Source organism: Vibrio sp. D420a (assembly GCF_030248625.1).
GTDB lineage: Bacteria > Pseudomonadota > Gammaproteobacteria > Enterobacterales > Vibrionaceae > Vibrio > Vibrio fortis_A.
The window spans coordinates 57672-115342 of the sequence record NZ_JAHGAN010000008.1 but is presented as its reverse complement, the minus strand read 5'-3'; the positions used below and the strand labels follow the sequence as shown (position 1 = coordinate 115342).

Below are 57671 nucleotides of genomic sequence, written 5' to 3'. Positions count from 1 at the left end.
GAGATTGGTCAGATGAAGTTGATTTCATAGTCCATTTGGATGTGTTCGCAAATGATCTTGCTTACCAAAAATACGGAGTGAAAACACCTAACAAATAATGATTAAGTGTATTAGTTCCGATAAGATCTGACACTATGGCTAGTTGTATCTTCATCATTGTTATCTCTTTGCAGTAAGCACCCAACATAGGAGCAACCGCTACTGCTTAAAACATTGGAACAAAAAATCTGCGTAATAATAAAGGACGACTGCCGTAAAGTTCTAGTGTTTATGTCGATTTTTGAGTAATTAACTTTTTAATGTTGAAGTGACTCATTACTGAGAACACAATTTCCTGAACAGCAGTTCGTTATCTCAAGCTCAATTTGACTATCAATATTCATGAATATTGATGATTTTTGATAGTTTTACCTTGGTTTGTTGTATGGATGGTCGGTAGTGATAAGGGGTGTGAATGGGTATGCTGCGTAGGGAAAATATCAAATTGTTAAGATTCTAGTTTTACACTTCTCGTTGAGTAAGGGGTTGTTGACTTTATTTTTCGTGGGGTCTTAACATAAACGATTTGCAGATGACAAACGTCATAGGTGGTTGAGAATCACGATTGCAGCTTGGGTATCCAAATAATTTGTTTTTGTTCATCACGCGTTGTCGAATCTAACAGGCACACTCGAACTTTCTATCAATAAATCCGGATTCTATATCATTCAGTCATTGGTTTTCCTACGCCATCATGGTGCTGCATTCAAGCGGTAACCGATATTTATAGGAGAACGATTATGTCAGACGCTACCCCAACAAGACCTATTGTCATTATTGGTAAAAATGCCAAAACCGGTGTTCGAGTCAACAAACGTCTATGCGAGCTTGGCATTGAAACACGCCAAGTTTCTCGCAGCGCTGCGACCTATTTTGACTGGGAGGCGCGAAGCTCTTGGCCGACTGCACTGAAGGGAGCACGCTCAGCTTATGTTACCTATCAACCTGACTTGGCAGTGCCTAACGCTGAGGGAGACATCAGTGCGTTCGTAGAGGTTGCTAAAGCGCAAGGTGTAGAGCATATCGTATTGCTGTCTGGGCGTGGTGAAGAGGGCGCAGAAAAAGCAGAACGTATACTTATCGATAGTGGTTTAGATTGGAACATTGTTAGAGCTTCGTGGTTCGCGCAAAACTTTAGCGAGAGCTTTATGGCTCAAGGTATTTTAGAAGGCGAACTTGTGTTACCCGCAGGCGATACCCCAGAGCCATTTATTGACACTGATGATATTGCAGAAGTTGCAGTGGCGGCATTGGTTGATCCAAGTAAGCGCAATCGCCTCTATGAAGTGACAGGCCCGGAGTTGATGACGTTTCAAGATTGTGTTGATGAGATATCAAAACAGCTCGGGAAGGAGATCAAGTTTACCTCTGTGAGCATCGAAGCGTATTTAGATATTCTTAAGAGCCAGAACTTACCAGAAGATTATCAATGGTTGCTGAATGAGTTGTTCACCGTAGTTTTCGATGGACGTAATTCAAATCTTACTCATGGCGTTGAAGAAGCGACGGGACGTAAGCCGACTAAGTTCGCAGACTATGTATCTAAAACGATCGCCGCCGGTTACTGGGATTAGCTGCTTTGATCGAGAGTAAAAAGTGAAACATGAAGAACAGCCTGAATGCTTATTCGGGCTGTTTTCGTAGATGCCTAGGATTTTGGGGCTAGGCTATTCTTTTTAGTGGTCGATGGAGATTCGCCATATTTGTTCTTATAGGCTCGGCTGAATGCTGCCTCCGATTGATAGCCGACGTCGAGAGCGATATTCAAGATATGAGCTTTACCATGTAGCAGCTTTTCTCTGGCGAGAGATAGTCGCCAATCGGTGATGTATTTCTTGGGCGTTTCCCCTACAGTTCTCTTGAAGTACTCAATGAAGCTGGTACGAGACATCCCTGAAATATCAGCCAGTGTTTCAATATCGATATTGACAGCACTGTCGCTGTGGATTCTCTTCATTGCGCGAGATAAACGTTTGTCGGTATGCGCCATTATCCAACCCTGATTATCATCAGATACTTGGTCTATCCACGCTCGAATACACTGTAGAATAAGCACGTCGGCCAATTTAGATACCACTAATTCCGAGCCATATTCTTCATTTTTCGTTTCTCTATGTATGGCTTGAACGACACTCTTAATTGTGTCGTGAGCCTGTGATTGTGAGTCAATTAATACGAACTCAGGCATAGATGTAATGATTGAAGTCGTGACCTCGTTTTCAAACAAAACCGTGCCACATAGAGTCGTTGTCGTGTCGCCAGTCCCTTTGGTTGTAAGTCGTTCATAGTGCTCCGTGATTTCTTCTATGTCATTCTCAAATAAATCGGTGGCAGCTGACTTATTTATATCGACGATGTCATGTCCAGTCCCGCGTGGAAGCAAAATAAAATCGCCGGCATTCAGCTTAATCTGTGTTCCATCGACAATGACAATCGCTTCGCCTTCAAGGATTAAGTGGAACATGGTGCTCGATGGAATGGATGGCATTTTGATGCCCCACGGTTGCTTCATCGTTGAGTGAGTGTAAAACACGCTACTCATTTTCAGTTCACTTAAGGGGGAGCTAGCACCACTCGTCTTTCGTTTCTTCGTATCAAACTTTGATAATGCTAGCCTGGCTTTGTCTTCCATAAATGTATTTCCTGCAAATCTTCGACGATTTCCTGTCAATCAAATCATCGCCTAATTGGATGTAATAAACAAACTCAACAAGCGTTGCTCATAGGGCAGTTTGTTTAGGTTGTGCTTTTCGCAAAATATGGGAGGTTTGTATGGCTAGAAAAAGAGTATTGATTGTGTACGGTTCGGGTTTTGGTTCGACCACAGAAATTGCACATGCCATGGCTCAAGAGTTACAAGAATTGGATATAACAACGGAAGTGTTGCCCGTAGAGGTTGCAAGAGCCCCATATACTGATGAAGCGGTTATAATTGGCGCTCCAATCCGCTATGACAGATGGCTAATTGAAGTCCGAGATTATGTCCGAAAGTATCAAAACGAACTGTCATCAACATCTGTGGCATATTTCTATACTTGTTTGGCGCTTGCAAAACAGCCATCGAATTCATTCGATTCGCCACAGGTTTACGATCAAACATTGATTAAGATGAATCGTAATGTTGAGCCCATCATGATTGCTGGTTTTTCAGGTACATTGCAACCAAAACTGATGCCTTGGTATTACCGGTACCCACTTAAGCTAATTGCAATAGTCAAAGGGGTAGAGGATGGAGATTATCGTAATTGGGATATGATTAGGCGTTGGTCTCGCCAAGTTTCGAAAGTTGTATGATTGAAGCTAGGCGACGTCTCGATTGTTGAAATACTTCGGTTAGCTGAGTCTGGTCAACTAACCGAAGTATTCTCATATCACTATTGATGCTTGTACTAAGCTTCACTCGCTTGCGTATTACTTGGTAAAGGTTTTTCGCTTTTCTCAGGGATGAGCGCCATTAACCCAGTAATGATTAACGCAGCGATACCCGACATAGTAACCGGAGAGCCAAAGATACTTTGAACTAACTTAGGCGCTTCTTTTAGCAAATCAGGCACGAGCATAACGCCAAGGCCTAAGCCAAAAGAGATGGCGATAGTCATAATACGGCGGCGATCTAACTCCTCATTAGCAATGATCTTGATACCTGCTGCAGCGACAGTACCGAACATAACTAGAGTTGCCCCACCCAATACTGGTTTTGGAATGGTCATTAATACTGCTCCCAACACTGGAAACATCCCCAATAAGAACAGAATGCCCGCGATAAAGTAGCCGATGTATCGACTCGCGATACCAGTAAAGTGAATCACACCGTTATTCTGGCTGAAAGTAGTATTTGGGAAGGTGTTGAATACGGCAGCTATGAGCGAGTTAACGCCATCACCTAGTACGCCAGCTTTAAGGCGTTTGATGTATTTAGGTCCTTGGATAGGTTGGCCTGAGAACATACTATTTGCCGTTAAATCACCTGTCGACTCGATAGCCGTAATTAAGTAAATGAACGCAATCGGTAAAAACGCTTGCCAGTCGAAAGCAAAACCGTATTTGAATGGTACAGGAATGCTCAACAACGGCTGCGAAGCGAAGTCAGGCATAGACGCTTTACCCATGGCAATTGCTATTGCCCACCCAATGCTTAAACCTATCAAGATCGACGACAGTCTTACCATGATGTTCTGACTAAGGTTCAAAGCGACGATGATTCCAAGAACGATTGCGCCAAGCATGAGGTTACTTGGCGCACCAAAATCTTCTGCACCAAAACCTCCGGCTATATCGGTGATTCCAACCTTAATTAAAGAGATACCTATGGTAGTAATAACAATACCAGTCACGACCGGAGTGATGACGACCTTTAGCTTATCGATAAAGCGAGAAAGCAGAATTTCAATGAAGGCACCAAAAAAGCAGACGCCAAAAATAGTGGCTAACATTTCATCAGGACCGCCACCATTGGCTTTAACGAGAAAACCAGCGCCCAAGACAGAACCTAAGAAGGCGAAACTAGTACCTTGTACACAGATCATCCCTGCACCAACAGGGCCAACTCGCTTCGCCTGAATAAAGGTGCCAACACCAGAAACCATCAAGGCCATACTGATTAGATAGGGGATATGTTCCCCTAAGCCAAGTACACCACCAATGATAAGAGTGGGTGTGATAATGCCAACAAAGCTAGCCAGAACATGTTGAAGCGCCGCATAACTTGCGGCTTTGACTGATGGGCGATCATCCAGTCCGTAGATCAATTCACTGTTACGCTGTTCCATGTGATTTCCTTAATGTATTTATTATTGTATACAATCCTTAATCTACATAGTGAGCAATATACGTACCAATGATGAAGTGCCCATTTATTGGGGAGTCAGATATAAAACCATGATTGTGTTGCACTAAAAGTTGCCAGCCTTGTTCAGTGTTGGTGCAATCGTTAGTGATCGATCAGCTTATTTTCGGATTGCTCGTTCTGTGTTGACTGAAAAAACAAGCAAACCATGATTAAAGCAATTCCAAACCACCCCATAGCAGGAATGTGCTCTTCGAGTATTAAGACAGCGATGACTGCCGCAACAACAGGCTCGAAAAGCGTTAGGATATTGGCAGTACTCGCATTGATGTGTCTTAATCCCACTCCAAACATGATGTAGCCAACGCCCATTGGAATCACAGCCATATAAATGAGCACCAGGCTATTGGTTTGAGATGCAAATAGGTTGTCTCCTGATGCCAGCAGGGTGGGTAGAAGTAAACATGCTCCCAGCCCAAAGATGGCGCCCATAGCGGCCTGTGACTGAACTCCTTTGTTAATAAGCTCTTTCGCCATTATGGAATACGTGGCGTAACTGAGGCCTGCGACGAGTCCTAGTAAGATCCCCCAAAGTTTAAGCTGCGGTTCAGAGTGACTGTGAGTGGTTTCGGCATTGACGAGAAGTACAATGCCAATAATCCCGACGACTAAACTAAAAAGTTTACGAATATTTGCATTCTTATTTGTGCTAAATAGACACTCGAAAAGAAGAGTGAAAAGTGGGGCAGAAGCTATAGAAACTACGGTGCCAGTCGCAACACCAGCCATTCTCATTGAAGTATAAAAAGCCATTGGATAGATCATTAATGCAAGCGCGCCAATCACTACCTCTTTTCTATGGCGCTTTAGTAATGAAGCGTCTTTTTTCAAGGCCGTATTTGCTAATAAGGCTTGTATCACGCCACCTATGCCCATGGAAAAAGCACCAATAGCCAACGGGCTTACCTCGGGAACCAAGGTAGCCGCTGCACCTGTTGTCCCCCAGAGAATTGAAGCCAGTAATATAAAAATAGATCCATGCTGATGGGGAGCTAACTGAAAGCGTGTTGTAATCATTTCTTAATCCGAATATCCATTTGATGCTGAAAGGATAAGCGATGAATAAAGGAAGAACTTTGCTGAAAAGACGAAATTGTATTTTAAAAAGACGTTTTTAATTGCGTGTGAACTGGCGTGGGGGTAGGCCGAAATGAAGAGAGAAGCGTCGGCTAAAAGCAGAAAGATCGTTGTAGCCGACTCTTTCAGCGACAATTTGAACGGGTAAATCAGTATGGGTAAGAAGTGCTTTGGCTTTTTCCATTCTATGGTGTGTAACGTATTGTTGGACGCTCATACCGAGGTTGGTTTTGAAAAGCACTTTAAATTGAGTCGGGCTCAGACAAGCCACTTTCGATAACTCGGCAATTGAAAGAGGGTTCGCTAAATTGTCAAAAATCTCACTCTGTGCAGCGCGGATGCGAGGATCAATTTTTGAAGTTATCGGTTGCTGCGTCAATAGCATAGTAAAGACATCGAGAATCGAAGACTCTATCGCTTTATCCACTTGGTGTTGTAACTGTTTTTCTACAAAGTAGATAAAGCTCAGTAGTGGCGTTGTGGTAGAAAACACGTGCACATCACTATCGAGAAGATGGTCTGGAAGTGCTGGCATGTCAGCAACAATAAATCGAGCGGCTTCATCGGCTTGAAAACCATGGGTAGTACCTGCAGGAATCACGACACACTCACCCACAGTCACTTTTCCAGAGAAATTATCCATCTGAATATTGATGTTGCCTTGAACAGGAAGCACAAGCTGGTGGTAATCATCATGCGCATGACTGTTTAGCTTCTTTGTGTAGGCTCGGATACTGAGAGTTGGCAGCATTGCGATGTCCATCCATGTGACAACAGGTTAAATGAGTTGGTTGTCTTTAGTTGATATAAAGAGCTTTCAATCTTGGTTATACGATATTAGAGCCTTCTATTGCAAACCACTTAAAGCTTCCCCTAGAGGTTTGAAGTAGGCTTGCAATGCGCTGTGAATCTTCATTCGATGTTCTAAATCAGGGTAGACCTTAATGTGTTCGGGTTTGGTTGTCCCAGATACTAAGTAACTATTTTCAATACCAGAGCACGACTCTACAACCGACTCAAAGGCTCGCGCCATCATCTCTGTCGGTAGAGAGAAATAGTGACTTCCCATCGCTTTGTCTGCTAAAACACTTCGTGACACATAGTCGTGCCGATCTTGCTGATCATCAGTAAGTAGCGTCGCGTCAAATATCTTCAGTAATCTGTCATTCAATGGGTGTGGAAAATGCTCAGCGTTTTTCAGCCAACAATCGCTTGCAAAGATCGTTCGTTTTTGTGGCCCTGATCTATCACCTATATCAAACGCTTTCTCCGCAATATAGTGGTCAAAAGCATGCCAAAACTCGTGGGCTAAAGCGCCAGCTCCGGCATTTTTCGCGAGCGCGAGTTCTCTCTGATTCGGTGCGTAATGGGCCTGAACGCCTTTTTGCCCGCCGCTGCCGAAAGCCAGATTCAAACTGCCTCGCAACCCAATGGCTTTAGGTGGGAGCGCCAATATATAAGCAAGGTCTGCAAATGAATCAAAGATCAGATTAGCGGCCAAGTCTTTCTCTTGTTGGTTGACCCATTTACCCACACGAATGCTGCCAATGCCAAAGGTATCTCGTATGTCGATAAACGACACTTGCTCCCCATGACGATAGTCTGGCCCTTTACGAGTTTTGTATTTAAAGCTAGTTAAACGCAAGATTCACCTTGTGCGATGGGGAGTTATTGGGCTGATTTCTAAAGCGCGTATTGTACATCAATTCACGTTGATGTGGTCGGGTTGAATCTCACTGTAAATTGATGGTCACAACTTCATTTGGTTGACGTCGGATCTCTAAAAACCATCCATCCACTTTATATGTCATTTTGAATCGTGAAGTTTGGGAAACGACAGTAAAGTGGGAAAGAGTAGCCTTAATTTAGTGTCCAGTCTAATTGCAACATGTTGTCGAGTATTCACGTTTACCATAGGCATGTTGCAATAGATTAAGTGAATAGACGTCAACAAACATCAAACGAAGCCTTCAATTCATTGATAGCCTTTTTTACACCACCTAAGATTTTGTCACGAACCATAAGTCCAGTAACATCACTCGGTTGTCCTGATTCCAGCAACGCTTGAGGCACGTATGGGGATTGAATGTCTATGACAAAACCATTTTGTTTAGCGACCAATGAGCAAACTAGTGCATCAACAGCAATAAAGTTAGACATTCCGAAGTCGTTATTACTTCTACGGCCTGTTTCATATTCAACCAGCATTTGGTTAATTGATGCTGTCATTTCCACTGTTTTTCCATCTAAGAAACTGACAAAAAATTCGGCTTCCGTCCTTGCCTCTTTGGTAACGTTTGACTCCAATATCTGTTCAGCGTGTCTCTTTAGCGTATCAAAATCGTTGGCTAAAGCTAATTGGAACAGCCAAAAGCGATGAACTTTCGACCCTACTCTAGATCTTTCCGCTAGAAACGTCTGGTGCGACTTTCGATCTCGGTAAGGAAGCGAATCTTCATCAACATTAGGGAAAGTACTAATTGATTGAATAATAGATTTTTTGTTTCCTAAAATAGGCAACCAAATTTGACCACAGACTACATTACTCCAAGCCAAGTTATCATAAATTGACATGGCAGTGACTTTATTGCGCCAATGGTTTTTAATGCCTACCGCTACGAACTTTACTACATCTACATTCTTATCAATTGAGTAAAGTGAGGCTGCAAGACTGCTGATAACAGACGGATTAATATCATTATTCTTAAGAACGTGAGCCCAAGTAAGATCTGAATTTTGTGAGTCGAAATTTAGCAGTTGTGATAAACGTAATACAATCCAGACATTTTCTAACACCTTAGGCTCTTTACTCGAACTATAGTCAATATTAATATTAGAATGTTCAAAGAAAGAGTACGACTCTTGCAGCTCAATCATCATTCGCCAAGGTGTCTGTTGAATATCATAATCGACATTATCTAACCAAGCATTTGGAACCACATCTTCAGACACATCAAGTGCAAATCCGTTCTTTATGGCAACGGTGTTCAATAAAAAAGAGGTAGAAGAAAACAAATATTGTTTTCGTTCGCTTACATTTGAGCTTAATTGGTTAGCTTTTTGCAGCTTAGAAAGTGCATCGATCACTGTTTGCATGGCTTTTTGGTCTTTAGCCAATAGTGCAGTGTAGAAATCCACTTCCATTTTCAATTCAAACGGGGTGCTGATAACACTATCCGTCACTACATTTTTATAACGCCCTTCTGAATAACTTTTTTCTAGTAAATGGATGTAATCTTGCAGTGCCGCCCACTGCTGCAACAGTGCGAACTTGTGTAGGTGAAAACTCTCCCCTTTGTCATAAACACTGACAAGAAAAGAGTCATCTAAAAATCGATAATCGTAGTTTAATACGAGATCGATAAGATGTTTGTTTTTCCCAAGTAAGGCAAAACATAACACTTCGAGCATACTATCTGTCTGCTGATCCTTTGAATCAATAAACATTAGATAAGCGGCGATCGATGACCAAGTTCGAAAACTATGGATGTCTTCAAATAAGTACCAGCCGAAGAATCCGTTATTTTTTGCGTTCGCAACATAAGAGTAGAGAAGGTAGCGTTCATCGGACGGTAATGAGTCATAATTTAATATATTTTCACTACGTAACTTCGCGGCAACTGCCAAAGCCGAAGTTTCTGCGAGGAGTATATTCATTTTCTTTTCAATGAGGGGAGTTGCCTCCCCCCTTTTCCATTATTACTTGTTTTAATTACCACTGACGTCAGATAGATATAACCATTTTTATCGTCAACGGTAAAGACTATTGTTTTAACTTTACCTCTGGATTTAACATTTCTAATATCAAAACTGGTCTTCTGAATATATCAAACACTACTAATGAATAATTTGAAAATTGAACACGACATACGTTATTAGTTTCTTGATGAGCCCATGACAGTACAGTGATATTTATTTCTATAATTTACGAATTTTGGGTGTCAGATTAGTTATTAGGAGGAAAAATTAACTTGCCCGCAGACGTAAGCTTGTTATGAAGCCAATAAAGGGGCATTGGTATTTGGGTTTATCCGAACAATACCCACTGACAACGATAAAATACAATTAAACTTTATTCGGAACAAGAACACCATATGCTCCACCGACAGTTGAACTCGCTCGCTGAGTTTGTTTTGAGCATATACAAAAAAGCAGAGCCGATAATGGGCTCTGCTTGTTTTCTATGGGTTGTGAGTTAGTTACTGTGCGTTCTGAGCATTAAGCTGCGCTGATTGAGCTTTTTTCTTTCTAATGCGGGCAAATAGGCCGCCAAGAATTACGATGCCACAAAGCGCGTAAGTCACCATGAATGACGTGTCACCTGCGACCAAACCTAGGTCAGAGAAGGTAATGTAAGCGCCAAGTACCATGTACAGAATCACTGCAGAGGCTTCAAAGCGGAACTCCCAAGGTTTAATGTCCATCGCTTCGTTGACTGGAAGCACGTAGTCCGTATCACGTGGACGAACTTTACCGATAGCAAACATGATGCCGCAACATAGCACGAACAATACTGCTAGCTGGTGGAAGAAGTGCAGTTCAGCTAATGGCTTAAGTGGGCCTAAGTAATCGTGCATTGAAGCTGGAGTGAATTGTACAATACCGTAAGCCGCAACAAATACTGCCAATGAAACTTTTGCCGCCATCGCTGGAACGCGCTTAGTAATGTAACCCATAAACACGATTGTGAAGATTGGTACACTGAATAGGCCTGCCAAGCGTTGTAGTAAATCGAATAGGCCATTCGGTGCGAACATGATGAACGGGGCAATACCCACAGATAGGATTGCAATGAACAGACCGAATGAACGCCCTTTGTTGACTAACTGTTCATCAGAAAGCTTGTTCTCTTTATCAAAGATTGGCTTGTAGACGTTAAGTGTAAATAGTGTCGTTGACGAGTTTAATACGCCGTTGAAGGTCGATAGGATTGCGCCGAACATTGCGGCTAGGAAGAAGCCAACAAGCGGTTTAGGTAGAACTTCGTTAACCAGACGCGTGTACATGGTATCCGCTTCGTAGCTTTGACCTGTCGCGTCTACTGTACCGAACATGTGGTAAGCAATGATGCCAGGGATGATTAGGAACAGAGGTGTCACAACTTTGATTGCACCTGCAAGGATGACACCTTTCTGACCTTCTTTTAGGTTCTTAGCACCCAATGCACGTTGGATGATCGCTTGGTCAGTACCCCAGTAGTAAAGGTTAACTAACAATAAACCAGTGAACATGGTTGAGAACGGTACGTTAGGGTCGTCTTCAGCACCAACGGCTTGAAGCTTGTCTGTTGCGTTAGTCGTAATAACGTCCACACCTTCCATGAAACTGCCGTCACCTAGCACGATCAGACCAAAGATTGGGATCATCAGGCCGCCAACAATCAAACCCACACCATTTAACGTATCTGCGATTACTACTGCTTTCAGACCACCATAGATCGCGTAGAACAGACCTAAGAAACCGATAATTGATGCGATAAGTAGGATCGCTTGGAAACGACTGATTCCAAGCATGCTTTCGATGTCAAAAATACCGCCGATAACCATTGCACCTGCGTATAGCGTGTTTGGTAAAAGGTTGATGATGTAGCTCAATAGAAACAATACGGTTACGAACTGCTTTACCGACAAGTCATAGCGAGACTCTAAGAAATCAGGAATCGTCGTAATGCCTTGTTTGAGGTAACGAGGTACTAAAAAGAGTGCGATAATGATCAGTGTGATACCTGAAGCTACTTCATATCCCATTACAGACATATTGCCTTTAAAGGATAGGGCGCTCATCCCAACAAAACTGGTCGCGGAAAGGTTAGTTAGAATGAGTGAGCTTGCGATAAGGCCACCGGTTAGGCTTCGACCACCGAGGAAGAAACCATCTTTGGAGTCATTTTTCTGATTCTTAACACGTGACCAGGTGTAAAACACCACCAAGCCCGTGAAGAAAAAGAATGACAGTAGGATTGTCATTGGCATAGCTTTGTCCTTAAATTATTGGAATTTTGAATGTAGTTATCCTGTCAGGCAGAGGCGTCGTGATGATTTTCACAACCGCCTTTGCCCGATGTTTCTTATGACTGACGACGAATTAGATTTTTTGTAGGTGTACTATCAGTGCTGATTCGGGGTCGAGAATTGGCAACGTCACGCCGATTTCCTTCAGGTTGTCGCCACTGAGTGTGAGTGTTTTATCTAGCCACTTAGGACGTTGCTTCATGAGTTGGAAACTGGTTTGAGGCATCTCCACCAACTTTACTTGATACTTGGCGTTGATATCCGCGCAGCTAATTCTCAACGGTGATGGCAGCGCATGATCTGGCATTGCTAATTGGCACACAGTGATCAACATTTCATCGTCACTCTCGACGCCGTAAATGTTTTGGTTTTTGTCTGCCGGGTCGATACGGAAACTGCGGCCGCCATGAAGAAGGTGACGATACTCTTTATGAAGCGCGATATAGCGAGAAAATGCCTCTTTCTCTTCTTTTGATTCTTTCACCGGATCAAGCTCGACGCCCATGTGACCACCCAATGCGGTAACACCACGCATGTTTATTCCATGGCGACGATTAGTCGAGTGACACTCTGCAGGGCCGATGTGCGCGCCCATCACTTCCGGTGGGAAGAAATAGCTCATGCCTTTTTGAATGGCTTGACGCTCTAATGCATCATTACAATCTGATGCCCAGAAACGTTGCGTGCGTTTAAGAATTTCGAAATCGATACGGCCACCGCCCGAAGAGCAAGATTCAATTTCCACTTCTGGGTGTGCTCTGTTTAGCTCATCGACAAGGCGATATAGCGCTCGCGTTTGACCATGTACAGCAGGGCGACCTTGATGGCCGGGCTGAACCAGTTCACGGTTCATATCCCACTTCAAGTAAGTAATGTTGTAGCGTGTAAGTAGGTCATTTAGGCGCTCAAACAGATAGTTGAAGCAATCTTCATTTTGTAAATCGAGAACATATTGCCAGCGACCAGAAGGCTGGTGATAACCTTGTAGACCCAGAACCCAATTAGGGTGGTTGCGATACAGGTTCGAATCTTGGCTTACCATCTCTGGTTCGACCCAAAGACCAAACTCCATCCCTTGTTGATTCACGTGATTGATCACCGGCTCTAAACCATTAGGGTATTTCTTTTGATCTAAATACCAGTCACCTAAAGCTGCTCGTTCACCGTCACGACCAATGAACCAGCCATCATCAATGATGAAGCGTTCTACACCCATTTCGGCCGCTTCTGTTGCCATTTGCATGATGTATTCAGGTTTGTGGTCGAAGTAAATACCTTCCCATGTGTTTAGGTGTACAGGGCGTGGTTTGTTGACAGGGAACTTAACAATGTTATCGCGAACAAATTGTTGGAAGCGTTGAGAAATACCGTTCAAGCCAGTGTTGCTGTAACACCCATACAGCCATGGCGTTTGGTATTCACCTTGAGCTTCAAGGATCGATTCACCAGCCAATAGAAGCTCACCAGCTTGAACAAAACGGCGACCGTCACTGCGTACATCGGCACGCATTTGGTGGTTACCACTCCAACCAAGGTGGAAACCCCATACTTGACCGAGCTGTTCGCTGAACCCGTTAGTGCCTACGAAGAGGCCTGGGAAGTTTTCATGAGAAGTGCGGCCGCGACGGTTTTCCTGCATGAAGCCACCATGCTCAAAGCGTTGTCGCTGTGTTTGGAACTCGTGACACCAACGGCCATGAAAAGTCATCAACTCGTTAGCGTGGTTTGGCAAAGGCAAAGTTGAAGAGAGTTTGCCAAGATAATATTTGCTATCGCCGAGGTTTTTAACGCTAATGCGTTTCTGAACAACATCAGTATCGAAGTTCAATTTGAGCTCAACGGTCAGTTCAAGATTCGCAACATCATCAACCATACCAAATGTCACTTGGTTTTCTTCAACTTGAGTCGATGCCAGTTTGAATACAGGTGCCCAATCGTAGCCGTCGCGATGGCCTTCAATGCCCGGCGCGTTAAAGTGACCGCTACCCAGTTCAGGACACAGAGACAAAGGAACATCGACATCTAAACGAGCTTGGGAAATCGGGCGCTCTGTTGAAAGCAATAGGTCTTCGTCTATTTGCGCAATTTTAGCGCCCCAATGAAGGATCTCTGGCACTCGGTCAGTTTTGATAATCAAGCTGTGATTTTTGCTTTGTAAATGGACAAACTCACTCATTATTTGCTCGCTCTGCTATTTGTTTGCGTGAACATGTTTTCTGAAAGATATATTGCGCCTATCTATGACTTTTAGAACTAAAATGCCGATTAAGTGTGATCTAAAGCGGCTTTGAAATTGCCTAAATTTGGTCTAGATCGACTGTTTTCGGGAACAAAAATTAATGTTTTCGCAAACATTTTGAGAGGCGCGTGACGTTATTTTTGAAATCCATCTGTTAGAGTTGAACTAAGACAGCAAAGAGCATTAGAAAAGACGATGAATGTAACCTTTAAAGATGTAGCAAAACTGGCGGGAGTATCGACCCAAACTGTATCTCGAGTGACGAATGGGTCGGACAGCGTTGCAGAATCCACTCGTATTAAAGTGAATAAGGCGATCAAGCAGCTAGGTTATGTACCCAATAAGGGAGCGCAGATGTTGAGTCGAGCGAAATCGACCAATATTGGCCTAGTGACATTAGATATGGCTTTGCATGGCGCGGCACTTATCGCCAATGGTGTAAGAAGAAAAGCTCATGAATTGAATTTTGGTACTGCTTTTTCTGTTGTTTCCGAGCCAAGTTTATCCAGTATTCAAGGTGCGATGAGAGAGCTTATTGCTCAGCAGGTAGATTGCATTATTCTCAACGTACCGCTTAGCAAAGACGATGCTATGGTCTTGGCAGAGCAGTTTCCAAGCTTACATCTGATCTTTATCGACGTGCCCGATGGTACTCCAGTGCACTTTGTTCATGGTGAGCATGCTATTGGGGCTTCTGTAGTGGTCAAACATCTGGTAGAGACAGGAAGAAGCCAGTTTTTGTTGGTTGCCGGGCCAGAGGCGTCAACAGCGGCCAATATTCGCCTGCAATCTTGGCTAGCGGAAATCGAGGTATCAGAAACGAAAGCCGTAGATTGCTATCGAGGAGATTGGCAAGCACAAAGTGGTTACCTTGCGATTAGTGAAGCGATTGGAAAACAACTGAGTTTTGATGCCGTGGTTGTCGCGAGTGATCAAATGGCACTTGGCGTGTTGCGTGCTTTGGATGAGTTTAACATCAAGGTACCCGATCAGGTTGCGGTTGTCGGGTTTGATGGTATCACCGACAGTGCGTATTTCAATCCACCCCTAACGACAGTTAAGCAAGACTTCACAGCCATCGGCGAACAGTGTGTCATTCAAGCGGTTGATTTGAAGAACCATCCGACAAACACGCCAATTCAATTCAAACAAACTCGCATACCCGTGGAATTAATCGTTCGCAAAAGTAGTCAACCTAGAACAAAGCAAACCTATGACAAGAAGGGAATCCAAGAGCTATTGAAGCAGATCGAACTGCGCTTGCCTGAATAGCTTAAGCGCGAACTATATTTAGCTGCTCGTCAGTGCCTATATCTCTGCGAGTGGAAGACATAGACACTGACGTTGAACAAGCGTTTTAAAAAATGGCTCGCTTCCTGTCTTTTAGATAGAAGGCGACGGTAATAGCGATGAATAGGAAAGTGAAGTAGTAGAAAAACGATGAGAGCGACGCGATGAAGTCTATGTGCTGCTCTATCTCTTCGTCAGTGTAGTTCTTAGATAGAAGCTTGTAGTAGTAGGCGTAGAGAACACCAATCAAGCCGTAACCCACGTTAAACATTAGCCCCTTGAAACTAAGCACGGTTGCTCGGTTATGAGACTCGGTCTGTTTGTTAAGGTGATAACTGATAAATATGTTCATCGTCATGATAATGAAGATCAGCACTAACGCTGGAATCACACCATAGATCGACCAACCTAAGCTTATCCAATAGTAAGTCGCCATACTGGCTACACCCATGATCAAAATGAACGCCTTAGGTGCCATGCTTTCGGCTAATCGTCGACTTTGACCCGCCATGATGATTTTAAGCAGACTCACACCTGCACCAATCAAACCAAAATAGATAATAGGGATATCAATGGCCGTGTAATATTGGCTGTTCATGGTCAAGAACATGCGAGATGTATGTTCAAACAAGCTGTAGTAGAGCATGATAAATAGCACGTAAGGGGTCGATAATACCCACTTCCCCGTATTCAATGTGAGCTTCATGCTTTCGATTGTGCTGGTTATCTTGTTGCTACCTACTGGTGTAGGCTTGCTCTCTTCTTCCATGCTAAATGCAGCATAGATTGCGATCAGGGCGACGATGAGCGTAGCGTAAACAGGAATACGCATAATATCTTGGGTGTTCTGGGGAGCGTCGAAACCAAGAACCTGATAAACACTAGCCATAAAGTTAACGTCGTACATTGCAGCGCCGACTAGGGTGACAAATATACCGACCGTTGAAGCGATTCTCAGTTGGATTTGCAGCACTCTAGGCCATAACTCTTCATAACCTTGCTCTTTTAAGGTGTCATAAGCTAACGCTTCATCAGCGCCACTCGCAAGCGCCATCGCGAGTCCACTCAGTACCCGGTTTATTAGGAAGACAAAAAATACGAGACTCGGATTCCCCGTGGGTACGAAGGCTATCATGGCGATTTCAATAAACATCACGATCGATGACAGTACCACCAGCTTTTTACGCCCGAGCGTATCTGCAAATGCTCCCGATGGGACTTCAGCAATTACAATGGTTGCTGCCCACACTACGTTAAGCATGGCAAACTGAGACAGAGTTAGGCCGTAATCTAAGTAGAGTAGGGTAAATACGGGATAGTAAAAGCGAGCGAAGTAACTACTTCTAAACATAAGAAAGTAGCGAACATTGCGAACTTGAAGGATCTCTTTTAGCGTCATGGAGTGGGTCACGCCTTCGTTATTATGTGATTTGATTGATACCTTTCTTAGTGTGATAGCAAAGGGTTGATTAGTCGACAAAAATGCAAAACTTCTCATCTCAAATTGGAAATTTAACTTCATGCCATGGGTGATGAGTGCCACACTGGCTGTGGCATATATCGGTGGGTTTAGGGTACTTTGGCTTGGAGCTGTCAACAATAACCTAGGTTTTGTAGTGAACTGGTCAGAACCAAACAGCGATACATTGCAGACTTTTCTAAATGCTGGCGAAGGCCAAGTGGTGGCGAACGTTACTACAACACGCAGTTTTTGAATCGAAGGGGCAGATGCTAATTTATGGCGCTGAATTTTGGTGACTTCAGTCCTTTATTAACGGTACGTGACGTTACGCACGTATCTGGAGTTTGTGCTCTTTCAGTCGCCAACCTGAAGGTGTCTTTACCAGCTTCTCGAAGTAGCGACCTACGACGAAATGTTTGATTTCGCCATCGTGGCTCTGGATTGCTTGGCTAACACAGCTCAGTTGCGCCTGATCACCATCGCCATCAATCACAAAGTTGCTCTGAATATGAGTAAGCCCTGGTGGAAACGCGTCTGCACTGTCTTTTATCCAGTTGATGATATTGTCGATGCCTTCCAATTCGATCTGCAGTTCATCGATGATAAAACGTCCATCTTCAACAAACAGATCGTGCATCGCTTCTGGCCCGTTAATATCAACGGCGAGCGCAAAACGCCCCATAAGGTTTTGAATTTCCATTCTGCAAGAAGGTTTACATGCAGGGTTTCGTTTAGGAGGATTGATTGCAGAGGACATGATTGCTATTAATCTGACTGATAATCTGAACACAGCCGTGGTGGTAAGTCCCGCTTATTTGGAAAAGAACGGAAGGCCAGAGCATCCGATGGATCTTCTAGTACACAACTGCTTACGGTATCGCTATCAAAGTTCCGGTCAATTAGCCCCTTGGAGCTTCACTGGTGAGGATGGCATTTATCCGGTTCAAGCCCGCGGTAGTATCATAGCCAGCTCAGTGCCAGTGACAATTGAATATGGCGGGTAAAGGACTAGGCATTGCTTATGCGTTCACTGAATACTGTACTGAAGCGTTAGAGACTGGGAAGCTCGAAGAGATCCTAAGTGAACACAGGGTTTCCATGCCCGGTATAAACATCTATTTTCCTCGAGAGTACCGAGAATATATGCCGCTTCGCCTGTTCATTAGCCATATAAAGCGGAATCTTCCGGACGTGCCTCAGTAGCGGACTTTAGTGTGATTAATACCCAGTGGGGTGGTTAAGTCCCAATATAATTGGGCTACACTCCAAACGCATTTGGGTGTTTGTTTCCCCATCTGAGCGTTAACTTTTCTAACCATTCTCATAAAACTACCTGTTTGAAAATAGGGAAAAACTCGGTGAAAACGGGAACCCGTTTATCAGTGAGGAAAACTTTTTATGTTTTTAAAGCAGTAAGAAAGGTTGGCAGAGGACAAAATCAAAGAGCTGTAATAAAGCTATCAACCTAATTTCAATTACAACAGCTCACTCAAAAATAAATAGCACCTCTTCGTTATTCGCCAAGAGCAAAGATAGCTTTGGGCGTATAGCGTTTAAGGTTAACTCGTTTCTGCCCCAAAGTTCGTTAGAACAAATGCTCTGCACAGTTTATTAAGTTTAAATGTTGTTTAAGTATAGAAAGTGGCATGTCTTATTGAGTGCTTGGTCTCACTTTATCGATGGTTGATTTTTTAACATTTTGTTTATTAATGATTTTATTCTTTCCCCATCTTGGAACTTCAAACATTAGGCATATTGCCCTGTGGATTCATGGGGCATTTATGTCAAATCCACCTTAGCACATCCAAAGAGTAATTCTGTAGTAGGCAGTAAAAGAGACGCTTTTATTCAAAAAGCTAATTTAGGTAGAAAAGAAAGGTTCTATTTAATCTGGCAGTGTCAAGCTAAAAACTTGAAGGCTACCAGATTAGATTCGTGTTGATAAAATTGATTGTTACTTATTTACCTCTAAACCCATCAACTATCGAATCGAAAACTGCCTGATATGTTTCTGTGCCAATTAAGTCAGGTCGTGTTTTCGATAATAACGATAATGTGATTTTTGCATTTTCATAGTCTTTTAGTGCTACATTAGACATCGCTAGTACGTACATTGCGCTTTCATCCTCAGCGACTTTTTTATCCATTTCAAAAGCTATATATATCGATTTTCTCGCTTCTTCGTATCTATCTAAATTGAAGTATGATTTTCCTAGCAAAGAAAATGCTAACGATGTTTGTTGTAAGCTAATTGAATTTTCAAGGTGCAATATTGCGTCGGGATAATCTTCCAAAATAAAGTATATAGAGCCTAAATTGAGATATACAGAATAATTCACATTACCAACTTCAACCACCTCTTTTAAAATGCTCATAGCCTTAGTTAACAGGTCAACTTCAACTTCCCTATTTTCTACATATTGAGACTGAGTCATGTACAGTTGAGATAAATCATTAAGATATTCCGGATTCATCTTGGATGCATTTCTAAACGCAATCTCCGCCTTGGCGAAATCCCGGCTCGCAAGATAAATATAGCCCAACTGCCTTTCGTAATATCCGTCGTGTGCGCTGCAATTGTTTTTAAGCTCTTTCCACTCAATCAAATAGTCAGTCGGGTTGTTTTCTAAGTCACTTAAACTAACTTCTTCCCAAAATGAAGCACAACTACTATTGGCAGTCTCTCCGGATCCAGCCATCCCATCGAAGGAAAACAATGAAAATATAAAAACTCCAGTTACTAATGAATTTGATAATAAATGACTTCCCACTGCCACGCTTCCCAATAATTATTTACGTTATTTATCGTCTTCTGTATCCAATCTACACTAGGTTTCAGAATCGTTGTATTGTTGTACCATTTTTCAGGTGATGTATATAGTTGGTTGATACTTTGATAGTTCGGTGTTAGATCGAAGTTGACCTTTGTTCTTGTACCAACACCAAGCGTCGTACCCAACTCAATAGCCCACGTATATCCAACTTTGTCAAAGTGAAGCCAGCGCCAGCTTGAGCGCCAATGCCCCCATGAGCATCGATTCCACTTCGACTCCGAACTTTCGTAGACACGTGCCAGAAGGCAATATAGTTTGATCGAGTCCAATAATGTCTGTTATGCATCCTTGAAAGTGTAACATCTGTGTAAATAGTTAATATCTACGGTTGTAAGGGTGAACTGAACTAAAGCATAGCTCTTATAGAGGTATTGCTTTCTATGCTGATTGGAATCTAACAGAGGCGATGTTGCCAAACTCATTTCTGCCCAAAACTTGCTAGACGGATAGCAAAAGAGACTGATTTTTCAGAACTCGCCTTCGTTTCTCATCACCAGCAAAGTCTGACCATTGACAATAATAAGTGGTTGCAAATCAACCATTGCTTTGTTTGTGAAATTGGAGAAAGATGACAATACAGCGATTTATAGGAGGTGGTGTTATGACTTTAGTTCTTACCGTTCTTATTTTCCTAAGTTGTATTGCGATGCTCGCAATTGGTGTGATGTTTTCACGTAGGCCGATCAAAGGCGGAGGTTGTTGCAAAGCGTCCGATGTTGCGGATGTGGGCGCACGTAAAAGGCCGCCCCGCAAGGATACATAGAATTCCAGCACAAGAAAGTCCAGACAGCGGCTTAGCCTTGGCGTAAGCACTCTACGCATGGGTAAAGCACCAAACTTCTTATGTCACCGCCTTAAGGGCACAGTGCATACTCACATTGCTTCTCAACATTTTCAATACAGGCTTTTCCTTAGACGAAATGCCTGTTCTCCCTGTCTTCTTTCAACGTCTATGATTTTTGAAAAGCCGCTAACAAACTTTTGTCCAAAACCTTGTTAGAGATTGATCAAGGCTTATTGTTTTCCGTGGTTTGTAAATGGGCGAATTGTCTGCCCATTTTTTATTGACGAGCTAAATTTCTTAACGAGTTGAATCGTTAACGCGAGTGTCTAATCGCATCCGCTAATAAGTCTATTTCCCTTTTCACATCTTCAGTTAGGTCGAAACCAATATTGATCCTAAAACAATCATTGTAGAGTGGTAGCGTGCTAAACAGCTGACCCAATCGAATGTCGATTTTATGTTTCTCAATCAACGCCGTGAATCTGTCGAGGTTGAGTTTTGGGACTTGTAACCACAGTACCATCCCTCCTTGCGGTTGGCTTATGTTAACCCCGTTTGGCAAACGTTCGGATAAATAGTTGAGATAAGACTGCCGTAAATTAAGTAGCTTCGTTCTACGGCGCTTTAACTGCTTGGCGTAGTTGCCTGATTCAATAAAGTCAGCCACTGCAAGTTGAATAGGCAGTGATACACCAAAGCATGATGCAGAATGTTGCTGACGATAGCTGTCTGTATAGCGACCCGGTAGACACCAACCAAGACGATAGCTTGGCGATAAGCTTTTAGAAATCGAACCGCACCAAAGTATGTAGCCATTTGAATCATAATATTTAGCAGGTAAAGGGGTGTGCTCTGAATACGATAGCTCTAAATATACGTCGTCTTCGATCATCGGTACTTGGTACTGATTGGCAAGCTCGGCAAGTTTCTGCTTTTGCTGAGCAGTCATAGTGATACCTTGTGGATTCATATGTGACGTACAAAAGATGCCAGCCTTAACGCTCCCTTGTTGCAAATGCAATTCAAGCTGTGCAAGGTCGATTCCTTCATCGATTGAGGGGATCTCGACAATCCTCCTGCCCATTTTCCCCAATAGATCTAATATCCCACTAAAACATGGAGAGCTGATGGCTATGGCATCGCCAACTTGGGTACATGCTTCAAGCGCAGCCTTAATTGCGGGCATACACCCCGATGTAATAACAAGGTCTTGTGGGTTGATATGAATCCCCAACTTCGAAAAATGAACGCTCAAAGCATCACACAATGACGGGTCGCCTTGAGTGTGAGGGTAATGATTCAGTCGGCTGCCTAGGCGCTTGCTCGATCGACGAAAGCTACGTTCGAGCTCGAGCAGCGCGGTGTCATCAATTGTTGTGCTGGATATACCAAGTGGCCCGTTGTAAGGAGAGTGGATAGCGAAGCTTTGATGTACTTGTGAGACTTTACTGACAAACTGCGTCCACTCAGGCGTGTTGTGCTTTTTACTTCGCGCAGAAATGTAGTAGCCCGCTTGTGGGCGAGAGTGGATCCAGCCCTGAGACTCCAATTCTTGATAACAACTGACCGCAGTCGACATGCTCACGGCTTGTTGCTTCGCTAATTGTCGCAAAGAGGGCATACGGCTCCCTTCGCTTAATTTCCCGTCTTCAATTTCCTGAACAAACTGACTCGCCAATGCTTTGTAAAGACTCATAGATGCCAACTGTACTTATTTTTTTGTTAAAAACTGTATCTGTACTGGAAACTGTACTTGATTGATACTCTTTTTCAAAGAAGAAGGAGGGCAGTTTATGGTTAGAAACGATTTATTTTTGGCAATCTTTGTGATGGCAATTTGGGGCTTCAACTTTTCGATGATCAAAATGGGTATCACGGAGGTTCACCCTCTATTAGCGACGGCTGCGCGATTTACGTTGGCGGTGATTCCTGCGATTTTTTTCATTCGCAGGCCAAACGTTGCATGGCGTTTTCTGTTTAGTTATGGGTTAGTTTTTGGTGTTGGTATCTGGGGCATGGCGTCGTGGTCGATTACAGCAGGCTTATCATCTGGTATGTCATCGGTTTTGCTATCGTCAAATGCGCTCATCAGCATGGCTGTAGGAGTATTCATTAATAAAGAAACTGCATCAAAAAGGAAAGTTATTGGTGCGGTAACAGCACTCATTGCACTGATGGTCCTTGTTTCAGCAACCAACGGTAATGTGACGTTACAAGGCGGTATCTTCATCATGATAGCGGCGACTTGCTGGACCATTATGGGGATGATCGTTAAAGCGTCTAAAACCACTCAAGCCTTTGCGTTCAATGTATGGGGAATGTTATTCGCACCCATTCCATTGGTTATGTTTGCGGTGAGTATTTACGGACCAAACATCGTGACGGAAGCATTTGAAGTATGGGATATGAATACGACGATTGCTGTTCTGTTCCAAGCTTATCCAACAACGTTGTTTGGCTACTGGGTCTGGAATCGATTATTAATTCGATACCCATTGAGCACTACCGCACCGATGACTCTCTTGGTACCTGTTTTTGCTTTGATATCTGGGTACTACATGTACGATGAAATGCTAAGTACCGCGCAAGTTGTTGCCTGTGTTCTTTTCCTCATCGGTATAGGGCTGATAGTTAAACCTGGTAAGAAGGTAATCGAAGCTGCAGGTAAACCACTCACGAACTAAACATGTGAATCGATAGTCACATGTTTAGCGCGACGAGTAAGTCAATGTCGAGCGGTAGTTGATTTAATGATATGCCACCTTAAGAGGGTGGCATTTTTCAATTTGGTAGTTGGGTAGGCGTTTAATGAGGTGATTAATGGCATTAATCTAATCATCTTGTGATTTGATTATGTGGCCTAAACAACTCATAATGTGATTTGATTATGGTGATTTTTCGAATCAAGGCATGGGTATGTGGATCTGGCAACAAACGAATTGGCCACAGTTTGACTGGGACAACAATATTATAGAACCAATGGTAAGGCGTACGCGTCTCAACCAAGGAATCCTATTGGGAAAAATGTTTAGCCACTCTCAAGATCAAACTGAGAGCATGTTAGATACCTTGCTTGCCAATATCGTTCACTCAAGTGCCATAGAGGGAGAAAAGCTGAATGCTTTTTCGGTGCGTTCTTCATTGGCAAATAAACTGGGTTTATCAGAAGAAATGCCATTCCCTACCACTGAACAGACGGATGGTTTGGCGGAAATCATGGTTGATGCAGTAGAAAACCTGAGCACACCGTTAACACTGGACCGGATTCTACACTGGCACGACAGACTTTTTCCTGAAGGCTACACCATGTTCAACCCGGTTATTGGCGGTCAGCTACGAGGTGACACGCCAATGCAGGTGGTTTCTGGCAGAATAGATAGGCCAATCGTTCACTTTGAAGCGCCAGGCCGCGATGTACTTGATGTTGAGTTAAACCAATTCATCCAGTGGTTCAACGACTCCAGAGAAGAGATATCGCTCGATCCTTTAATAAGAGCCGCAATCACTCATTTGTGGTTTGTGACTCTGCATCCCCTTGACGATGGAAATGGTCGAATTACCCGTCTTCTTACCGACCTCGCACTTGCACAGGCAGAGCAGCAATCGGTACGCTTTTACGCCATGTCTGTCGGCATATTGGCCAATCGTAAAAGCTATTACGATATTCTAGAACAAACTCAGAAAGGGTCTCTGGATATTACTCCGTGGCTTGTTTGGTTTTTCAATACGCTGAATGAGACATTCGATGAGGTGTTAAAAGAGATCGATCAAACGGTGTTCAAGACCAACTTTTGGCGTTATGTCGATCAAACTAAGCTGGTGGAGGAACAAGTTAAAGTTCTCAATCGCATGCTTGATGGTGACTTTGCGGATGGCATCAACACATCTCAGTATCATAAAGTAGCCAAGGTGAGTAAACCAACGGCAACTCGTCACTTGGCCACACTGGTTGAGCAAGAGTGTTTAGTGAAAACGGGTGGTGGTCGAAGTACTCGCTACCAATTACCCAAATTATAGTCTCTGTTCCTTAGATCGAATTCCTACTCTTTCACATCTGCTTGGCATTAAGTGGATGTGATAACTATGCTTTTCAGTTTGTTCCTCTTCAATCGGCTAAAGGTGGCGACTACCTACCTGCTCGAAAGAAAACACCTCGAGAGCTCATCTCATTAACTAACGGTTATCTTTAAGGTGATTAGAGTGGCTCTACAAGTTAACAAGAAATTGTTCGATACTAAACGCATCAAAGCAATATTGAATAGAGACTGTTATGAATCTACCAGAACTTCACCAAGCCATTACTTCAGGGAATTTCGAAGAGTTTAGCCGTTTGATCCAACAAGGAAGCGACGTTAATCAACTTGATCCTATTATGGGTAATACGCCTCTGCATATTGCAGCGCAGCAGAATTCCACTATGTGGGTCGATGCTTTGCTTGGTGCCGGCGCTTTCATCAATATTCAAACGCCAAAGCATGGGGCTACGCCCTTAATGGTGGCGGTTTGGCATCGTAAGCCTCATATCGTAGAACGTTTACTTTCCGATTCAGACGTTAATATCGAAATTGTTTCGACGTTTGGGCTTAAAGCGAGAGATCTTTTAGACTTTGGTGCCAGTGAAGATGACCAATATGGAAAAGCACAAGCGCGCGAAATGAGTGAGCTGTTCTCTCAATACACTCAACGTCGTTCTGAGGTGGAGCAGTCACTTCTTGCTTTCAATATTGTTAGCCAAAATGAGAGTGTAGATGAGCAAAACGCAACCGAGTTAAACGCTCTGACAGATTGGTCTTCAATCAACGGTACGTTTCCCATTACTGCGTCTGGAAATGATGAACACACCGCTGCAATGGTCGCAGCGCGAGATGGCTTAACAGGTAGCTTGAAGGTGATTATGGATAATGGTGCCGATCAAACGATTCCGGATCACTATATGAAAGCTATTCCTTTACACAAAGCCGCCTATAACGGCCATGCTGATGTTATTGAGTTGCTATCAAACTATGCGGGTTTTGAGGAAACATTGAATGCACAAGGGCCAAACAACGGCTATACACCTTTGCATGATGCAGTTTGGCATGGCCATGTGGCTGCGGCAAAAGCCTTGATTGATGCAGGGGCAATGACAGATCTAGTGGGCTTCGACGGTAAGACACCTTTAATGCTTGCGCAAGAATATCGCTATAGTGAAATTGTGAAACTATTGGAGAACAAATAATGAACGTACTCGTTGTTTACTGGCATCCAGAGCCGCAAAGTTTTAACGGCGCTATGTTTCGTCGTTCGGTAGAAGCCTTAGAATCGGCTGGACATAAAGTTAAAACATCGGACTTACACGCGATGAACTTCGATCCAGTATCTGGACGCCATAACTTCAATAGTGAAATGGATACTGAGTTTTTTAAACAACAACTCGAAGAGATGAACGCGTCAGAGAATCAAAGCTTTTCACCATGCATAGAACAAGAGATACAAAAACTAGAGTGGTGCGATTTGGTCATCTTCCAATTTCCACTCTGGTGGTTCGGTATGCCTGCAGCGCTTAAAGGTTGGGTGGATCGTGTATTTGCGATGGGCAGAGTGTATGGCGGGGGCCGATTTTACGAGAACGGTGTCTTCAAAGGAAAGAAAGCCATGGTGAGTGTGACCATGGGCGGGCCAGAAGAGCTTTACGAGAAAGACGGCTGGAATGGTGACTTAGACGCGATTTTAAGACCAATACATCGTGGCGTGTTCGAATTTACAGGGTTTTCGGTTCTCGCTCCACAGAAAGTATTTGGGCCTGCACGTAAAACACAACAAGAGCGTATTGAAGTACTAGAAAGCTATGCTCAGCGTTTACAAACGATCTTCGATGAAGCTGCAATTGAAGTCGGGCATTACTAACGGCGAACCGTTCTGCCGTTAAATTGATAACTTGGTGAGGTTTATGATGACAGTTCAACAAAAAGCGAGTGAGATTTTGAAATCATGGGGCGTAAGTGATAGTCAAATCACTCGTTTTCTAGAGAACCAAACATCGCAACAGCAAAGTGAACATGTAGTGGCGATCGATGAATGTTTAGAGCTACTTTATCGAGAACCCAAACAGCGACTCAGCTTTTTGACCACTGCCAGTAAGAGTGTATTTTTTGAGAGGAGAAACCCCTTAGATGTGATTCTCTCAGGAGAGGCAGAGCAAGTTGCAGAGGCACATCGCATCATCAGAAGCATGCTCTGTATATAAGAGGTTGCGATTTTCTGGACCTTTCTCTCTATCTAAAAATAAAAAAGAGCCGCACTGCGGCTCTTTTAGGTTTTTAATTAGCAACTTATTACTAACGATTTAGCGGAAGAATATCGAACTTCATGTCGAATTTATCTAGAGAACTCGCTAAGTCTTGTAGGTTTTTCGCATTACCACGTAGGCCAGCCTGACCACTCTCAAATAATGCTTCAAGTGTCGTCTCGCCAGTAATCACTTTGGTTAAATCGGCTTTGTGAATAATGATCTCTGTATCCAATGTTGGGATAGAACTCTCTAAACCTAACTCAGTCACAGGTAGGTGAGAGAAGGTAGCATTAGAGACTTCGATGTAATGGCGCTCTTCAATATCAGGGTGATAAATCCCCATGTTAAAGTTCAAGCCTGCCGTCTCAGCCTTTGGCCCATTTAGCTGCACACCTACCAAGTCCAAGAAGTTCGTTGTCGGTGTGTTTGCGATAACGTCCTCAGAGGCTGTCTTTAAAGACTCTCCGATCTCGTTAGTACGAAGCTCCACTGCGCCTTGCAAGTACGAGTTACGCCATGCCATCGTTTCAGACTGATAGCCTTGTTGTTCAAATGTGTCCGCTAATAATTCACGGTATTCGATATTAGTTGGCTCGCACAGTACTAAGTCATTCAATAGCTGACCGGCTTCCTGATAATTACCTGAATCAAAGTGAGCTTTAGCTGACTTATAGAAATTATCTGCCCCACCAGCGTTCACGTAAGTACAAGATTTGTCGACTGACTTAAGTGGGTTGATGTTAACAGGGTTCAGGTCTAGGTAACCTAAGTACAAGTTTACAATCGCTCGAGCATTGTGGCTGTACGAACCATGGTAGCCACGTGATGCCCAGTTTTGTTTCTGTGACTCTGGCACAATCTCTTCAATTGAACGACCAACATCGCCAATTTTCACACCATGGTTGGCTAGGCGCACCGAGTTGTTGTGAAGCCAGCTATAGTTATCACGTTGCATCTCCATGTAGTGGCCGATTTCATTTTCTTCGGTTTCTGGGTTGTTCCAAACCGGAGCGGAATGGGCGGAATGGATGTTATCCACAAGACCAGAGTCCACGAAACGCATCTTAAGTTCAGTTAGGTACTTAGACCAAGCCAACGAGTCACGTACTTTTGCGCCGCGGAATGTGTAAATGTTGTGCTGTCCATCGTAAGTGAGTTCAGCGGTATTCAATGAACGGTACGCGGGTACGTAGTTTACGATTTCAACTGGCGCTTCAGCACCAGGCATATTGATAAAGTGAACCTCTAAGCCATCGATTACACGCGTTTCTTCGCGTTCAACAATTTCTGTTGTTGGTGTTACTAACGTTACCGCTCCCTTACCAAAACCCATACCCAGTGCGTTGTCTACAATACCTGTGGCGTCATTCTCTAAAGATTGGCCGTATTGATATTGTGCGCGTCGTGACATCGCGTTACCCGCCATGATGTTTTCGTCTGCCATCTCTTTGATGAAATCACCAGGGACAATAACTGGCGCACCTTCTACAAAGTCGCCCGTGTTAATGATGCCTCTTGACCCACCAAAGTGGTCGGCGTGAGTGTGTGAATATATCATGCCAGTGATCTTATGTTCGCCGTTCACCGCTGGTAGGTGTTGTTTCGCGAAGTTCCACGCTGCTTCTGCGACTTCATCATGCAGCAGTGGATCGTGGATAAGGTACCCGTTGTCAGTGCGGTAGATTGTCATGTTTGAGAGGTCGGCACCGCGAATTTGATAGACACCATCCGTAACTTGATAAAGGCCACCTGAGGCATAGTTCATTTGACCTTGGCGCCAGATAGACGGGTTAACGGTATCCGGGCGGTCTTCACGAATGCTATCTACGTTCATGTGAGACATACGATTACGCAGCTCACCTACACGATGGTCACCAAACGCTGCGATGAGTCCTCGCTCTGAACGCTCAAATGCTGAGGTATCTTGCCATGGCAGTGTTTCAGCCAGTGCATTGTTGGCTGCAATGGTATGTTCTGTTGCAGGTTTACCTTTGTATGTCTCAATTGATTCATATTCGTTATCGGCCGTCGCGCTGAAAGAAACGATGATAGCTAGGGATAGTACAGAACGGTTTAGAGTCGTTTTCATAGAGAACCTCGTTTTGTCTCTCAAGTTGGTATGAGACAAATTTAGAGGATTGACACATAAGAATACATAAACGAATATTAATTCCAAACATCACGATTTGTTATGTAATGAACTATGCTAGAGAAATTCGATTTAAACCTACTTAGAGTGTTTTCCGCTGTTTATCGCCATCAATCGATCACACTCGCTGCTGACGAAATGGGGATGACTCAACCTGGTGTTAGCGGTTTGCTCAAGCGATTGCAACAACAAGTAGGCTGTCAGCTTTTCATTCGCTCTGGTAGAGGGATAGCACCAACAAGGCAAGCCCAAGAGCTGATTCGTCAAGTCGAGCCAGCGTTGATACAAATTAATAATGCGCTGGAAAACTTGGAAGAGTTTAGTACCGAGACGCCTCATAAATTTGTGGTGTATACATCGGAACCAGTGATGCTAAGACTAATGACGAAAATTGAAGCCGATAATCAGTTGGGTAACGTTACGATTGAGCTTCATCCTACGCGCTCTAATGAAGAACAATTGATGGATGACCTCAACCAGAGGCAAGCTGATCTCGCAATTGAGTTCTCAAACCACACATCCAGCTCATTCTTTACAGAGCCGTTATTCGATGACGAGATGTGCATTATTGCGAGAAAAGGTCATCCGAGGATCACAGGTTCAATATCCCAAGATGAATTCTATCGTGAGAAGCATATAACGCTTAAGTTGCGTCGAGAGCAGGCATATTTGGCGGACTATTTCACCGAAGTCAGCCTGAAAGAGAGAAAGGTTGCTGCTGAATGCACATCCCTTATTTGGCAAATGTCGATGGTATCGAGTAGCGATTGTATTGCTTCAATGACAAGAAGTTTGGCCAATGAACTTGCTGATAAGCTAGGACTGCAAATAATACCGATGCCATTCTCGACATTCCCGATTAAATACCAACTCTTCGTCCATAATCGAGATAAGAAGAGCCCCTCAAATATTTGGCTTAGAGAAAAACTGAAATCTTATTTGATTGAAGGTTAGGTGATAAAAAGCCGGCTGTTTGTGTTCTCGAGTTCAAGATGTCTCCGGAGTCTGTGCTATCGAAGAGCAATATAATAAATACCCTAGTTAACCCCTAACTTAAATATGCACTTCTAAAGGTATATGCTCAACATTATTGTTATGTTATAACGTAACAATAATGTTGAGAGTTTGATTCTTTGGGTGGAAAGTTGGATATACCTGTCTTGTCGGTTAGAAGGCTGTTTGCCAATGGTAAGGCTAATTGGAGAGCTGTCTCAGATGTATCTTTCAGCGTCGCTGAAGGAGAATGTGTTGCCGTTATCGGGCCAAATGGCAGTGGAAAATCGAGTTTACTAAAAGCGATTACTGGAGAATACAAAACAATAGATGGGCAGTTGTTCCTGTCTGGTAAGTGTATGAAGAGTATCGATAAACAACAACTTGCAAAGAGGGTTGCGGTTGTCACTCAACACGAGCATGTCGATCCACGTTTAAGCATCTTCGAATATGTTTGGCTCGGGCGCACTCCTCATACCTTTTGTTGCAGTAAGAAAGAGCACGAAAGAGCTGTTAATCAAGCAATAGAAGACGTCGGGCTTTCTGATAAAAGTGAACGATACTTTGGTGATCTATCTGGTGGAGAGCAACAGCGTGCCAGTATAGCTCGCGCCTTCGCTCAAGAACCTAGACTATTACTTTTAGATGAGCCGACCAACCACTTAGATCCTCTTGCTCGCTTAGAGCTACTCAGTCTAATCAAACGACGTGGTATAGCGTGTGTCGCTGTTTTGCATGATCTGCCTTTGGTCACCCCCTTCGCAGACAAAGTACTCCTCATGTCTGACCAAAAAATGGTGACGTTCGAAACGCCTGACATCGTAATGAGAGACCATTTTATGACACCAGTTTTTGGCCTGCGCGTAATCTCATTCAAACATCCCCATATGAGTAGCATGATTCATCATTTTGAAGCTGCCCATCACCATCCTGACTTTCCAATAATAGGAGTTGCCCAATGAAGTGGCCTTTAATTTCCGGTATGTTACTTAGCCTACCATTCACCTTTGCAGCCAATGCAGCCAATACTGTATATCCGGTTACCGTAGACAGTTGTGGTAGCCCACTCACCATTGAAAAGCGTCCAAGCCGTGCAGTTGTGCACGATATCAACATGGCGGAAATGGCTTTTGCACTAGATTTACAGCCAAGCATGATTGGGGTAACGGGTATTACTGGCTGGTACAAAATGTCGAAGCCTTTTGAGAAAGAGTTAGGTGAGATACCAGAACTGGCACCGAAATACCCTACGTTAGAGACATTGATCGCAGCTGATACTGACTTCTTTTTCGCTGGTTGGAATTATGGGATGAAAGTAGGGGGCGAAGTCACCCCTCAGACCCTCAAGCCGTATAACGTAGATACTTTGGTGCTCTCTGAAAGTTGTATTCACACGCAGGGTGATCAGCAAGCAGCGACTATGGATCTTCTTTATGACGATGTGAAAAAGCTTGGTGTTATTTTTGATAAACAGGATAAAGCTGAAGCGTTAGTGAAAAGCTGGAAACAGCGCGTTGCAGCGGTGACAGAGAAGCAAACCACCTCTGAGGCAGACGCACCAAAGGTGTTTTTGTTCGACTCAGGTGAAGATAAACCTTTCACTGCAGGTAAATATGCAATGCCAAATGCCATGATCGAGGCTGCTGGTGGACATAATATTACGGATAACATCGAAGCAAGTTGGGCTAGAACTTCATGGGAGAATGTGGCTCGTGAAAACCCAGATGTCATCATTCTTTTAGACTACCAAACCGCGAGTGGGGCGGATTCATTGCAACGTTTCCTTGAAGCGCACCCTCTTATGAAACATACCAATGCAGTGAAATCGAGCCGTTACGTGAAGCTTCGTTATGAGCAGCTAACTCCAGGGCCTGCTAACATCGACGCGATCGAAAAACTTGCTCTGGCATTTGATGCACAATAATTGCCAAGGTTGTTTTTCCATTGACTTTACATAGTAGATATCGAGCAGCTTGGGTGGCAGGCATTGCATCCATGCTGCTCGCTTTTGTGATGAGCTTACAGTTTGGCTCTGTTCCCTTAACTTTTAAAGAAGTCATGGTTGGACTTAGCTCGTTTAGCGAGGCTGAGCCAGACATGACAAGCCGTATCTTGTTTGATTTGAGGTTACCTAGAGCTCTGTTAGCGGTGATTGCCGGGGCAGGGTTAGCAATGGTAGGCGCATTGCTTCAGACATCTACGCGCAATGATCTCGCCGACCCATTCCTATTTGGACTCTCTTCTGGAGCGTCAGTTGGCGCCGTATTGGTCATTACGCAGGTAGGAGACGCTTTAGGGGTTTGGTCCTTGCCATTAGCAGCATTTTCAGGAGGGATTGTTTCTGCAGGTGCGGTTCTTATTCTGTTTTCGATGCAAAGGAAAAAGGGTAACGACAATCTGATCTTGTGTGGCCTTGCCATCTCATTTTTATTTGGTGCGATAACAAGCTTTCTTATTTACTCTGGCGATCAGCGAGCCGCGAGTTCAATTCTATTTTGGACAATGGGTGGTTTAGGACTCGCTCGTTGGGATAATCTCATATTCGCGCTACTAGGTGTGTTCCTATTAATTGTGCTTATCTTCAAGCGTTACCGTGAATTAGATACTTTACTCGTGAGTGAACAGACGACAAGCTCTCTTGGCGTAAGTGTTCATCGTCTACAAAGCGAAATATTCCTTTGTTGCGCGTTCTGTACTGCCTCGATCGTGTCATTGACGGGTGTCGTTGGTTTTATTGGTCTTATGGTTCCTCACTTGGTAAGGCCGTTTTCTGGAGTGACTCATAAACGCGCATTACCTCTAACCGCATTGTGGGGCGCCGTCCTTCTGTTGTTCGGAGACTTAGTCAGCCGAACGGTACTAGCACCACAAGAACTGCCCGTTGGTATTGTAACTGCTGCGTTGGGTGGGCTGTTTGTGCTCTATCTTGTATGGCGAAAATAATATCGAGGTCTTCAATATTTAGCGTTTTCGATTTCTTCGCTAGTGGTTATGTAACAATAGTTTAGGTATGGTGGTGGCTGACGTATATCGCTTATTGATATGTACTAGAGCGCTGAAATAAAAGAAGGACATAATGAAATATTTAACACTGATATCCATAATAATTTTCAGTGGTTTTTCGCATGCGAATTTGGTGAAAACTACCCCTGGTAAGTATTTCGATTATTACCATATGAAGTACGAGCTGGTTGCAGGAGAGTACCAACTGGATGAACGTTATGGATTTAATGCTGGTGGACAATTTTCAGTTTTGATTCCTAAAGAAAAGTTTCCGATTCCAGCGCCAAACTGCAATAAAAATATAATTGTGCGAATGCCTTACTCACAAAATGAAAACAAAAAAAGGCACTTATATGAAGATCTTAAATCGTCTCGCACCATTACAGTTGTTCTAGAGTTAAACCCTTACGTGCTTGTTTTGCCTAAAGAAAAAGAACAGTTTGAGTTGACTTATTGTAATGTATTTTTCCGACACAAGAATGGTGATTACTACGACTCGCTCTGATCTGAGAATGGTTTCAATAACCCAATGTTTGTCACCATCCTTCTCTCGTATTTTATGGTCTCTGAGTCTTGAAATTACGACTCCTCTTATACGGAAGCCTATCCGCTGAGTAAGTGGTACTAGTTATGATTTAAATGGAGGTTTAAATGTCTTCTGTACCAAGAAATAAGGATGAATTAGAGTTAGCTATAACTTCAGTATTTCCGAAACTCATGGCTGACTATCGGTCAATTCCGGAAAACAAAACACGCCAATTGGGTATAGAGGGAAACGTAAAGGGTACGGTCATTAGCGTTTCTGACACTGTGGCTTACTTGATTGGTTGGGGCAAACTCGTCCTTAAATGGCATCGTCTAAAGTCCCAAGATCAACACGTTGATTTCCCCGAAACAGGTTACAAATGGAACCAGTTGGGTCAACTCGCAGAGAGCTTTCACGAAGAGTATCGTGACTGGAAATACAATGATTTACTCGCAGAACTTGAGTCTACAGTTAGCGAGATACTTTTACTCGTTGCAAGTTTAAGTGACCAAGATTTATATGGCGTTGCATGGTATGAGCAGTGGACTTTGGGGCGTATGATTCAGTTTAATACGTCGTCACCAATGAAAAATATGCGCACAAAAGTTCGGCGTTTCAATCGAGAGTTCATATAGAAAATCATTTAATAGGTCTGCAAGTTTCTTGTATGTGACTAAGGTGCTGTTTACTCACGCTTAAAAATAGGTCGGACGATGAAAAGAATCAATGTAATAGGCACTAGTGGAAGTGGAAAGAGTACTTTCAGCCGTAAGCTTGCGGGTGAGCTTAAGTGTCCTTATTTAGAAATGGATGAGATATTCTGGAAACCCAATTGGCAAGAACCTTCAGATGAAGAGTTTTTTGAGAACTTGATAGAGAAGTTAAGTGGCGAATGTTGGGTTTTAGATGGTAACTACAACCGAACGTCTGAAATCAAATGGAGTAGAGCCGATACCATCATTTGGGTTGATTACTCTTTTCAAAGAACAGTATTCCAAGCCGTGAAAAGGGCTTTGACTCGCATTGTGACTCAGCAGGATTTATGGGGCAAAGCAGGTAATGTTGAATCGTTTAAAAAATCTTTTCTCAGCAAAGACTCAATCATTCTTTGGACACTGAAAACATACAAGAAAAATCGAGCACGTTACACCGAATTGTTCAATGACCCGAAGTATAATCATATCGAGTTTATTAGGATAACAAGTCCTCAAAATGCGGATACGTTTATAAACAAGTTACGCATGCAACAAGGGCTGTAATGAAAATAGAAAGGTTAGTACGACTTATCCCCTAGAAGGCCTTTAGTTGTCCATAAGGAAAAATTACATGGAAGTGATCATTGGAACGTCTCCTGAGATTATCGAACAAGCTCAGGCCATACGATTTCAGGTGTTTAGTGTTGAGCAGAGTATTCCGAATGAACTGGATTTCGATGGTCTAGACACTACCTCTATTCATGCTCTCGTTATGGACGATAATCACGCGATAGCGACAGCACGACTACTAATTAAACCTGATGGTTTGTCGGTTATGGCACGAGTCGCCGTGTTAAAAGCTTACCGAGGACAAGGTATCGCGTCAGAAGTTGTGAAAGCGTTGGTTAACTATGCTGAGCAGCAAGGTGTTGAGTCAATTGAAATTCATGCGCACAGCTACTTGAGAAACTATTATGAAAAATTTGGTTTTAACTTCGTACAGGAAGTTGAGATTGTAGGCGAACATCAACTAATAGAAATGCGTTATCAACTGGCTCGCATGTTTAAAACAAGTTAGGAGTGTTTCTCAGTACTTCGAATCATATAATCGCTTCTTGGAGAATTTATGAAGTTTTACAAAGCAGAGAAATATCAGCCTGCTTGCAAGGATATGTTTTTTAAGTATGCACGTGAAATAGCGGCTTTACTTCCAGATGCTGTGATAGAACATGTTGGAGCGTCTTCAATTCCTAATGCTGTCTCTAAAGGTGATCTTGACATATTGGTTGGTGTTGACGGTAACGAATTGGAGAGAGCGGTAAAACTACTTTCCAACCTAGGCTTTAAAGAAAAAACCGATACGTTGAGAACACCAGAGTTGTGCATGCTTGAAAGTTATTCAGGTGAGGATGTTGCTTTTCAAGTCGTCGCACATGGACCTGAGTTTGAGATGTTTGTGAGCTTTAGAAACCAACTCCGTGAAAACCCTGAGTTGGTTCACCAGTATAATGAACTAAAAATGTCTTGTGAGGGGTGGTCTCATGATGACTATCGCCGCAAAAAATCAGCATTTGTAGAATGCGTACTCGGGCAAAAAAAGTAATTTGATCTGATTCGCAAGGCTTACTATTTCTCCCTTTTGATCGCGCTAAATGCTTCGAGTCGATGTTAACGTGTATTCCATGACGCGGGCTTTATTGGGCTGGTGGAGTGAGTTCCAGTTCAATAGTTAGTTTAAGGTGGAAAAGTGAATATCGTTCTTGTTATAGCTACCGTTGTTTTGGCTAAGTTTATCGGTTCTCAGGTCGGGTTTAGTTATCAACTGTTCTCTGACCCGTTCAGTTTTAAGTATGCCATTATGGATTTAAGCTTGTTTATTGTGGTAGGAACGATGGTTAGCTTCTTTTATAATCAAGCAAAGCGCCTTTTTAATATCTAAAGCTGGAACTTCGTTTCTTTACAGCGTTGTTCGAGACCTAAATTAGCTTTCTGTTCAAGGATGAGATATGGAAATCCCTCAAAACTCTGCGTTGTTTACCTATGCGAAAGGCTCATATTTCGCAGATAGCTTTTCTTGTGAAGTACCCAACAAGGGCCAAACTGCCCTCGATGTTTACCTTGAAATAGCGAAACAAACACCCGCTTGGATTTCCTTCTTGATGGCCATGAGAAATAGGGTCGTGTCGATGTTTGGATTAAAGCACTTAGGTCGGCTACAAGATGCCACGATGGATATAGAACCAGATCACCTTAAGATTGGCGATCGCCTTGGTATTTTTACGTTGGTAAGCAATACAGATAATGAAATCGTGTTGGAAGATAGTGACAAGCATCTGGACGTGAGAGTGTCATTTTTGTTGGATCCTCAAAGGGAGAAGGTAACCGTGCATGCAACGACTGTAGTTCACGTACACAACTGGTGGGGTAAAGCGTACATGTTCTTCGTGGCTCCAGTGCATAAGATCATTGTCCCTAGTAGTTTGAAGACCTTGGTACAGGTTTAACTACAACTATTGTGGTAGTCCCTCTCTTCAATCATTCATATTTGCACGAATTGACTTCAATGTTGTTTATTTTTGAATGCTAAGTGCCAGGTTAAGATGCTTTCATTAAACCGAAAGACATAAATTGAAGGTACAGAAATGAGCACATCACAATTAATTCTTGAACTATCACTAATTGGAACCATGCTTCTGGTTACCGGTTTTTATCTCGTGAGAACTTATGATAAATCAGACTCAATTGCGATGAAAACGCAGAAAATACTGACGGGCTTATTGGGTGCATTTATGGTGATGGCCGGAACGGTAAAGTTTTTTGACCCATTCACAACGATGTTCACTCAACAAATTACGTTAAGTGAACTGCCTTTTCCTACACTGTCTCGTTGGTCAGGACAGCTTGGTGAGATTTCTGCTGGGTTATTATTGTTGGTTATAGTGATTGGTGAACGCACTCTTCCTAGGGCTGTCGTCGATAAAATAATGGTGCTTTCGACACTGTTAACCAGCGCCATTATGACCGTTGCGGTTTATGTGCATTTACTGCCGAGTGTACCCGCAGAAGTGCTCCCTTTGCAGTCGAAGCCTCCAGTAATGACATTAATTATCCTTGGCTTAGCTTGGTTTAACGCGCACTTATACCGTATTTCTAGACACTAAACTGAAACGCCAGCTTATTAAAAGCTGGCGTTTTTTGTTTATTGGCGCTCACTATTGATGGAGGCTAGAAACTCTGAGCTTTGGCCGAACTGTTCAAAAATCATATCTCTAAAGGCGACGACTCGAGCAGCTATGAGCTTTCTGTCAGCCCACACCAAATAGGCCTTTCCTGTCGGACATTCTACCTCTGGCAATACTTCTACCAAATCTCCTGTCTCGGCTCGTTTATCAAAGGCTGCTTTGGGCATCATACATATCCCTGCGCCTGAAAGCGTAGCATCAATATTAAGGCGCAGGCTGCTCACTGCATAGCGTGGTTGATAAGGAATACGAACCGCCTTGCCATTCTCTTTGAGCTCCCAATAGGGGAGGTTATTCCCAGAAAGAAGTTGATGAGATACAAGCTCTTCAGCGGTTTGTGGATGACCGTGTTTTTCCAAGTAGGTTGGCGACGCTGCCATGAGCAGCGGAGACTCAAATAACTGTCGCTGAACTAAGTGGGTTGCATGAGGTGGACTTGTCACAATAGCGAGATCGATTTGCTCATCAAAGAAGCGTTCTGTACCTGCGCTGAAGTTAATAGATACCGAGACTTCAGGGTGCTGTTCCATGAACTCAATGGCCATTTTCTGAAGAAAATTGTCGGCAAACGGCTCTGGACAAGACACTCGAATTTCCCCTGTCAAAACGGGTTGGCTATTGGATAGCTGTGTCCATTCGTCATTCAATTGTGAAAAGAGAATGGCAAAACGTTGATAGTACTCATCACCAGCCGTTGTCGGTTGAAATTGTTTGGCGTTTCGATGGATCAGTTTTTCACCGAGCTTGTCCTCTAAACTCGCTACGGCACGAGAGAGTGTTGGTGCCGAAACGTGAGTCTTTAAACTGGCGGCTGCGAAACCGCCGCACTCCACCGACTGACAAAACAAATAAAGGTTAGAAATATCTTTCGCTTTCACAGTCTTCCCTCTTAGCTTTCATTTATGAATGCTTCAAATGCAAGGTTGTCTATTTTTGATTGATAAAACCAAGACTAAGATAGCTACATCAGTTAGTCAAACGGAGTCAATCATGAAGAAATTTCCACGTAAGTTTCAATACCCATTAATGGTTTCGATGGTTCTACCAACAATGCTTTTGAGTATGCCAGCCATCATGGTGGCCAAGACTATTAATGCCGAGCAAACGTTTTTTGACGCATGGTTGAACGCCGTGACACAGATGGTGCCATCAGCATTGTTGGTGCTTGGGGTTGTGGCCCCTATGGTACGTTTATTTGTTACCAAAGTACTTATAGAGCCAGAGCCAGAGCCAGAGCTGGAGTAACCCTCTGAGAATTATTTCACTTTTAATCAAATAACCAACTAAACATTGAGAAAACAAAAATGAAAGCATTTACACTACACACAGCAGAAACAGCACCAGAGAAAAGCAAAGCTATTATTAATGGTGCAAAGAAACAGATGGGTATGGTACCAGGGCTATATGCAATCATGGCAGAATCGCCAGAGCTTCTAAACGCATATACTCAGCTTCACCAACTGTTTACATCAACGTCATTTGATGCAGAAGAGCTAACGGTTGTGTGGCAAACCATTAACGTTGAGCATGAATGTCACTACTGTGTACCAGCACACACAGGTATCGCACATTCTATGAAGGTTGACCCAGCATTAAACGAAGCGCTACGAAATGATGAATCAATGCCGACTGAGAAACTACAAGCGTTGAAAGATTTCACACTTACAGTAGTTCGCGAGCGTGGCAATGTATCTGAATCTGACCTCGAAGCTTTCTTTAAAGCAGGCTACAGCCAACAACAAGTGCTAGAAGTTATCTTAGGCCTATCTCAAAAAGTGATCAGCAACTACGTCAACCATATTGCGAAGACGCCAGTAGACAAAGTGTTTGAAAAATTCGTGTGGTCTGCAAAATAGAATCAGCCGCAGTTCAACATATGAACCGTAGAGATGAAGACTAAATCCTCAACACTTTTTGTCTGTGTGGGGTTTCATTAGAAAATCATATTAGAGCACGATTCGTGACGAAGTAGAATTTTCACAGTAAAGCTATTTTATGAATCCGATAAACTAATTGATTCGTATAAAACAGCTGGTCTTTCGTACAATCTAAACTATGTGCTCCATACTTTGCATATTGAGGCCATAATTAAGTTTATTCTAGTGACAGATTTGGTGCTCTGCCGACTTGATAAACGTGGCCTTCGTAGGATTAGGTTGGTTTTGATTCATAGTGGAATGGCGGAATATAGACATGGAAAAGAGAACGCATCGTCGCATCTCATTGAGAGTTGTTTTGGGCCTAATGTTCGTATTTTGCGCTTTTACGACGGCAGGCGTCGCTATTTCTCTACAATACTACTTCGCCAGTCAGACAGAACTGAAACACACTTTAACGCGTTATCAGACGATTGCGTCTAGTATCTCCGATTATTTTTCAAACCTTCAAAATGTCGCTGAGAACGTGGCGCGAAGCGGTGGTCAACTTGTTACGCTCATTGGCACAGACGTTCCTACGGAGAACATTGCGCTGCCCTTATCCAAGTTGTTACTAAGAGATCCAAGCCTTCATAGCATTTTCGTTGCTCAATCGAATAACGACTTTCTGCAAATTATTCATTTGGAGTCATCTGACATAAGAGAAAGAGTCGGTGCGAGCGATAATGACAAGTGGTTGGTCATTGTTCATCAAGGTGAGGGCAAAGAGCGTACTAAAACATCCACCTTTTACGACCAATCATTCAAACCAAGTCAAAGCCAAAAAGAGTACAGCAACTTTCTTCCTACGCAGCGCAGTTGGTATAAAAATGCGAATTCAGAACGGATTTATAATACCTCTCCTTACCTTTTCAACACATTAAAACTCACTGGCGAGACCTTTTCGTTCAAAGTCAGTGGTAGCGATATTGTCGTCGGTGTCGATGTTTTATTGTCTTCCTTGGAATCTCGTTTAACCAATCGTTTTGTCGAAAACAAAAGACAACCACAGGCACAGGCTTTTGTTTTCAGACGTGACGGCCGCCTGATCGCGACGAATCAAGCGATCGAAATTGATGACAGCATCCCGCTTGTTAGTCCTATTCCACTTTCTGAAGAACAGCAGCGCTTGGTAGAAAGAACGCCAGAGCTAAAAGTATCGAATCAGCATGACTGGGCACCGTTGGACTATACAGTAGGAGGGCGCCCAAATGGTTTTGCTATCGATCTGTTTAGAGTCATTTCAGAGATGACAGGGTTGAAATTTAAGTTTGTAAATGACGGCTCTTGGGATGATCTGGTTACTGATTTTGACGTAGGAAATATTGATATTCTCCACTCATTATCAGACCCCACCAACTTTGACCAAACCAGTGTGGTTGGTGACTCGTTGTACCGAGTTAACTTTGCACTTTTGATGAATAGCGATAACAACGAACTTCAGACGTTTGAAGATATTACTGATAAGCGGATTGGGATACTGAGAGGTTGGAGCATACAAGACAATATCGAGCAGGTGCATCCGAATTTACGCTTCACTTCATACTCTTCGTTACACACGGCCATTGACGATCTCCAACAGGGACGAATAGATGCGGTGTTGGACCTCAAGCAGGTATTGCTTTCCAAAATTCGTGAGAAGTTTCGCGAGAACCTTAAAGTGATACCTATCGAATCTCCAATCCTGCCACGGGAAATATATTTTGCGGTAAGGGATGAATATCGCGATGTGGTTGATATCATCAATCTCGCTATTGCTTCATTCAGTGAGGAACACAGACAAGAGCTCAAAGATAAATGGTTCTCTTCAAAAGCTGTTCAGTCCACCCACACATTCTTGCCTTATCCTGAGCTTCTCGATTTAACGAGCACTTTGTCACAGCGAGGAACGGTAGAGCTTGTAACGATCAACGGTATTGAAAAGTATCTCTATACCTCGGAGCTAACCTACAAAGATGAGCGTTATTTTGCTGTGCTCGTTCCTAAATCTTACATCATGGCCGGCGTTCGAGAGACAACGTGGTATTCCGTGGGAGGCTCATTTTTTGTGTTGCTGCTGCTGATTCCACTAGCGTGGGCGATGGCAGCGCCGATTGCCAACCCAATTAATCTACTTCGCCAACAAGTTAGGTTCGTTCGCAATCGTCAATACGATAAGGTGCAACGGGTTCATAGTCGCATTGAAGAGATCCACCAATTAGGTTTATCGGTAACGCGAGGTAGTAATTCGCTGAAACACTTTGAAGAGCAACAGAACTTGTTCTTCGAATCGATGATCCAGTTGATCGCGCGTGCGATCGATGAAAAATCTCCGTATACAGCAGGCCACTGTAATCGCGTACCTGAGATAGCCTTAATGCTATCTGAAGCGGCTGAGCAATCGAATCACGGCTCGCTCGCCAGCTTTAAGTTTGAAAACGATGAAGAAAGACGTGAGTTTAGAATTGCTGCTTGGTTGCATGATTGCGGCAAGATAGCGACGCCGGAGTATGTGGTCGATAAGGGGAGTAAGCTAGAAACAAACTACAACCGTATTCATGAAGTACGGATGCGCTTTGAAGTGCTGTGGCGAGATGCGCAGATCGAATACCTTTTATCGCGCCTAGACCAAGAGATCGATTTAGAACATGTATTACATACTGAGTTGCAAGAGCTCCGTGAAAAGTTTGCTTTTGTGGCCAATGCGAATGTTGGTAAAGAGTTTATGTCTGACGAAGACGTAGAGCGCATCCAGCAGCTTGCCGAAACTCAATGGACTCGCTATTTCGATTCAGGGCTTGGATTGTCGCCACTTGAAGAGACTAGATATCAACCTCAACCAACGCCAGCTAAAGAAAAACTGCTCACGGATCGTTTGGAACATGTGATCGAGAGAGACCATCCGTTTGTGAATCTCGCAGAGTATGGCATCAACATGAATGTTCCTGAAAAGCTCTATAACCACGGTGAGTTATACAACCTTTCGATTAGACGCGGGACATTGACAAACGAAGAGCGTTTTAAAATCAATGAGCATATGATCAGTGGCATCAAAATGCTCGAGAGTATCCCATTCCCACCTGAATTGGCGCGTGTTGCGCGATATGCGACGACCCACCATGAGACTTTAAAGGGGACTGGCTATCCACGTGGCTTGGATGAAAGTGAACTATCGATTCCAGAAAGAATACTGGTTGTGGCTGATATATTTGAGGCTTTGACCGCATCAGATAGACCATACAAAAAAGCCAAACCATTGAGCGAAGCAATTAGCATTCTTTCTAAAATGGCGGAGAATGAACATATCGATAAAGAGATTTTCCACCTGCTTTTAACGAGCGGTGTGTATCGTAATTATGCAGAGCGGTATTTATCGTCAGAGTTAATGGACGTCGACGATATTCAACAGTTTCTAGACTGAACAAAAAATAACGGCTGGAATTGCCGTTGAATCCTTAACGAAAAAAAGGCAGCCCCAAATGGCACGGGCTGCCTTTCTAATCACTCAAAATAAGGGATTAGACAGTGGATTCGTTAATCGGCTCTAGTGCAACTTGCTCTGTGTTATCACTCTGCTCTTTAGGCGTACGTTTAGCCAATACGTAGTAGAACAGTGGCGTGAGTAGCAGACCGAATATGGTTACACCAATCATGCCAGAGAACACAGCAATACCCATTGCTTGCCTCATTTCAGCACCGGCACCGGTAGAGAACACCATTGGTACCACACCCATGATGAAGGCAATCGATGTCATCAAGATTGGGCGAAGACGTAAGCGTGATGCTTCAAGAACCGCCTCCATCACCGTGCGACCTTTATCTTGCAACTCTTTGGCAAATTCTACGATTAGGATGGCGTTTTTAGTTGCCAAGCCAACCAGTACGATTAGACCAATTTGAGTGAAGATATTGTTGTCGCTACCCCATAGAATCACACCACTGATCGCTGATAGAAGCGTCATAGGAATGATTAAGATGATCGCCATTGGCAGGCGTACACTTTCATATTGCGCGGCAAGTACAAGGAACACCAACAATATAACCAGTGGGTAGATCAACATAGCTGTGTCACCGGCCAATTTCTGTTGGTAGGTCAGCTCTGTCCATTCGTAAGTCATACCAATCGGTAGTGTTTCTGCAAGGATCTGCTCGATCGCCGCTTGCGCTTCACCTGAGCTGAAACCTGGCATAGGGCTACCATTGATTTCTGCTGTGGTGTAAGCGTTGTAGTGCATCACACGATCAGGACCAGCACTGTAATTCACATCAACAAACGCGCCCAAAGGAATCATTTCACCGTTCGCATTTCGAACCTCTAGCTGGCGAATCTGCTCTGGTGTTTGACGGAACTCTTCGTCGGCCTGAACGTTCACTTGGTATGTACGACCAAAGCGGTTGATATCATTGACGTAAGTGCTCCCCATATACGATTGTAGAGTAGAGAAAACATCGTCTAATGATAGGTCTTGCTTGAGCGCTTTTGTACGGTCAACATCCAGGTCTAACTGTGGAACATTAACTTGATAGCTTGAGAACACACCAGTTAGTGCCGGGTGCGCCCATGCTTTCATGATCACTTGTTGAGTGACACCGTATAGCGCTTCGTAGCCGTGGTTCGCTCGATCTTGGATCTGCAAACGGAAACCGCCAATCGTACCCAGACCTTGAACCGGTGGTGGTGGGAAGATCGCGATGAATGCATCAGGAATAGAAGCAAATTTTTGGTTCAGCTGACCTGCAATCGCATTTGCGCTAAGACTCGGATCTTGACGCTCGTCGAAATCAGCCAACGGAGTGAACACAATGCCGCTATTCGGACTATTGGTGAACCCGTTGATACTCAGACCTGGGAAGGCCACTGAGTGTTCAACGCCTAGTTGCGCCAAAGCAATCTCAGACATCTCACGAATAACTGCATCGGTACGTTCGAGTGAAGCCGCATCTGGCAATTGCGCGAATGCAACCAAGTACTGCTTATCTTGACCCGGAACGTAACCCGTAGGAGTCTGATCGAATTGGTAAGCCGTTAAGCCAAGCAGCCCAACATACATCACACCAATCAGTGCGCCAAGTCGAATGCTCTTCTTCACCGCGTAGCCGTAAGCGATAGAACCTTTGTTAAATAGCTTATTGAATGGGGCAAATACGAAGCGTCCGAACAAGCCATCCATTGCACGGGTTAGCCAATCTTTCGGTTGGTCGTGACCACGTAACAACAGCGCAGAAAGAGCAGGGCTCAAAGTCAGCGAGTTAATAGCTGAAATGAATGTCGAGATAGTAATGGTCAAAGCAAACTGTTTATAAAACTGACCCGTTAAGCCAGACATAAACGCAGTCGGGATGAATACCGCAGCGAGCACCAAGGTAGTCGCAACAATTGGGCCTGTAACCTCTCGCATCGCTTTTTCTGTCGCCGCAATAGGAGCAAGACCTTCTTCGATGTTTCGCTCAACGTTTTCGACCACCACGATCGCATCATCAACAACGATACCGATAGCGAGTACTAAGCCAAACAGTGACAGAGCATTTAAAGAAAAGCCCATTAAGTACATGAAGGCGAACGTACCAACTAGCGAAACCGGAACCGCAACTAATGGGATGATCGATGCGCGCCAAGTTTGCAAGAACAGAACAACAACTAGTACAACAAGCAATACCGCTTCAAGCAGTGTTTGCACTACCGCTTCAATAGAACCACGAACGAATACCGTTGGGTCATAAACAATCTCGTAGCTCACACCTTGAGGGAAGCTTGCTGACAGCTCTTCCATTTTCGCTCTTACGTCATCAGAAATCTGAATCGCGTTTGAGCCAGAAGCTTGGAAGATTGGAATTGCAACGGCGTCTTGGTTATCAAGTAGTGAACGAAGTGAGTAGGTTTCGGCACCTAATTCAATACGAGCGACATCCTTCAAACGGTTGATCTGACCATCTTCACCAACCTTGATGATGATGTTCTCGAACTCTTCAACCTCGCTTAAACGTCCTTTGACATTAATAAGCAGTTGGAAGTCTGACGAACCACTTGGTTGAGCACCAAGGCTACCTGCTGCAGCTTGTTGGTTCTGCTCGCGAATCGCAGAAATCACTTCACTAGGATTGAGGTCAAGGCTTGCGACCTTGTTTGGATCAAGCCAAATACGCATGCTGTATTCGCCACCACCAAACAGGCGAACGGCACCAACACCTTCAATTCGTGCAAGTTCATCCTTAACATTAAGCGCTGCATAGTTCGCTAGATAAAGTAGATCATAGCGCTCGTCAGGCGACACCAAGTGAACGACCATGGTTAAGTCTGGTGATGACTTTTCCGTCACAACACCAAGTCGCTGAACAGTTTCAGGCAAACGAGGTAGGGCACGATCAACGCGGCTTTGAACTAGGGTTTGCGCTTTGTCCACGTCGGCACCAATGGCGAAGGTGACGGTTAACGTCATCACGCCATCTGAAGTCGCTTGAGAAGACATATACAGCATATCTTCTACGCCGTTAATCTCTTCTTCGAGGGGAGACGCGACGGTATCCGCAATCACTTTCGGGTTTGCACCCGGGTAAGTCGCTGTTACAACGACGGTCGGAGGAACAACCTCAGGGTATTCAGTGATAGGCAGTTGCCATACAGACAATGCACCACCGATGAATATGAGTATCGACAGCACGGATGCAAAGATCGGCCGACGAATAAAGAACTGGGAAAACATTGCAACGGTTCCTTTATTGCTTCACTTGAAGAGTCAGTAGTTCACTGCGCTGCTGGTCTCGTAATGCTTGCTGCTGGCGAATGTTGGCAAGGGTGTTTTCATCAGCCATTGCAACTTCATCAGGCGTAACAGGCATGTTGGCGCGCACTCGTTGTAAGCCATTAACGACAATCTTTTCGTCGCCTTTTAGGCCATCCAATACAATGCGTAGACCGTTAAGGCCTTCACCTAGAGAGATTGCTCGGTATTGGACAATATTGTCATCGCCTAAAACTAAGACATACTTGTTGTTCAGGTCGGTACCAATCGCTTTATTGTCAATCAACACACCTTGGTAGCTATCCGAGCCAGCGATACGCATTTTCGCGAACATACCCGGCAGAAATTTCTTATCCGCATTATCAAAAACGGCGCGAACTTGAATGGTTCCTGTTGCTTCATCAATCGCATTGTCTACAAAGTCGATGTAACCGATATGAGGGAAATCGGTATCGTTAGCCAACGACATTTGGACAACATTTTCAATTTCACCATCCGCTGAAATGAGGTTATTAATCTCTTGATATTTAAGGAAACTACGCTCATCAATGTCGAAGTAAGCGTACATTTTCGAAGTAGATACCAGTGACGTAAGAACGGTTTGACCCGTAGTTACATAGTTACCTTTGGTCACTTCTGCGAAAGAAACTTTGCCTGCAATCGGCGCGCGAACCAGAGTGAATTCAAGGTCTAGTTCCGCTTTGGCCAAAGCAGCTTTAAGGGCTGAAACACTTGCAACACTACGCTGTTTATCCGCAAAACGTGCATCAACGGTCTCTTGTGAAATCGCTTTGGTTTTGCTCAGTCTTTGTGCACGTTCATAATCTTTGATTGCTTGGTTCAAGCTTGTTTGAGCACTGCTAAGTTCCGCTTTCAAACGGTTGACTTCAGCAACAAACAAACGATTGTCGATTGAGAAAAGCACGTCTCCAGCTTCTACGAGATGGCCTTCACGGAAGTGAACATGGTCTACGTAACCCGACACACGAGGCATCACGGTGACGGTTTGAGGTGATTCTAATCGACCAGTGTATTGATCAAGCTCGGTAACCTGCTCTACAAGCACTTGTGCCACCTCAACCGTTGGTGGTGGCGGCGCTGATGCCGGTGCTTCGGCGCGTGAATCTTGACATCCAGACAACACCAATGGCGCTGCAAATGAGATTAGTAGAAGAGGCGTTCTAAGGTGTTTGCCTACCATCTCGCTATCCTTATGTTAGTTTTGTACCGATCGGTATAATAATCCTGACTTTTGATATTGATCAAGTAAAATTTATAGAATGAATGGTTACAACATATGGACAACGTATGCCTGCCGCATTACCATTTAGGGGATTGAACGAATAAGTGGTAGTTAGATTATGGTAGTCGGTACAGCAGGTCGACCACGCAGTTTTGACCAAGAAAAGGCGTTAGAAGAAGCATTAAAAGTGTTTTGGGAACAAGGATTTGAGGGAACATCTCTTTCTGACTTGACCAAGGCGATGGGCATCAATAAACCTAGCATGTATTCCGCCTTTGGCAATAAAGAACAACTGTTTCTTAAAGCGGTCGAAATGTATAAAGCCCGTGAATCAGAATATTTTTATCAGGCCTTAGAACAGGCTGACATACGTAAGGTGATCACGGACATCATCATTGGGAGCGCACAAGCGCATAGCTGTAAAGATAAGCCAAAAGGTTGTTTGATGATCCAGGGCGCCTTGGCATGTAGCACTGATGCTAGTCCGATAAAACAAGCGATGATGGATTGTCGAAAAGAGATGGGTGAAATATTGCTAGCAAGGTTCACAAAGGCTCAAAATGAAGGCCAATTAATGGAATCTGCTGACCCACAAGTGATGACACATTTTATGGCCACTTTTCTCAATGGCTTGTCAGTTCACTCTATGGATGATGTGTCACCAGACATGATTATTGCTGTGGCGGAGCTCGGAATAAAAGACTTACATGCATTTTGCGTAAGCTAATGTTTTAAAAAGGTTAATTAGATTCTTTTTAACCTTGGAGCATGAGGTTTGGACTGTCTTGGTTATTCAAACCTCTCAAATAGCGAAGTACCATTTCATTACTTTTCCAATCACCAAGTTGAATGAGCTGGGTTAAATTTAAACCTGCATGATAACCATCTTGTAATGCACCGACACGGCTAGAGTGCCCACTCCATATGTTTCGATGCGCCTCTGTTGATGTGACAACGTCACCTAAGTCAACAAGAAGATCATGGGCGCGCTGATAAATGCGGTCGATAGTCATGCCCGACATCGGAGTTTGACGATAGCCTGCTGGCCTTGCTCCTTTAACGGTTAGCCAACAAAAGATAAAATCATCTTCATCCAGCGGCTGGCAATAGGTTTGAACATAGCGTTTTACAATCGCTGAAAATCGGCCTGTTAATCGCTTCGGCTCTGGACTGATTGTGGTTTTAGATGTAACACGTTCGATGTTAATGTCGCCATTTTCAAGAAATTTAATGTGTTTTTTGCGTATGTTACCAATTTCACCCTCACGAAGTAGGGTGCCATAGGCAACGGTAAGAACAGCAAGATCTCGATAAGGTACAGCCCTTTTTTCATTGCCCCATAAATCCATTAATCTCAGCAAATGGTGCTTTCGAAATGGTTTAGCTTGCAGTTCGATAACTTGTGAACCGGTAATTTCCATCTCATCTTTTGGCAATGATTTAAAGAAGGTGGCGATGGCTGGCAGTTTAGTGACATCGTCCGTATTCATGATTTTGTGGAACAGGCTAAGCTGAGCTCTATATTGCTTAAGCGTATTGATCTTCACATCGAACTCTAGCTTAAGTGATTTAAACCAAGTTAATAGGACAGGGGCGTAGATAGGAAAGCTATAAACGTTTTGGTCTTTACAGTAGTCATCCCATTTACGAACAACGAACGCCAACATCTTTAAAGTGTGAATACTCAACCCGCCACGGTTTTCTTCGAACTCGTCTAAGTGCTTTCGCACTAGAGGTAATTCAGTCCAATTCGGATCAAAACTCTCATTAAGGTTGGGAAAGTTAAGTTTAAAGCGACTGAGCTTCTCTTTTTGCTTGTCCCATTGCTGGACAGTTTCTTTATGAGAACGTTCAGGTGACAGCGTCACTTGGCTTTGTCGTTGAGTTGGGAAGTTTGAGTTCGTCATAGCGCCTATGTTAGCAAACTAGTGTGATATAACTGTAATTATATCACACTATATAATTAGGACGACGATCGACATAAAAAATTCCATCACACGAGGTGAGTTTCGCCTGTTAATTAGACAATGAGCCGAAATGGTAAGTTGAGATGATGATCAGAGATTAATATACAGCCTCAGCATGTCTTTATGCTGGATACCATTTTCAAATATTGGGTCGCTGTAATTAGTGAGGAAATAGTCTTTAGATACCGAATCAACGCGAAAACCCAATCTTTGGTAATACGTTAATTGATAGCCAAAGGTACCCGTACCTAGCTCTATGCGAGTGATACCTTTGTTTGGTAAGTCTGTAAGCACCGACTTTAAAAGTTTTGTACCGATACCAACACGTTGGTGACTGGGCAGTACTGAGACATTAAAAATCTCAACAGTGGTAGAAGTGAGTGGTTTAGCAATACAAGCTCCTAGTACTTCATTATTATCACAAGCAATAAAGCACCAAGAATCATATAGATACGAGGAAATGCTCGCCTCGGATGGATCCGCTTCTAACAGCAAATCAAAAGGAACGTCGCTAGGTTCGATTTCTTTAAATTCCAAGAAGAGCTCCTCGTATACAGCTAAAACTTAAGGCATTAATTAAACGCCATGTTTGCGGCCATCACAACCAAAAGTACTGCAAAAATTTTCTTAATCGTTGCAACAGGAAGATGGTTAGTCGCCTTTGCTCCCAATGGTGCAGTGAACCATGACGTCGAAACAATACCAAACAAAGCTGGCAAGTAAACAAATCCCGCAAAACCATCACTCAAAGAAAAGTAAGGAAGGCCAGAGCTCACGTAACCGACAGACCCAAACAGAGCGATAATGATCCCACATGCCGATGCACAACCGATCGCCTTTTTGACATTGACAGAAAAGAAAGACAACAAAGGAACCAAAAGAGCGCCGCCACCGATACCGATCATCGCAGACAACGCTCCAGTAATAGTGGTAAGAACTGTCAGCACACCTTTATTAGGTAAGGTACGTTCAGGTGCATTGTCGCTTTGGCTACTAAAGAACATTTTAACCGCTATAAGAAATACACTCACTGCGAAAATGGTTCTAACGACTTGGTCTGGCAATTGCGCAGCCATAAAACCACTGATCAGTGCGCCCGAAGCAACACCAACCATAATCCATGGTGCTATGTCCCAAGGAACATTGCCATTTTTATGGTGAGCGATAGCAGAAGAAGTTGAAGTAAAGAGTATAGACGCTAAAGAAGTTGCGATAGCTACGACCACAACTTGATCAGATGGCAAAACGCCAAACTGCAGCAATATAATGCTTAAGATAGGGACGATGACTAAACCACCGCCAATGCCCAATAGCCCAGCTAAGAAACCAACGCCGCTACCTAACACAGCACAACACAATATCAGTACTATTTCACTCACCCTTAATCTCCTATTAATTGTTAGGGTTTGCATTCCATATAAAGCAAATCATCAAATCGGATAAAGTAATATAACTGAGTAGCACATCAATGCCACCCTATAACTACATGAATATTTCTCATAATCAATGTGAAGGATTACCACTGTTTTTCGAACTTGGATTCGAGCTATAAAATAGACTCTTCTCTAAATCTAGCGAAACAATTACAGTTATATTGGAATTTGAAGTTATTCAATTATTAAATAGAGCTGTGGTGACTAATGACTGGGACTATAAAAATAATCCAGAAAGCCTAGAGAGAGTAAGGAAATAAGCTTTCAACTCAGGAAATAGGATACCGCTCAACATGACTACTGATTTTAACTTTACAATTAAAAGCATCGGACTTGATGAAAATTACCACCCTTCAGACAGTACGCGTATTACAACCAACTTTGCCAACTTAGCGCGTGGTGAGAACCGTCAAAGAAATCTTCGTAACGCGTTGAACATGATTAACAATAATTTCAATGCTTTAGCAAACTGGGACAACCCAAATCGAGACCGCTACTCTGTTGAACTAGAGATCGTGTCTGTTGATATCGACATTGAAGGCAAAGGTGAAAACTTCCCATCTATCGAAGTATTGAAAACTAACATTGTCGATCACGCGACCAATGAACGCATTGAAGGTGTAGTAGGGAATAACTTCTCTTCATACGTGCGAGATTACGATTTTAGTGTTTTATTGTTAGAGCATAATAAAGATAAACCTGGCTTCAGCGTCCCTGATAATTTCGGTGAACTACATGGAAATTTATTCAAATCGTTCATTAAGTCTGACACATACAAAGCGAACTTTAAAAAGCTACCTGTTATCTGCCTAAGTGTGTCAGATAATAAAATATACCAACGTACAGACAACCAACACCCAGTTTTAGGTTTCGAATATCTGCCAAACGAATCATCTTTAACTGAGCAATACTTTAAGAAAATGGGCCTAGAAGTGCGTTACTTCATGCCACCAAATAGTGTTGCTCCGTTGGCATTCTACTTCTTTGGCGATCTGCTTAACGACTACTCGAACCTTGAGCTGATCAGCACCATTAGTACGATGGAAACGTTCCAGAAGATCTATCGACCAGAGATCTACAATGCAAATGCCGTTGCAGGTAATCGTTACCAACCAAACTTGAAGAACTCAGATCACTCACTTACGCAAATCGTCTACGACCGTGAAGAGCGTAGCAAGCTAGCAATCAAACAAGGTAAATTTGCCGAAGAGCACTTTATCAAACCGTTCCAACACACGTTAGACCAATGGTCTGCAAGCTTCGCTGTTTAAGGCTAGGGGATTGTACATATGTCAAAATTATTACCAACCTCTACTGCAGGCAGCCTACCAAAACCTTCATGGCTCGCTGAACCTGAAAAGTTGTGGTCACCATGGAAGTTACAAGGTAACGAGCTGGTCGATGGCAAGAAAGATGCCTTGCGTGTTTCATTGCAATCTCAAGAACTGGCTGGCGTCGATATCGTTAGCGATGGTGAACAAACTAGACAACACTTTGTGACGACTTTCATTGAGCACTTGAGTGGCGTTGACTTTGAAAAAAGAAAAACCGTTAAAATCCGTGACCGTTATGATGCGAGTGTCCCTACAGTCGTAGGTCCGGTTTCTCGTCAAAAACCTGTTTTCGTTGAAGATGCTAAGTTCTTACGCTCGCAAACTAAACAACCGATCAAGTGGGCGCTTCCTGGCCCAATGACGATGATAGATACGCTTTACGATGACCATTACAAGAGCCGTGAAAAGCTTGCGTGGGAATTCGCTAAAATCCTAAACCAAGAAGCGAAAGAGTTAGAAGCGGCTGGTGTCGACATCATCCAGTTTGACGAACCGGCGTTTAACGTATTCTTCGATGAGGTTAATGATTGGGGTATCGCATGCTTAGAGCGTGCTATCGAAGGCCTAAAGTGTGAAACTGCTGTCCACATCTGTTACGGCTATGGCATCAAAGCGAACACCGATTGGAAGAAAACACTAGGCTCTGAATGGCGTCAATATGAAGAGGTATTTCCTAAGCTGCAGAAGTCAAAGATCGACATCATTTCTCTGGAATGCCACAACTCACATGTTCCAGTAGAGCTGCTTGAGCTGATTCGCGGTAAAAAAGTCATGGTTGGTGCAATCGATGTTGCGACCGATGAAATTGAAACACCAGAAGAAGTAGCAGAGACTCTAAGAACTGCACTCAAATACGTCGACGCTGACAAGCTTTACCCATGTACTAACTGCGGTATGGCACCATTATCTCGCACTGTGGCGAATGCTAAGTTAGACGCCTTAAGCGCTGGGGCAGCCATAGTGCGAAAAGAACTTGAAGCTGGTGCTTAATACCAAAACGCTATGAAAAACGGGACTTGAGAAAGTCCCGTTTTTTCTTGCTTAAGATGAAAGCTTACATATAAACTTATAAGACATTTTAAAATTGCTCCCATGCCCAAGTGCATATTACGTGCATTATGTTAAATGGTAGTTTTTAATATTTAGGTCGATAAAACCCTGTAACTAAGCCATTCTCCTGCTCATATTGAACGCTCCGAATTTAGCTCGTTTGGTTCTCTAACTTATTAAAATTTAACAATAAGTCGATTTACCATAAAATAGATAATAACCATAAATGTTGTTGTTCGGCGAATGCTGGCATTCTTGAACAGCAACATTTTTACGTTATCTATCTGAGCAAGATTTCGTGATGTTTAGTCTTGTAGACTTACAATCTTTGAGCCTATGACATTCGCGACACCGCCAACTTTAACTCGTTGAACACCATGCTCGTTTGATTCTACTGAAGCGAAAATCTGCGACAAGGCACCCATGACGCGGCCTTGTTCAAAGACAAATGAACGTGAATGTTCGGTCGCTAAATACTTATCTAGATAACAAGCAAGTGCGCCACTCGCGCTGCCCGTTGCTGATTCTTCTGAAATACCAAACAAAGGCGCAAAGTTGCGGCAGCTTGCGGTTACTTCGGTGCCATCAGACAGCTCAAAGACATGAGCGCCAACTAGTTCGTGATCTTTAGAGAACTCAATCAACTTTGCTTCATCGATATTTACTTTATCGAGATACCCTTTAGGTACTTGGATAATAAGATCAGGTAAACCAGTCGATACCACCTGTGCTGGCAAACTTAAAGAGTTCAACACGTTTTCATCGATGCCAATTAAACCGGCCACTTCGGAATTTGAAAAGGTACGCCCAAACGTTGGTAAAGCCTGCTCCATGGTGACCTCGCCCAGAGCGTTGACCGATACAGGTAATATCCCTGCTTTGGTTCTCTGACGATATTGACCGTCAGTGATAAAACCTTTCTGATGTAATACAGAAAATGTCGCCAACGTCGCGTGGCCACAAAAATCTACCTCACCAGTAGTCGTAAAGAAAGAGACTTCAAAGTCTGCTTCTTCATCGCTACTTACAAACGCCGTCTCTGAGTAACCAATAACCTGAGCGATGTGTAGCTTGTCTGCATCGTTGAGACGATCAGCATTTAGAACGACACCCGCTGGGTTTCCTCCGCTTCCATCCTTGGTAAATGCGTTAACTAAGAATACCTCTATGTTTTCCATCATTCCTAAACACCTTGTTTTGTCTTTGACGACTAACTTAATGGCATAGTTAAGTAAGTGCAAACTCGCTGTTTAATTACAAACTTGTGACAATTTTAGGTATGTTCTGATATAAATTCACCGCTCTGAATATATATCTCCCTTTTGCCACAGCTTTACAAATAACAGGATTTTAATTGTGTCTTTAGTTCGAGTGACAAAATTGAAAATTGCAGTAGCTAGCGCCGCTTTAATTGTGGCTAGTCTACTCGGTTGCCAAGCGTTCAGTTCCAATGAGTCTGAGACTGAAGAAGCAAAGCTAATCGTCAACTACCTTGACCAAGTATTAGATGCAACGCACCAATATGCCGTCGACAACGGTAGTTTGCCACCCATTACTTTAGATACTGACGCTAACTTTGGTTATTTGAATATCAACAACCTTATCGAGAATCCTGGATTATCCACGTGGCAAGGTCCATACCTACCCTTCGAGGATACCTGGATTGGGGGTGACCAGTACATTAGCCATCCTGACTATATCGCGACACAGATTTTGCTGAAAGAAAAAGACAGTTCATGGATAAGAGGAAGCTCTGAAACGGGCTGCCAGCCTTCATCTAAGGCATGTTCGCTTGCAGCTTGTATTTGGTTGGTTCCACTCGAAGCGGCTCAGGAGGTCAATCACATGATTGATGGCGAGATGAATACGGCAGATTCAGACGCCAAGGGTAGCATTCGATTTGAAAAAGCTATGGTGGGAAGCCTAGCGTGTAAAATTGGTGACGACTACCCTTTACCAGAATAATTTAGACGCCTCGTCTTTGGATAGTCAAATTAGAGTGAAACTAATTAGTTATAGTGCATTAGAGCTCTTCTCTAAATTAGAATTTGCATACTCCTTCAGTACTTCTCGAGATTGTTTAAGAATAAAGTCGGAATGACCCCATCAGAGTACCGAACTGCGAATATTAAACATTAGACATCGAGGGCACTCGGTTCATCAACTCTCCACAGGGTAATTACTAAAGAGCATAAGCCAAACGGATGACGCTTATGCTCTTTAGTATTGTTATTGTCACCCAATAGATTTAGAACTAGTGCTGTTAAGTAGCTGATAAATATAGATAGCGCTGCTGATCAAGGCGATAAACAACATCACCCAGTAAGCGCCTGCCAACCCTAAATAGGTCGCCGATATTCCTGCGAAAAGGTAAGTCAATAACCACCAAAAATGAGTCAATGAAAAGTGGGCAGCGAAATATTGACTTGCATCTTGTCCAGATGATGCGTCATTGATGATCAAGCCCGAAGTCGTCTGTATTAAAGACATCCCTATCCCTAGCGAGAAACAAACTACGATAAACCCGAGCCAACTTGGTAACCACGTCCCGAGATAAAATGCGATACAAATTACACACAACCCATGGATATGATATCGCTGCGGATCTTGATTGGCGATGAGTTTGGGTATTAGAAATGCAATCAACATCGAGCCAGCTCCTACCGCGAGTAATGCTAAAGCTGTCTCACTATCACCACCGTGTAGAATATCATGCACATATACGACCGTGTTAACTATCACCATAGCGCTGGCAGCAGCCGCGGCCAAGTAGGCGTACCACAATCTCCTTAATGGCGGGATTGCTAAGTATGCCGAGATTCCTTTATACAGTGTGTTAATGTTGAGTCGCTGTTTCTCCACAATCTTTGATGAATCATATGGAATGAAGCACATTAGAATCAAAGCTGCTGAAAAAACAAACGTAAATGCATCGATCCAAAACAGTTGTCGAAAGGTCATCATCGTTAGCAACACTGCACTCAAAATAGGACTTACAACCTGTTCTAAGTCATAAGCGACCCGACTGTAAGACAACGCCTTTGTGTACTGCTCTCGGTCAGGTAATACCGTGGGCAGGGTCGCTTGGAATAAAGGCGTAAATGCCGCTGAGCATGCGTTAATCGCAAACATCAAAACATAGACTTGCCAAACTTGAACAGTAAACGGCAAGGCAATGAAAAGACAAGCTCTGACGATATCGAGAACGACAAGAGCTTGCTTCTTTGGCCATCGACGGCTAAAAAAAGCGAACACCGGCGCCAGACCAATATAAGCGATCATTTTAAGGCCAAAGGCGATGCTCAGAACCATACTCGCGTCACTTTCAGCAAGTTCGTAGGCCAGCAAAGCAAGACATACCGAACTCAAACCTGTACCGACAAGAGATGTGACTTGAGCTGTAAGAAGCCGGACGTAATCCTTATTGCTCCAGATACTATTGTAAGAAACGGGTAAATTCATCACCACTCTCCCACTAAGCTTTTCACGTCTTTAAGCAAAGAGGATAGCCAGAGTAATACCGCATCTTTGACCCTCTTGAACATGGTGCCTTGTTCAATATTATCAGCGCTAACTACGTTCACTCTTTTAATCGGTTGACCTTCGACACTCCAAACCACCTCACCGACTGCATCGCCTACTTTAACTGGAGCCATTAGTGTTTCATTGAGCTCAAGGATTTGCTCTACCGAGGCGACCTGGGTTCTAGGCAGTGTGATAAATACATCTTCATCAAATTGGACGGATGTTTCATTCACGTCACCCTTCCAAACCTCTGCTCGGTAAAGCTCCTCCCCTTTCTTACCGACTTGTAATGTGTCGTAAAAACGGAAACCATAATTCAATAATTGTCGCGACTCATTGACTCTAGTTTGAGCACTTGCCGTGCCCATAACAACAGATATCAACCTCATACGCCCCTGTGTTGCTGACGAGACCAAGCTATACCCGGCGGCTTTTGTGTAACCTGTCTTACCACCATCAACATTTAACGTTTTGTCCCACAATAACTTGTTGCGGTTGTATTGCTCTATTCCGTTCCAAGTGAAACGACGTTTGTTGTAGAGAGAGTAAACCTCTGGGACATCATTAATCACGGCTTTTAATAACGTAGCCATGTCTCGTGGTGTTGTCGCAATGCTTTCCCCGTCTAAGCCATGGGCATTAATGAAGTTAGTGTTTGCCATGCCAAGGGACTGTGCCCAACCATTCATTAAGCTAACGAAGGCGATCTCATCTCCTGCGACATGTTCAGCAAGCGCGACTGCAGCATCGTTACCAGATTGAATGATCAACCCTTGCATTAAATCTTGAACATTTGAATCGTCTCCCGGTTTGATAAACATTTTTGACGATTCAGGGAAGTTAGCTGACCACGCCTTTCTACTTACCTCTACTGAGGTATCCCATTCTAGGCGCCCATTAACAATTTCTTGCCCAACAACATAAGCAGTCATCAACTTGGTGAGACTTGCTGGTGCGACTTGGACATCTGCATCACTTTCAGCCAAAACATCACCAGAATTTGCATCAATTAAGATATATCCT

53 protein-coding genes (2 of these 53 cut by a window edge) are annotated in these 57671 nt (G+C 43.5%); 31 read left to right on the top strand and 22 right to left on the bottom strand.

What is annotated here, in order from left to right; all coding sequences use genetic code 11:
* A protein-coding gene (locus tag KI743_RS08450) for a hypothetical protein (protein ID WP_285465963.1) crosses the window boundary here: on the top strand, positions 1-98 show its 3' portion. The gene continues 181 nt to the left of window position 1, outside the view; 98 of the gene's 279 nt are visible here — the last part of the coding sequence; its start codon lies off the left edge, out of view; its stop codon occupies positions 96-98.
* 681 nt (positions 99-779) lie between these two features.
* Positions 780-1613 (top strand): NmrA family NAD(P)-binding protein, encoded by an 834-nt coding sequence (locus tag KI743_RS08445; RefSeq protein WP_150873313.1) that lies wholly within the window; start codon positions 780-782, stop codon positions 1611-1613.
* 74 nt (positions 1614-1687) lie between these two features.
* Here KI743_RS08445 and KI743_RS08440 read toward each other — a convergent pair whose 3' ends face one another.
* A complete protein-coding gene (locus tag KI743_RS08440; protein ID WP_285465962.1) occupies positions 1688-2671 on the bottom strand; it encodes an AraC family transcriptional regulator in 984 nt (327 codons plus the stop codon).
* Between the two features lie 140 nt (positions 2672-2811).
* Here KI743_RS08440 and KI743_RS08435 point away from each other — a divergent pair, with 140 nt between their 5' ends.
* Complete coding sequence (locus KI743_RS08435; protein ID WP_285465961.1) at positions 2812-3333, top strand: flavodoxin domain-containing protein; 522 nt, start codon at positions 2812-2814, stop codon at positions 3331-3333.
* Positions 3334-3428: 95 nt separating this feature from the next.
* Here KI743_RS08435 and KI743_RS08430 read toward each other — a convergent pair whose 3' ends face one another.
* The 7 genes from KI743_RS08430 to KI743_RS08400 all read right to left on the bottom strand — a co-directional run bounded on the left by KI743_RS08430 (position 3429) and on the right by KI743_RS08400 (position 14149).
* Entirely contained in the window at positions 3429-4808 is a 1380-nt protein-coding gene (locus KI743_RS08430; protein ID WP_285465960.1) for a nucleobase:cation symporter-2 family protein, read from the bottom strand.
* 161 nt (positions 4809-4969) lie between these two features.
* The gene (locus KI743_RS08425; protein WP_285465959.1) at positions 4970-5902 is read right to left on the bottom strand and encodes a DMT family transporter; all 933 of its coding nucleotides are present in this window, start codon (positions 5900-5902) and stop codon (positions 4970-4972) included.
* Positions 5903-5999: 97 nt separating this feature from the next.
* Positions 6000-6713 (bottom strand): AraC family transcriptional regulator, encoded by a 714-nt coding sequence (locus KI743_RS08420; protein ID WP_285465958.1) that lies wholly within the window; start codon positions 6711-6713, stop codon positions 6000-6002.
* 96 nt (positions 6714-6809) lie between these two features.
* Positions 6810-7607, bottom strand: a complete 798-nt coding sequence (locus tag KI743_RS08415; RefSeq protein WP_285465957.1) for a CLCA_X family protein — start codon at positions 7605-7607, stop codon at positions 6810-6812.
* A gap of 302 nt (positions 7608-7909) precedes the next feature.
* Positions 7910-9619 carry a hypothetical protein gene (locus KI743_RS08410; RefSeq protein WP_285465956.1) on the bottom strand — a complete coding sequence of 570 codons (1710 nt, stop codon included), beginning with the start codon at positions 9617-9619 and terminating at the stop codon, positions 7910-7912.
* A 542-nt stretch (positions 9620-10161) separates the two neighbouring features.
* Positions 10162-11934 (bottom strand): solute:sodium symporter family transporter, encoded by a 1773-nt coding sequence (locus KI743_RS08405; RefSeq protein ID WP_285465955.1) that lies wholly within the window; start codon positions 11932-11934, stop codon positions 10162-10164.
* Positions 11935-12046: 112 nt separating this feature from the next.
* A complete protein-coding gene (locus tag KI743_RS08400) occupies positions 12047-14149 on the bottom strand; it encodes an alpha-galactosidase (protein ID WP_285465954.1) in 2103 nt (700 codons plus the stop codon).
* A gap of 258 nt (positions 14150-14407) precedes the next feature.
* Between KI743_RS08400 and KI743_RS08395 the strand changes: the two genes are divergently transcribed.
* Positions 14408-15484: a LacI family DNA-binding transcriptional regulator gene (locus KI743_RS08395; RefSeq protein WP_285465953.1), complete on the top strand. Its 1077-nt coding sequence runs from the start codon at positions 14408-14410 to the stop codon at positions 15482-15484.
* An 85-nt stretch (positions 15485-15569) separates the two neighbouring features.
* Here KI743_RS08395 and KI743_RS08390 read toward each other — a convergent pair whose 3' ends face one another.
* On the bottom strand, positions 15570-16901 hold the full coding sequence (locus KI743_RS08390; RefSeq protein WP_285465952.1) for an MFS transporter: 1332 nt from the start codon (positions 16899-16901) through the stop codon (positions 15570-15572).
* A gap of 121 nt (positions 16902-17022) precedes the next feature.
* On the opposite strand from KI743_RS08390, the gene KI743_RS08385 reads away from it, so the two are divergent.
* Positions 17023-17217: a hypothetical protein gene (locus KI743_RS08385; protein WP_285465951.1), complete on the top strand. Its 195-nt coding sequence runs from the start codon at positions 17023-17025 to the stop codon at positions 17215-17217.
* A gap of 72 nt (positions 17218-17289) precedes the next feature.
* Here the strand turns inward: KI743_RS08385 and KI743_RS08380 are convergent, their stop codons facing one another.
* Both KI743_RS08380 and KI743_RS08375 read right to left on the bottom strand, forming a co-directional pair.
* Entirely contained in the window at positions 17290-17664 is a 375-nt protein-coding gene (locus KI743_RS08380) for a nuclear transport factor 2 family protein (protein ID WP_285465949.1), read from the bottom strand.
* A 1258-nt stretch (positions 17665-18922) separates the two neighbouring features.
* Complete coding sequence (locus tag KI743_RS08375) at positions 18923-19735, bottom strand: tetratricopeptide repeat protein (protein WP_285465948.1); 813 nt, start codon at positions 19733-19735, stop codon at positions 18923-18925.
* Positions 19736-20399: 664 nt separating this feature from the next.
* Here KI743_RS08375 and KI743_RS08370 point away from each other — a divergent pair.
* Positions 20400-20561, top strand: a complete 162-nt coding sequence (locus tag KI743_RS08370; RefSeq protein ID WP_285465947.1) for a hypothetical protein — start codon at positions 20400-20402, stop codon at positions 20559-20561.
* Positions 20562-20895: 334 nt separating this feature from the next.
* Here KI743_RS08370 and KI743_RS08365 read toward each other — a convergent pair whose 3' ends face one another.
* Entirely contained in the window at positions 20896-22278 is a 1383-nt protein-coding gene (locus tag KI743_RS08365) for a PLP-dependent aminotransferase family protein (protein WP_285465946.1), read from the bottom strand.
* A 97-nt stretch (positions 22279-22375) separates the two neighbouring features.
* Here KI743_RS08365 and KI743_RS08360 point away from each other — a divergent pair, with 97 nt between their 5' ends.
* From KI743_RS08360 to KI743_RS08340, 5 genes are all read left to right on the top strand, one after another.
* The gene (locus tag KI743_RS08360; protein WP_285465945.1) at positions 22376-23266 is read left to right on the top strand and encodes an EamA family transporter; all 891 of its coding nucleotides are present in this window, start codon (positions 22376-22378) and stop codon (positions 23264-23266) included.
* 232 nt (positions 23267-23498) lie between these two features.
* Positions 23499-24599 carry a Fic family protein gene (locus tag KI743_RS08355; protein ID WP_285465944.1) on the top strand — a complete coding sequence of 367 codons (1101 nt, stop codon included), beginning with the start codon at positions 23499-23501 and terminating at the stop codon, positions 24597-24599.
* A 253-nt stretch (positions 24600-24852) separates the two neighbouring features.
* Positions 24853-25800, top strand: coding sequence for an ankyrin repeat domain-containing protein (locus KI743_RS08350; protein ID WP_285465943.1), 948 nt, complete (start codon positions 24853-24855; stop codon positions 25798-25800).
* On the top strand, positions 25800-26468 hold the full coding sequence (locus KI743_RS08345; protein ID WP_285465942.1) for an NAD(P)H-dependent oxidoreductase: 669 nt from the start codon (positions 25800-25802) through the stop codon (positions 26466-26468). Before KI743_RS08350 ends, KI743_RS08345 begins: the two co-directional genes overlap by 1 nt.
* 43 nt (positions 26469-26511) lie before the next feature.
* Positions 26512-26808 (top strand): hypothetical protein, encoded by a 297-nt coding sequence (locus KI743_RS08340; protein WP_285465941.1) that lies wholly within the window; start codon positions 26512-26514, stop codon positions 26806-26808.
* A 91-nt stretch (positions 26809-26899) separates the two neighbouring features.
* Here KI743_RS08340 and KI743_RS08335 read toward each other — a convergent pair whose 3' ends face one another.
* Positions 26900-28942, bottom strand: coding sequence for an alkyl/aryl-sulfatase (locus KI743_RS08335; RefSeq protein ID WP_285465940.1), 2043 nt, complete (start codon positions 28940-28942; stop codon positions 26900-26902).
* Positions 28943-29056: 114 nt separating this feature from the next.
* Between KI743_RS08335 and KI743_RS08330 the strand changes: the two genes are divergently transcribed.
* The 12 genes from KI743_RS08330 (at position 29057) to KI743_RS08275 (ending at position 37380) form a co-directional block, all read left to right on the top strand.
* Positions 29057-29956: a LysR family transcriptional regulator gene (locus tag KI743_RS08330; RefSeq protein ID WP_032550957.1), complete on the top strand. Its 900-nt coding sequence runs from the start codon at positions 29057-29059 to the stop codon at positions 29954-29956.
* Positions 29957-30162: 206 nt separating this feature from the next.
* Complete coding sequence (locus KI743_RS08325) at positions 30163-30957, top strand: ABC transporter ATP-binding protein (protein WP_285466037.1); 795 nt, start codon at positions 30163-30165, stop codon at positions 30955-30957.
* A complete protein-coding gene (locus KI743_RS08320) occupies positions 30954-31919 on the top strand; it encodes an ABC transporter substrate-binding protein (protein WP_285465939.1) in 966 nt (321 codons plus the stop codon). The genes KI743_RS08325 and KI743_RS08320 overlap by 4 nt, the downstream gene beginning before the upstream one ends.
* 71 nt (positions 31920-31990) lie before the next feature.
* On the top strand, positions 31991-32938 hold the full coding sequence (locus KI743_RS08315; protein ID WP_285466036.1) for an iron ABC transporter permease: 948 nt from the start codon (positions 31991-31993) through the stop codon (positions 32936-32938).
* 133 nt (positions 32939-33071) lie between these two features.
* A complete protein-coding gene (locus KI743_RS08310; protein WP_285465938.1) occupies positions 33072-33503 on the top strand; it encodes a hypothetical protein in 432 nt (143 codons plus the stop codon).
* 146 nt (positions 33504-33649) lie between these two features.
* Positions 33650-34159, top strand: a complete 510-nt coding sequence (locus tag KI743_RS08305) for a ClbS/DfsB family four-helix bundle protein (protein WP_285465937.1) — start codon at positions 33650-33652, stop codon at positions 34157-34159.
* Between the two features lie 78 nt (positions 34160-34237).
* The gene (locus KI743_RS08300) at positions 34238-34783 is read left to right on the top strand and encodes an adenylate kinase (RefSeq protein ID WP_285465936.1); all 546 of its coding nucleotides are present in this window, start codon (positions 34238-34240) and stop codon (positions 34781-34783) included.
* A 67-nt stretch (positions 34784-34850) separates the two neighbouring features.
* Complete coding sequence (locus KI743_RS08295) at positions 34851-35297, top strand: GNAT family N-acetyltransferase (RefSeq protein ID WP_285465935.1); 447 nt, start codon at positions 34851-34853, stop codon at positions 35295-35297.
* Positions 35298-35345: 48 nt separating this feature from the next.
* Positions 35346-35822 (top strand): GrpB family protein, encoded by a 477-nt coding sequence (locus KI743_RS08290; protein ID WP_285465934.1) that lies wholly within the window; start codon positions 35346-35348, stop codon positions 35820-35822.
* Positions 35823-35966: 144 nt separating this feature from the next.
* Complete coding sequence (locus KI743_RS08285; RefSeq protein ID WP_285465932.1) at positions 35967-36158, top strand: hypothetical protein; 192 nt, start codon at positions 35967-35969, stop codon at positions 36156-36158.
* Between the two features lie 67 nt (positions 36159-36225).
* On the top strand, positions 36226-36723 hold the full coding sequence (locus KI743_RS08280) for a DUF2867 domain-containing protein (RefSeq protein ID WP_285465930.1): 498 nt from the start codon (positions 36226-36228) through the stop codon (positions 36721-36723).
* Positions 36724-36861: 138 nt separating this feature from the next.
* The gene (locus KI743_RS08275) at positions 36862-37380 is read left to right on the top strand and encodes a hypothetical protein (protein WP_285465928.1); all 519 of its coding nucleotides are present in this window, start codon (positions 36862-36864) and stop codon (positions 37378-37380) included.
* Positions 37381-37418: 38 nt separating this feature from the next.
* On the opposite strand, the gene KI743_RS08270 is transcribed toward KI743_RS08275, so the two are convergent.
* Positions 37419-38339: a LysR family transcriptional regulator gene (locus KI743_RS08270; RefSeq protein WP_285465926.1), complete on the bottom strand. Its 921-nt coding sequence runs from the start codon at positions 38337-38339 to the stop codon at positions 37419-37421.
* A 112-nt stretch (positions 38340-38451) separates the two neighbouring features.
* On the opposite strand from KI743_RS08270, the gene KI743_RS08265 reads away from it, so the two are divergent.
* The 3 genes from KI743_RS08265 to KI743_RS08255 all read left to right on the top strand — a co-directional run bounded on the left by KI743_RS08265 (position 38452) and on the right by KI743_RS08255 (position 42777).
* Entirely contained in the window at positions 38452-38706 is a 255-nt protein-coding gene (locus tag KI743_RS08265) for a DUF2798 domain-containing protein (protein ID WP_285465924.1), read from the top strand.
* A 59-nt stretch (positions 38707-38765) separates the two neighbouring features.
* Positions 38766-39317 carry a carboxymuconolactone decarboxylase family protein gene (locus KI743_RS08260; RefSeq protein WP_285465922.1) on the top strand — a complete coding sequence of 184 codons (552 nt, stop codon included), beginning with the start codon at positions 38766-38768 and terminating at the stop codon, positions 39315-39317.
* A gap of 337 nt (positions 39318-39654) precedes the next feature.
* Complete coding sequence (locus tag KI743_RS08255; protein WP_285465920.1) at positions 39655-42777, top strand: HD domain-containing phosphohydrolase; 3123 nt, start codon at positions 39655-39657, stop codon at positions 42775-42777.
* A gap of 97 nt (positions 42778-42874) precedes the next feature.
* Here KI743_RS08255 and KI743_RS08250 read toward each other — a convergent pair whose 3' ends face one another.
* Together KI743_RS08250 and KI743_RS08245 are read right to left on the bottom strand one after the other, a co-directional pair.
* The gene (locus KI743_RS08250) at positions 42875-46057 is read right to left on the bottom strand and encodes an efflux RND transporter permease subunit (RefSeq protein ID WP_285465918.1); all 3183 of its coding nucleotides are present in this window, start codon (positions 46055-46057) and stop codon (positions 42875-42877) included.
* A 13-nt stretch (positions 46058-46070) separates the two neighbouring features.
* On the bottom strand, positions 46071-47297 hold the full coding sequence (locus KI743_RS08245; RefSeq protein WP_285465917.1) for an efflux RND transporter periplasmic adaptor subunit: 1227 nt from the start codon (positions 47295-47297) through the stop codon (positions 46071-46073).
* Positions 47298-47457: 160 nt separating this feature from the next.
* On the opposite strand from KI743_RS08245, the gene KI743_RS08240 reads away from it, so the two are divergent.
* The gene (locus KI743_RS08240; RefSeq protein WP_285465916.1) at positions 47458-48066 is read left to right on the top strand and encodes a TetR/AcrR family transcriptional regulator; all 609 of its coding nucleotides are present in this window, start codon (positions 47458-47460) and stop codon (positions 48064-48066) included.
* 28 nt (positions 48067-48094) lie between these two features.
* Here KI743_RS08240 and KI743_RS08235 read toward each other — a convergent pair whose 3' ends face one another.
* The 3 genes from KI743_RS08235 to KI743_RS08225 form a co-directional block, all read right to left on the bottom strand.
* Positions 48095-49246, bottom strand: coding sequence for a tyrosine-type recombinase/integrase (locus KI743_RS08235; protein ID WP_285465915.1), 1152 nt, complete (start codon positions 49244-49246; stop codon positions 48095-48097).
* 150 nt (positions 49247-49396) lie between these two features.
* On the bottom strand, positions 49397-49843 hold the full coding sequence (locus tag KI743_RS08230) for a GNAT family N-acetyltransferase (protein WP_285465914.1): 447 nt from the start codon (positions 49841-49843) through the stop codon (positions 49397-49399).
* Between the two features lie 35 nt (positions 49844-49878).
* A complete protein-coding gene (locus KI743_RS08225) occupies positions 49879-50718 on the bottom strand; it encodes a sulfite exporter TauE/SafE family protein (protein ID WP_306416806.1) in 840 nt (279 codons plus the stop codon).
* A gap of 314 nt (positions 50719-51032) precedes the next feature.
* On the opposite strand from KI743_RS08225, the gene KI743_RS08220 reads away from it, so the two are divergent.
* Together KI743_RS08220 and KI743_RS08215 are read left to right on the top strand one after the other, a co-directional pair.
* Positions 51033-52010 carry a DUF1852 domain-containing protein gene (locus tag KI743_RS08220; RefSeq protein WP_285465910.1) on the top strand — a complete coding sequence of 326 codons (978 nt, stop codon included), beginning with the start codon at positions 51033-51035 and terminating at the stop codon, positions 52008-52010.
* A gap of 18 nt (positions 52011-52028) precedes the next feature.
* The gene (locus tag KI743_RS08215) at positions 52029-53063 is read left to right on the top strand and encodes a methionine synthase (protein WP_285465909.1); all 1035 of its coding nucleotides are present in this window, start codon (positions 52029-52031) and stop codon (positions 53061-53063) included.
* 365 nt (positions 53064-53428) lie between these two features.
* Here the strand turns inward: KI743_RS08215 and KI743_RS08210 are convergent, their stop codons facing one another.
* Entirely contained in the window at positions 53429-54304 is an 876-nt protein-coding gene (locus KI743_RS08210) for a PhzF family phenazine biosynthesis protein (protein ID WP_306416805.1), read from the bottom strand.
* 175 nt (positions 54305-54479) lie between these two features.
* Here KI743_RS08210 and KI743_RS08205 point away from each other — a divergent pair, with 175 nt between their 5' ends.
* Positions 54480-55088, top strand: a complete 609-nt coding sequence (locus tag KI743_RS08205; RefSeq protein WP_373417825.1) for a type II secretion system protein — start codon at positions 54480-54482, stop codon at positions 55086-55088.
* 75 nt (positions 55089-55163) lie between these two features.
* Positions 55164-55262 carry an AraC family transcriptional regulator gene (locus KI743_RS08200; protein WP_373417826.1) on the top strand — a complete coding sequence of 33 codons (99 nt, stop codon included), beginning with the start codon at positions 55164-55166 and terminating at the stop codon, positions 55260-55262.
* Between the two features lie 96 nt (positions 55263-55358).
* On the opposite strand, the gene KI743_RS08195 is transcribed toward KI743_RS08200, so the two are convergent.
* Positions 55359-56585, bottom strand: coding sequence for an MFS transporter (locus KI743_RS08195; RefSeq protein ID WP_285465908.1), 1227 nt, complete (start codon positions 56583-56585; stop codon positions 55359-55361).
* A protein-coding gene (locus tag KI743_RS08190; protein ID WP_285465907.1) for a D-alanyl-D-alanine carboxypeptidase family protein crosses the window boundary here: on the bottom strand, positions 56585-57671 show its 3' portion. The gene runs 98 nt beyond the window's last position; the window shows 1087 of its 1185 coding nt (coding positions 99-1185); its start codon lies beyond the right edge, outside the window; it ends in the stop codon at positions 56585-56587. Before KI743_RS08190 ends, KI743_RS08195 begins: the two co-directional genes overlap by 1 nt.

Excerpts from the sequence above, each read along its gene's own strand:
- KI743_RS08240 (WP_285465916.1), top strand. The coding sequence starts at position 47,458 with ATGGTAGTCGGTACAGCAGGTCGACCACGCAGTTTTGACCAAGAAAAG.
- KI743_RS08225 (WP_306416806.1), bottom strand. The coding sequence starts at position 50,718 with ATGCAAACCCTAACAATTAATAGGAGATTAAGGGTGAGTGAAATAGTA.
- KI743_RS08335 (WP_285465940.1), bottom strand. The coding sequence starts at position 28,942 with ATGAAAACGACTCTAAACCGTTCTGTACTATCCCTAGCTATCATCGTT.
- KI743_RS08360 (WP_285465945.1), top strand. The coding sequence starts at position 22,376 with ATGGTTAGAAACGATTTATTTTTGGCAATCTTTGTGATGGCAATTTGG.
- KI743_RS08370 (WP_285465947.1), top strand. The coding sequence starts at position 20,400 with ATGACTTTAGTTCTTACCGTTCTTATTTTCCTAAGTTGTATTGCGATG.
- KI743_RS08245 (WP_285465917.1), bottom strand. The coding sequence starts at position 47,297 with ATGGTAGGCAAACACCTTAGAACGCCTCTTCTACTAATCTCATTTGCA.
- KI743_RS08445 (WP_150873313.1), top strand. The coding sequence starts at position 780 with ATGTCAGACGCTACCCCAACAAGACCTATTGTCATTATTGGTAAAAAT.
- KI743_RS08400 (WP_285465954.1), bottom strand. The coding sequence starts at position 14,149 with ATGAGTGAGTTTGTCCATTTACAAAGCAAAAATCACAGCTTGATTATC.
- KI743_RS08295 (WP_285465935.1), top strand. The coding sequence starts at position 34,851 with ATGGAAGTGATCATTGGAACGTCTCCTGAGATTATCGAACAAGCTCAG.
- KI743_RS08255 (WP_285465920.1), top strand. The coding sequence starts at position 39,655 with ATGGAAAAGAGAACGCATCGTCGCATCTCATTGAGAGTTGTTTTGGGC.
- KI743_RS08345 (WP_285465942.1), top strand. The coding sequence starts at position 25,800 with ATGAACGTACTCGTTGTTTACTGGCATCCAGAGCCGCAAAGTTTTAAC.
- KI743_RS08260 (WP_285465922.1), top strand. The coding sequence starts at position 38,766 with ATGAAAGCATTTACACTACACACAGCAGAAACAGCACCAGAGAAAAGC.
- KI743_RS08340 (WP_285465941.1), top strand. The coding sequence starts at position 26,512 with ATGATGACAGTTCAACAAAAAGCGAGTGAGATTTTGAAATCATGGGGC.
- KI743_RS08385 (WP_285465951.1), top strand. The coding sequence starts at position 17,023 with ATGCCATGGGTGATGAGTGCCACACTGGCTGTGGCATATATCGGTGGG.
- KI743_RS08330 (WP_032550957.1), top strand. The coding sequence starts at position 29,057 with ATGCTAGAGAAATTCGATTTAAACCTACTTAGAGTGTTTTCCGCTGTT.
- KI743_RS08355 (WP_285465944.1), top strand. The coding sequence starts at position 23,499 with ATGTGGATCTGGCAACAAACGAATTGGCCACAGTTTGACTGGGACAAC.
- KI743_RS08350 (WP_285465943.1), top strand. The coding sequence starts at position 24,853 with ATGAATCTACCAGAACTTCACCAAGCCATTACTTCAGGGAATTTCGAA.
- KI743_RS08310 (WP_285465938.1), top strand. The coding sequence starts at position 33,072 with ATGAAATATTTAACACTGATATCCATAATAATTTTCAGTGGTTTTTCG.
- KI743_RS08380 (WP_285465949.1), bottom strand. The coding sequence starts at position 17,664 with ATGGAAATTCAAAACCTTATGGGGCGTTTTGCGCTCGCCGTTGATATT.
- KI743_RS08315 (WP_285466036.1), top strand. The coding sequence starts at position 31,991 with ATGCTGCTCGCTTTTGTGATGAGCTTACAGTTTGGCTCTGTTCCCTTA.
- KI743_RS08430 (WP_285465960.1), bottom strand. The coding sequence starts at position 4,808 with ATGGAACAGCGTAACAGTGAATTGATCTACGGACTGGATGATCGCCCA.
- KI743_RS08280 (WP_285465930.1), top strand. The coding sequence starts at position 36,226 with ATGGAAATCCCTCAAAACTCTGCGTTGTTTACCTATGCGAAAGGCTCA.
- KI743_RS08265 (WP_285465924.1), top strand. The coding sequence starts at position 38,452 with ATGAAGAAATTTCCACGTAAGTTTCAATACCCATTAATGGTTTCGATG.
- KI743_RS08250 (WP_285465918.1), bottom strand. The coding sequence starts at position 46,057 with ATGTTTTCCCAGTTCTTTATTCGTCGGCCGATCTTTGCATCCGTGCTG.
- KI743_RS08300 (WP_285465936.1), top strand. The coding sequence starts at position 34,238 with ATGAAAAGAATCAATGTAATAGGCACTAGTGGAAGTGGAAAGAGTACT.
- KI743_RS08210 (WP_306416805.1), bottom strand. The coding sequence starts at position 54,304 with ATGATGGAAAACATAGAGGTATTCTTAGTTAACGCATTTACCAAGGAT.
- KI743_RS08320 (WP_285465939.1), top strand. The coding sequence starts at position 30,954 with ATGAAGTGGCCTTTAATTTCCGGTATGTTACTTAGCCTACCATTCACC.
- KI743_RS08215 (WP_285465909.1), top strand. The coding sequence starts at position 52,029 with ATGTCAAAATTATTACCAACCTCTACTGCAGGCAGCCTACCAAAACCT.
- KI743_RS08390 (WP_285465952.1), bottom strand. The coding sequence starts at position 16,901 with ATGACGCTAAAAGAGATCCTTCAAGTTCGCAATGTTCGCTACTTTCTT.
- KI743_RS08420 (WP_285465958.1), bottom strand. The coding sequence starts at position 6,713 with ATGCTGCCAACTCTCAGTATCCGAGCCTACACAAAGAAGCTAAACAGT.
- KI743_RS08305 (WP_285465937.1), top strand. The coding sequence starts at position 33,650 with ATGTCTTCTGTACCAAGAAATAAGGATGAATTAGAGTTAGCTATAACT.
- KI743_RS08395 (WP_285465953.1), top strand. The coding sequence starts at position 14,408 with ATGAATGTAACCTTTAAAGATGTAGCAAAACTGGCGGGAGTATCGACC.
- KI743_RS08220 (WP_285465910.1), top strand. The coding sequence starts at position 51,033 with ATGACTACTGATTTTAACTTTACAATTAAAAGCATCGGACTTGATGAA.
- KI743_RS08410 (WP_285465956.1), bottom strand. The coding sequence starts at position 9,619 with ATGAATATACTCCTCGCAGAAACTTCGGCTTTGGCAGTTGCCGCGAAG.
- KI743_RS08195 (WP_285465908.1), bottom strand. The coding sequence starts at position 56,585 with ATGAATTTACCCGTTTCTTACAATAGTATCTGGAGCAATAAGGATTAC.
- KI743_RS08275 (WP_285465928.1), top strand. The coding sequence starts at position 36,862 with ATGAGCACATCACAATTAATTCTTGAACTATCACTAATTGGAACCATG.
- KI743_RS08290 (WP_285465934.1), top strand. The coding sequence starts at position 35,346 with ATGAAGTTTTACAAAGCAGAGAAATATCAGCCTGCTTGCAAGGATATG.
- KI743_RS08365 (WP_285465946.1), bottom strand. The coding sequence starts at position 22,278 with ATGAGTCTTTACAAAGCATTGGCGAGTCAGTTTGTTCAGGAAATTGAA.
- KI743_RS08425 (WP_285465959.1), bottom strand. The coding sequence starts at position 5,902 with ATGATTACAACACGCTTTCAGTTAGCTCCCCATCAGCATGGATCTATT.
- KI743_RS08235 (WP_285465915.1), bottom strand. The coding sequence starts at position 49,246 with ATGACGAACTCAAACTTCCCAACTCAACGACAAAGCCAAGTGACGCTG.
- KI743_RS08435 (WP_285465961.1), top strand. The coding sequence starts at position 2,812 with ATGGCTAGAAAAAGAGTATTGATTGTGTACGGTTCGGGTTTTGGTTCG.
- KI743_RS08440 (WP_285465962.1), bottom strand. The coding sequence starts at position 2,671 with ATGGAAGACAAAGCCAGGCTAGCATTATCAAAGTTTGATACGAAGAAA.
- KI743_RS08405 (WP_285465955.1), bottom strand. The coding sequence starts at position 11,934 with ATGCCAATGACAATCCTACTGTCATTCTTTTTCTTCACGGGCTTGGTG.